The sequence below is a fragment of the Streptomyces sp. SID4985 genome (genome assembly GCF_009863025.1).
In the GTDB taxonomy this organism is placed as follows: Bacteria; Actinomycetota; Actinomycetes; order Streptomycetales; family Streptomycetaceae; genus Streptomyces.
The window spans coordinates 1-50856 of sequence record NZ_WWIR01000348.1 but is presented as its reverse complement, the minus strand read 5'-3'; the positions used below and the strand labels follow the sequence as shown (position 1 = coordinate 50856).

Below are 50856 nucleotides of genomic sequence, written 5' to 3'. Positions count from 1 at the left end.
GCTGCACGGCGGACGGCGTCGCCGGGCCGGTGCTGCTCGATGTCGCGGTCCAGGCCGAGCCGCGGCTCAGGATCGTGGGGGAGCGGCTGACGGCGGGCGGGGTGGTCCTGCTGGAGACCGCGCTGCGCGATCCGGCGCGCCGGGCCGTGCAGGCCGCCTGGCACACGGCGGGCGCCGCCCCGGTGACCCGCGCGCCGCTCCCGGACGACCGGCTCGGCACCCCGTTGCTGCCGTTGCGCGTGGCCGGGGCGACGGACGGGCAGCGCCGGGTGCTGGCGGCGGCCGAGCAGATGGTGGTCGCGCTGCGCTCGGTCTTCCCCTGTGATCCGCGCCCCGAGTTCATGCGCGTGCCCATTCCCACCGGGCCGGGACGGCTGCTGCCCGGCTGCGACAACTTGGCGGATGTCGTCGCCCGCACCCGCGCGGAGTGCGGACGGCGGCACGCGCTGCTGGTCGAGACGGTGCGCGCGGGCGTCGCGGGCCCGGTCGCCGACCTGGTGGCCGAACGGCTCCCTGACGGCACGGTACGGGCACTGCTCGACCGGGGCGACGGCCACCGCACCGATCTGGCCCGCCTTGGCGAGGGCGAGCTGCGCTACATCGCGCTCGCCCTGGTGCTGATGACCGGGCCCGGCGTCCTGGACGTGGACGCGCCGGGGGAGGTGCCCGACGCGCTGCGCACGCTCACCGTGCTGGCCGACGGCTTCGACCGGTGCCTCGACCCCGCCCGGCGCCGCGAACTGCTGGGCCTGGCGGCCAGGATGGGTGAGCGCGGCCATGTTCGCTGCGTGGGCGCGGTGAGCGACGCGTCCTGGGCCTCGGGGACCCCGGGCGTCACGGTGGTACACCTGAGGGTGTGACCGAACGCCCCGATCTCCCCGAACTCCAGCGCAGGCTGGCCGAGTTCGCCGCCGCGCGCGACTGGCAGCCCTACCACACCCCGAAGAACCTCGTCTCCGCGCTCAGCGTCGAGGCGTCCGAACTGCTGGAGATCTTCCAGTGGTTGACGCCCGAGGAGTCGTCCCGGGTGATGGCCGACCCGGACACCGCGCACCGTGTCACCGACGAGGTGGCCGACGTGCTCGCCTATCTCCTCCAGTTGTGCGAGGTGCTCGGCATCGACCCGCTGACGGCGCTCGCGGCCAAGATCGAGCGGAACGAGAAGCGGTTTCCGGTGGGCGGCGACGGAGGGGCCGCGTCACTCCAATAACCGGACTATCAGACTCCATTATCACTCTATGGAGTCAACTTCCCCGCCGATTCCGAATTGTTGTCCACAGATTTCCGTCTTGCTCTGGCTTTTCGCACCAAGCACCCTCACTCTGGGTAGTGAACAGAAAGAGTGCGGACAGATGTACGGCGACTTCGGCGGACCGGGGGCAGCGGATGGATGCGGTGCGGCTCATCGAGACGAGCAGGCGTGCCCTGGCGGCGGAGGCCGAGGCACCCGAGGGCATGGTGGAGGTGTGGCAGGCACAGGCCCTGGCCCAGGCGATCGGCAGCCGCCTCGCGGTCTCCGGTCCGCCGGAGCTGCGCGGCGAGGCGCTGGGGCTGACCGAGCTGGCGGGCCGGGGCTGCGGCGTCCTCGACCCTCCGGAGCTGGAGCTGGGTGACCTGCGCGCCGCCCAGCTCACCGAACTGGCCGACGCCCGCCAGACGCTGCTGTGCCTGTGCGGACTCCTCGGCGAGGTGGGCATCGCCCTGGTCGGCATGGCCAGCGCGGCGGCGGACGAGACGACGTACTGGCAGTGCATGGAGGCCATCGACGCGGCCGACGAGTCGCGCGACCGGGTCCTGGAGATGCTGCGCAAGCTGGCGGCGCGGGAGGAGATGGTGCACGAGAGGGAGGCGGGCTGAGCTGCGTCCTTGCCGCTGGTGGGGCCCAGGGGTGTTGCAGGATGGATGTATGGACCTTCGAATCTTCACCGAGCCCCAGCAGGGCGCCACCTACGACACGTTGCTGACCGTGGCGAAGGCCACCGAGGACCTGGGCTTCGACGCCTTCTTCCGCTCCGACCACTATCTGCGCATGGGCAACGTCAGCGGTCTGCCCGGCCCGACCGACGCCTGGATCACCCTGGCGGGACTCGCCCGCGAGACCCGGCGCATCCGGCTCGGCACGCTCATGACGGCCGGTACGTTCCGGCTGCCCGGCGTGCTCGCCATCCAGGTCGCGCAGGTGGACCAGATGTCCGGCGGCCGGGTCGAACTGGGCCTGGGCGCGGGCTGGTTCGAGGAGGAGCACAAGGCGTACGGCATCCCGTTCCCGAAGGACAAGTTCGCCCGCCTGGAGGAGCAGCTGGAGGTCGTCACCGGACTGTGGGCGACCGAGGCCGGCAAGACGTACGACTTCCACGGGAAGTACTACGACCTCACCGAGTCGCCCGCGCTGCCCAAGCCCGCCCAGTCGAAAATCCCGGTCATCATCGGCGGCCACGGCGCGAAGCGCACCCCGCGTCTGGCAGCGCGCTACGCCAGTGAGTTCAACATCCCCTTCGCCTCCGTCGAGGACTCCGCCCGCCAGTTCGGCCGTGTCCGTGCCGCCGCCGAGGAGGAGGGCCGCGCGCCCGACTCGCTCGTCTACTCCAACGCGCTCGTGGTGTGCGTGGGCCGGGACGACCAGGAGGTCGCCCGCCGTGCCGCCGCCATCGGCCGTGAGCCCGAGGAGCTGAAAGCCAACGGCCTGGCCGGCACCCCGGCCGAGGTCGTCGAGAAGATCGGCCAGTACGCCGCCGTGGGCTCCGAGCGGATCTACCTCCAGCTCCTGGACCTGACCGACCTCGACCAGCTGGAGCTGATCTCCGCCGAGGTCATGCCGCAGCTGTCGTAGCCGGTGCCCTGCCGCGGCTGTCCTGGATCGCGTCCCGAGGACGGTCGGCTGTGACGGTCCTGTGACCGGAACTGTGGCCTCCATCACGGCCCTTGACGGGCCGTGATGGTCGTCTCTGGCGATGGAAGAGTTGCTTTCGCTCGTCTTCGTCCTGCTCCTGTTCCCGGCCGTCGCCGGCGCCTTCGCCTGGCCCGTCGTGCTGCTCGGCAAAATCCTCGCCGTGGTGCTCCCGGGCCGCAGCCCCGGCTGGCGGTACGACCTGCTGCGCTGGGGAGCCTGGATGGCGGCCGCGGCCGCGCTGATCCTCTACCTCCTGGGCGCCGGAGACGTCGCGTTCTCCGTGAACGAGTCCTCCCACGGCGCGGACTCCACCCCCGCCCAGGAATGCCGGGACGCCTACCCCATGGACCGGCTGCGCGGACAGGAGGGCTCCTACCTCCCCCTCGGCTTCGACTGCCTCCTCGACGACGGCAGCACCGGCTCCAGCTCCGGCTACTTCTTCTGGCTCAACACCCTGATCGCCGTCTTCGCGCTGACCTCCGTCGGCCTGGCGATCACCATGGGCGCGATCACCGAACGCAGAGCGCGCGCCGCTCAGGGAAAACCACTGGTCACCTCGGCGGACAATCCACCAGACTCGGACACGTGTTCCTGACGATCTCCACGCGCGGCACCGCCGCCACACCGGCCACCGACCTCGGGTATCTGCTGCACAAGCACCCCGACAACGCCCAGACGTTCGCCACCTCCCACGGCACGGCGCACGTCTTCTACCCCCAGGCGGACGCCGAGCGCTGCACGGCGGCGCTGCTGCTGGAGATCGATCCCGTCGCGCTGGTCCGGCGCGGCAAGGGGAAGGGCCGGGGCGGCGCGCCCGACACCGCGCTCGCGCAGTACGTCAACGACCGCCCCTACGCGGCCTCCTCGCTGCTCGCGGTCGCGCTCAGCTCGGTCTTCTCCAGCGCCCTGCACGGTGTCTGCAAGGCCCGCCCGGAGCGCGCCGCCACCCCGCTGCCGCTGCGCGTCGAGGTGCCCGCGCTGCCCGCACGCGGCGGCCCGGAGCTGGTGCGACGCCTCTTCGAGCCGCTCGGCTGGACCGTGAGCGCCGAGCCCGTCGCCCTGGACACCCGGTTCCCGGAGTGGGGCGACTCGCGCTACGTCCGGCTCGCCCTGGAGTCCGACACCCTCACCCTGGCCGAGGCGCTGCGCCATCTGTACGTCCTGCTCCCGGTCCTGGACGACGCCAAGCACTACTGGGCCTCCGCCGACGAGGTCGACAAGCTGCTGCGCGCCGGTGAGGGCTGGCTGGCGGCCCACCCCGAGCAGAAGCTGATCACCAGCCGCTATCTCTCCCGCCGCTGGTCCCTGACCCGGCAGGCGATGGAGCGCCTGGAGCTGGCCCGTCTCGCCGAGGCGGACGACAGCGAGGTCGAGGACATCGACAACGCGGTGGCGCAGGAGGCCCCGGAGGCGGAGGAGTCCGCAGCTGGTACCGAGGCCGACGGGAGCACGCCCGCCGCCGTCCCGGCCGCCGACGCGGAGGGCACTCCCTCCGACGCGGAGGGCGTTCCCGCCGAGGCCAAGCCCCTCCCGCTCGCCGTCCACCGCCGCGAGGCGATCCTCGCCGCCCTGCGCGAGTCCGGCGCCGCCCGCGTCCTGGACCTCGGCTGCGGCGAGGGCACCCTGCTGCGCACGCTGCTCCAGGAACCGCGCTTCACCGAGATCGTCGGCATGGACGTGTCCGCCCGCGCCCTCGCCATCGCCGCGCGCAGGCTCAAGCTGGACCGCATGGGCGAGCGCCAGGCGTCCCGCATCACCCTGCTCCAGGGCTCGCTGGCCTACACCGACAAGCGGCTCGCGGGCTACGACGCCGCCGTGCTCAGCGAGGTCATCGAGCACCTCGACCTGCCCCGGCTGCCCGCGCTGGAGTACGCGGTGTTCGGCGCCGCCCACCCGCGCACGGTGGTGGTGACCACGCCGAACGTCGAGTACAACGTCCGCTGGGAGTCGCTGCCCGCCGGACACGTCCGGCACGGCGACCACCGCTTCGAGTGGACCCGCGCGGAGTTCCGCGCCTGGGCGGACCAGGTCGCCGGGCGGCACGGCTACACCGTCGAGTTCCGCCCCGTGGGACCCGAGGACCCCGAGATGGGTCCGCCCACCCAGCTGGCCGTGTTCCAGCAGCACACCACCCCGCAGGAAGAGAAGAAGGAGGCGAAGGCGGCATGACCGAGAACAGCGAGGGGCGCGTGCTGCCCGTCACCGACCTCTCCCTGGTGGTGCTCGTCGGCGCCTCCGGCTCCGGCAAGTCCACCTTCGCCCGGCGGCACTTCAAGCCCACCGAGGTCATCTCCTCCGACTTCTGCCGGGGTCTGGTCTCCGACGACGAGAACGACCAGAGCGCCACCCGCGACGCCTTCGAGGTCCTGCACTACATCGCGGGCAAGCGGCTCGCGGCCGGGCGCCGCACCGTCGTCGACGCCACCAGCGTGCAGCAGGACGCCCGCCGTCAACTGATCGACCTGGCCAGGCAGTACGACGTGCTGCCCATCGCCATCGTGCTCGACGTGCCGGAGGAGGTGTGCGCCGAGCGCAACGCGGCCCGGCCCGACCGCGCCGACATGCCCCGCCGGGTCGTCCAGCGGCACACCCGTGAACTCCGCCGTTCCCTACGGCACTTGGAGCGCGAGGGCTTCCGCAAGGTGCATGTGCTGCGCGGAGTGGAGGAGATCGAGAAGGCCACCCTCGTCACCGAGAAGCGCTTCAACGACCTGCGCCACCTCACCGGCCCGTTCGACATCATCGGCGACATCCACGGCTGCTCGGCCGAACTGGAGTCGCTGCTCGCCAAGTTGGGCTACGAGGACGGGGTGCACCCCGAGGGCCGTACCGCCGTGTTCGTCGGCGACCTGGTCGACCGCGGGCCGGACTCCCCGGGCGTGCTGCGCCGGGTGATGGGCATGGTCGCCGGGGGAAGCGCGCTGTGCGTGCCGGGCAACCACGAGAACAAGTACGGCCGTTACCTCCGGGGCCGCAAGGTCCAGCACACCCACGGCCTCGCCGAGACCATCGCCCAGATGGAGGGCGAGAGCGAGGAGTTCAAGGAAGAGGTGCGCCGCTTCCTGGACGGGCTCGTCAGCCACTACGTCCTGGACGGTGGCCGGCTGGTCGTCTGCCACGCGGGCCTGCCGGAGAAGTACCACGGCCGCACCTCGGGCCGCGTCCGCTCGCACGCCCTGTACGGTGACACCACCGGCGAGACCGACGAGTTCGGCCTGCCCGTGCGCTACCCGTGGGCCGAGGACTACCGGGGCAGCGCCGCCGTGGTCTACGGCCACACCCCGGTCCCCGAGGCCACCTGGCTCAACAACACCATCTGCCTGGACACCGGCGCCGTCTTCGGCGGCAAGCTGACCGCCCTGCGCTGGCCCGAGCGCGAGGTGGTGGACGTACCCGCCGAGCAGGTCTGGTACGAACCGGCCAGGCCGCTGCGCACCGAGGCGCCCGGCGGCCGCGACGGCCGTCCGCTGGACCTGGCGGACGTGCGCGGACGCGGTGGCGTGGAGACCCGCTACCTGGGCCGGGTCGCGGTCCGCGAGGAGAACGCGGCCGCCGCCCTGGAGGTGATGAGCCGCTTCGCCGTCGACCCACGCCTGCTGCCGTATCTGCCGCCCACCATGGCGCCCACCCCCACGTCGCGGGAGGAGGGCTACCTGGAGCATCCGGCCGAGGCCTTCGCGCAGTACGCGCGGGACGGCGTCGCGCGGGTCGTGTGCGAGGAGAAGCACATGGGCTCGCGGGCCGTCGCCCTGGTCTGCCGGGACGCGGAGGCCGCGCGTGAGCGGTTCGGCGTCGAGGACGGGCGCACCGGCTCGCTCTACACCCGCACCGGGCGCCCCTTCTTCGACGGCGAGAAGGTGACCGAGGAGATCCTCGGCCGACTGCGCTCGGCGGTCACGGAAGCGGGACTGTGGGACGAACTCGACACCGACTGGCTGCTGTTGGACGCCGAGCTGATGCCGTGGTCGCTGAAGGCGGGCGGTCTGCTGCGCCGCCAGTACGCGGCCGTGGGCGCCGCCTCCGGGGCGGTGTTCCCGGACGCGCTCGCCGCCCTGGAGTCCGCCGCCGCACGCGGTGCCGAGGTGGCGGACCTGCTGGAGCGGCAGCGCGAACGCGCCGTGGACGCGGCCGCGTTCACCGACGCCTACCGCCGCTACTGCTGGACCACCGACGGACTGGAGGGCGTCCGCCTGGCGCCCTTCCAGCTGCTCGCGGTGCGCGGCCGCAGCCTTGCCGGACTCCCGCACGACGAGCAACTGGCCCTGCTCGACCGGCTGGTGGAGCACGACTCCACCGGTCTGCTCCAGACCACCCGGCGCCTCTACGTCGACACCGGCGACCCGGAGTCGGTGCGCGCGGGCGTCGACTGGTGGCTGGAGATGACCGGCCGGGGCGGCGAGGGCATGGTCGTCAAGCCGCTCGGCGCCCTGGTCCGCGACGACAAGGGCCGCCTGGTGCAGCCCGGCGTCAAGTGCCGGGGCCGGGAGTACTTGCGGATCATCTACGGCCCCGAGTACACCCGCCCGGACAACCTCGACCGGCTCCGGCAGCGCTTCCTGAACCACAAGCGCTCCCTCGCGGTCCGCGAGTACGCCCTCGGCCTGGAGGCCCTGGACCGCCTCGCCGACGGCGAGCCGCTGTGGCGGGTGCACGAGGCGGTCTTCGGGGTGCTCGCGCTGGAGTCGGAACCGGTGGACCCGCGCCTGTAGGGAACGGGCCCCGGCGCGGGTCCGCCGAGCGGCGGACTACCTGTGCCAGGGCCCGGTCACCGCGAACGTGGTGCCGGGCGTGTAGCAGTTGACGTACATCGTCTCCCCGTCCGGGGAGAAGGTGACGCCCGCGAACTCGCCCCACTCCGGCTTCTCGGGCGTGCCGATGTTCTGCCTGCCCCGGGCCATCGCGTACACCTCGCCGGCCCGGGTGACGCCGAAGACGTGCTGGGCGCCGTTGCCGTCCTCGCACACCATCAGGCCACCGCTCGGGGCGAGGCAGATGTTGTCCGGGGACTCGCCGGGCAGCTGGACGTCGGTGTCCGGGCCGAAGACGATCACCAGGGTGAGACGGCGCCGGTGCGGGTCGTAGCGCCAGATCTGGCCGAAGTGGTCGGCGGCGGAGCCCTCCGCGCTGTGGGCGAAGGACGACACGAAGTACACGCAGGTGCCGCCCCAGTAGCAGCCCTCCAGCTTCTGGGCGTGGGTGACGCCGCCGGGGCCGTAGTCCTGGAGGCGGGTCGGGGTGGTGGCGGCCAGCGGGTCGGGGACGTCCACCCACTCGACGCCGTCGAAGCTCGCCCCCGTCTCCTGCACGGTCGACAGATCGGGCACCCCGGGCACCCGCATCGCCTGGAGCCGGCCGCCCGCGCGCAGGGAGCCCACTCCGCCGAGCGGTTTGTGCGGCAGGAAGCGGTAGAAGAGGCCGAAGGGCTTGAGGAAGGCGTCCTCGGTCTCGTAGACGACGCCGGTGCGCGGGTCGATCGCGATCGCCTCGTGCTGGAAGCGGCCCATCGCGGTCAGCGGGACGGCGCCGGTGCGGTGCGGGTCGGTGGGGTGGACCTCGAAGATGAAGCCGTGGTCCTTGGTGTGGCCGTTGTCGCCCGCCCGGTCCTCGGTCTCCTCGCAGGTCAGCCAGGTTCCCCAGGGGGAGCGGCCGCCCGCGCAGTTCACGGCCGTACCGGCGATGGCCACCCGTTCCGACAGCACCCGGTTGCGCGAGTCCAGCTCCAGGGCCGTACAGCCGCCGTGGCCCTCCGGGTCGTAGGTGAGGCCCTCGACGGCGGGCACCCGGATCTTCGCGGTCGGGCGGTTCTCGTGGTTGCGCACGAGGTGGGTGCGGCCGCCCCGGCCCGCGAAGGCGGCCATGCCGTCGTGGTTGGACGGCACCGGGCCCTCGCCGGAGCGCAGCGGGGCGCCCTCGCGGGAGAGGACCCGGTAGCGGAAGCCCTTCGGCAGGTCGAGCAGGCCGTCGGGATCGGGGACGAGCGGGCCGTAACCGGTGCGGCCCAGGGAGCGCGCGGCGGCGGTGCCCGCGAAGAGTTCGGAGAGAGCACCGGTGAAGACGATGCCCGCCCCCACCGCGCTCGTGGAGGCGAGGACCTGACGTCGTGATGCGGACATGCGGGAGCAACCTTCCTGCTGGCGGACAGGAACACGTGCGTTCCGCTGTGTGTACCACCCGACACGGATCACGGGAACCACGCGTGCGCCACCTGTCACTCTCCGAGCACCGGCCACGCCGGACCCCGCTGGTTCCCGTCGCCCGGCGGAAGCCAAACGGTCGGGAAGCGCGTGAACCCGGTCGCGGACGGCCAGGATGAAGGCATGGCATTCCACGTCGATTCCGAGGCCGGACGGCTGCGCCGGGTGATCCTCCACCGCCCCGACCTCGAACTGAAACGGCTCACCCCGAGCAACAAGGACGCCCTCCTCTTCGACGACGTGCTGTGGGTGCGCCGGGCGCGCGCCGAGCACGACGGGTTCGCCGACGTGCTGCGCGACCGCGGTGTCGAGGTCCACCTCTTCGGCGACCTGCTCACCGAGACCCTGGCCGTCCCCGAGGCCCGCGCCCTGGTCCTGGACCGGGTCTTCGACGAGAAGGAGTACGGCCCGCTCGCCACCGACCATCTGCGCGCCGCCTTCGACCGGATGGCCCCGGACACGCTGGCCGAGGCGCTGGTCGGCGGCATGACCAAGCGGGAGTTCCTGGACGCGTACGCGGAGCCCACCTCGGTCCGCTTCCACGCCATGGAGCTGGACGACTTCCTGCTCGGCCCGCTGCCCAACCACCTCTTCACCCGCGACACCTCGGCGTGGATCTACGACGGTGTCTCCATCAACGCCATGCGCTGGCCCGCCCGGCAGCGCGAGACCGTGCACTTCGAGGCGATCTACCGGCACCACCCGCTCTTCCGCGACGAGACCTTCGGCATCTGGTCGCGCGGCCAGGCCGACTACCCCTCCACCATCGAGGGCGGCGACGTGCTGGTGATCGGCAACGGCGCGGTCCTCATCGGCATGAGCGAGCGCACCACCCCGCAGGCCGTGGAGATGCTCGCGCACAAGCTGTTCGCGGCGGGCTCCGCGCGCACCATCGTGGCGCTCGACATGCCCAAGCGGCGGGCTTTCATGCACCTCGACACCGTGATGACCATGGTCGACGGCGACACCTTCACCCAGTACGCCGGGCTCGGCATGCTGCGCTCGTACACCATCGAGCCGGGCGTGGGCGACAAGGAGCTGAAGGTCACCGACCATCCGCCGGAGCACATGCACCGGGCCATCGCCGCCGCCCTCGGCCTCGGCGAGATCCGCGTCCTCACCGCCACCCAGGACGTGCACGCGGCCGAGCGCGAGCAGTGGGACGACGGCTGCAACGTCCTCGCCGTCGAGCCCGGCGTCGTCGTCGCCTATGAGCGCAACGCCACCACCAACACCCATCTGCGCAAGCAGGGCATCGAGGTCATCGAGATCCCGGGCAGCGAACTGGGCCGGGGGAGAGGCGGGCCGCGCTGCATGAGCTGCCCGGTGGAGCGGGATGCGGTGTGACCCGGGGCTTCACCGGCAGGCTGTTGTGAGACTCCGCATAATCATGCCGCGAAATGAATAGCCATGCCGAGCCTCGTATAGAATTACCGCAGTCCCCGCACCCGTACCCCTGGAGCGCCCCCATGGCGACAGTCCCGACCGCCCTCGCCGGCCGCCACTTCCTCAAGGAGATCGACTTCTCCGCCGAGGAGTTCCGCGGTCTGGTCGAGCTGGCCGCGGAACTGAAGGCCGCCAAGCGCGCCGGGACCGAGACACGGCACCTGACCGGCAAGAACATCGCGCTGGTCTTCGAGAAGACCTCGACACGCACCCGCTGCGCGTTCGAGGTCGCCGCCGCCGACCAGGGCGCCCACACCACCTACCTCGACCCGGCCGGCTCCCAGATCGGGCACAAGGAGTCCGTGAAGGACACCGCCCGGGTGCTCGGCCGGATGTACGACGCGATCGAGTACCGGGGACACGGCCAGGGCGTCGTCGAGGAGCTGGCCGCCCACGCGGGCGTCCCCGTCTACAACGGCCTCACCGACGAGTGGCACCCCACCCAGATGCTCGCCGACGTGCTCACCATGACCGAGCACAGCGACAAGCCCCTGGACGAGATCACCTTCGCCTACCTCGGCGACGCCCGCTACAACATGGGCAACTCCTACCTGGTCACCGGCGCCCTGCTCGGCATGGACGTACGGATCGTCGCCCCCCGCGTGCTGTGGCCGGACGACACGATCGTCGCCCTCGCCCGGCAGCTCGCCGGAGTCTCCGGCGCCCGCGTCACCCTCACCGAGGACGTGAAGCAGGGCGTGCACGGCGCCGACTTCGTCGCCACCGACGTCTGGGTGTCCATGGGCGAGCCCAAGGAGGTCTGGGACGAGCGGATCGCGCTGCTCGGCCCGTACGCCGTCACCATGGACGTGCTGCGTGCCACCGGCAACCCGGACGTGAAGTTCCTGCACTGCCTGCCCGCCTTCCACGACCTCGGCACCACCGTCGGCCGCGAGATCCACGAACGGCACGGACTGACCGAGCTGGAGGTCAGCGACGAGGTCTTCGAGTCGGCGCACTCGGTGGTCTTCGACGAGGCCGAGAACCGTATGCACACGATCAAGGCGGTGCTGGTGGCGACGCTCGGCGATATCTCACAAACCCTTGCGTGACCCGCCTCACCTGGCCTTATCCTGACCGACGGCCTGGCCCCACCCCCGCCGCGCCGACGCAGCGGCCTCACCCGGGCCGTCCGCACCACCCAGAAACGAGCACCACCCCTATGCCCGCTCCCCGCATCAAGTCCCCGCAGCTGCTCGTCGCCGAATCCGGCGCCGACCGCGAGGGCCACGGTCTGAAGCGCACCATGGGCCTCTTCCAGCTCATCTGCTTCGGCGTCGGCGCCATCGTGGGCACCGGCATCTTCGTCGGCCTCTCCTCCTCCGTCGCACAGGCCGGTCCGGCCGTCGTCATCTCGTACATCCTGGCCGCGATCACCTGTGTGTTCACCGCCTTCTCCTTCGCGGAGCTGGGCGGCGCGATCCCGGTCTCCGGCTCCTCGTACTCCTTCGCCTACGCCGGTCTCGGCGAGACCACCGCCTTCCTGGTCGGCTGGTGCCTGCTCCTGGAGTACGGCATCTCCATCTCGGCCGTCGCGGTCGGCTGGAGCGAGTACGTCAACGAACTCCTGCACAGCCTCACCGGCTGGCAGATCCCGGCCGCGCTCTCCGCCGGACCCGGCGACGGCGGCATCGTGAACCTGCCCGCCGTCATCGTCATCGCCATGGCCTCCGTGCTGCTGGTGCGCGGCGTGCGCGAGAGCGCGCGGGCCACCGCCGCCATGGCCGCGGTCAAGCTGGTCATCCTGCTCGCGTTCTGCGCCATCGGCTACAGCGCGTTCAAGCACGGCAACCTCACGCCGTTCTCCCCGGCCGGCCTCGGCGGCATCGGCGCGGGCACCACCGCCGCGTTCTTCTCCTACATCGGCTTCGACGCGATCACCACCGCCGGTGAAGAGGCCAAGAACCCGCGCCGGGACATTCCGATCGCGATTCTGGTCTGCATGGGCCTGGTCACGCTGCTGTACTGCGCGGTCGCGGTCGCCGCGATCGGCGCCATCGGCGGCAAGGAGGTCGGCAGCCGCTCCGCCGCGCTGTCCTACGTCGTCAACGAGGTCACCGGCTCCGCCATCGGCGGCGGCGTCATCGCCTTCGGCGCGGTCGTCGCCATCGCCTCCGTGGTCCTCGCGGTGATGTACGGCCAGACCCGCATCCTGCTCTCGATGTCCCGCGACGGCCTGGTCCCGCGCGTCTTCGAGAAGGTCTCCCCGAAGACCTCCACTCCGGTCGCGGGCACGCTGATCGTCGCCGTCGTCTTCGCGATCCCGGCGGCCTTCGCCTCGCTGGACGCCACGGTCAACCTGTGCACCATCGGCACGCTGGCCATCATGGCCGTCGTCAACATCGCGGTGATCGCCCTGCGCCGCCGCCAGCCTGACCTGAAGCGCGGCTTCCGGGTGCCGCTGTACCCGGTCGCCCCGCTGCTCGGCGTCGCCTTCTGCCTGTACCTGATGTACGAGACGGGCTGGCAGACCTGGGTGCAGTTCGCGGTGTTCCTCGCGGTGGGCCTCGGCATCTACTTCGCCTACGGGCGTCGGCACTCGCTGATGGCCAAGGGCGCGGGCAACGGGGTCTCTGCTGAGGCCCCCGAGGTCACGCCGAGCGTCGCTGAGCGGGAACCACAGGCAGTCTGAACCAGACCGCCTTGCCCGACGAGGTGGGGCGGTGACCGCAGGACGAACTGAGGGCGCGGATCAGCAACAGGCCGCGCCCTCCCTCCTGCCAGAGGTCGGGCTCCTCGATCACGGGCCGCGTCAGATGGCCCGGCGGCGCCGGGTCCGGGTCGTGCACCTCGACCTGGCAGCCGCTCGGCCGCAGCTCCACGACCAGCTCGATCGGGCCGCTCCCGGCGGTGTGCTCCACGGCATTGGCGACAAGCTCGGCCGTGAGCAGCTCAGCGGTGTCGCTGTCGGCCGTGTGCTCCACCCCGGCCAGCGCCGACCGCACCAGCGCGCGCGCCACCGGCACCGCCGCGGCGGTGTGCGGCAGCGCGATGCGCCAGGAGGCCGATTCGGTGGGGCGTTCGTGCAAGGCGAGTAGTCCGTTCATGGAGCAGGCTGTCCTGCTTTCGACTGTAGGAAATGGTACGGGCCCGCCCTCACGGTCGGTCGGCGGCCGCCGGGCGGTGCCCGAGGGCCCCGCCATGCCGCTGCCTACCCGCCCGGGAACCCCGCCGCACCCGCCCGTGCCAGCCGTTACGGCGTTGTCGAACCCCGGTGACACGTGTGACGCGGCCGGGCTCGGGGGAGTGTCCGGCCGCACCTACGTGACGACATTCACAAACGATCCGGGGGCGGGCGAGGTCACTTCCGTACGCGTCCGTACACGCGCGCGCACGAGGCGTGGGCGCGGTCACTCCACGCGGACGGGGGTTCACACCCCGGCGCGGACGTTCTCCGGCTCGGCCTCCGGCGCGGACGGCCTTCGGCTCGGAGTCCGGCTCAGCCTTCGGCTCGCACTCCGGCGAAGTCGGCCCCCGCGTCGCGCAGCCGCTCGTGCAGGGCGCGGAAGACCTCCGCCGAGGCGATGCCGGGCCAGTCGGCGGGCAGCAGCCGGGCGGGCAGCCCGGGGTCGGCGTAGGGGAGGTGCCGGAAGGAGTCCAGGGCGAGCAGATAGTCGCGGTAGGCGTCCTCGGGCGGGGTGTCCGCGCGCCGCAGCCAGGCCCGCAGCACGGGCGCGTGGGCGTCCAGGAACCGCTCGTGCTCCTTGGCGATCGCCGCGAGGTCCCACCAGCGGCCGACGGCCTCGGCGGTCGCCGCGAAGCCGAGGTGATCACCCCGGAACAGATCGACGTACGGGTCCAGACCCAGCCGGCCCAGCACGCGCCGGGTCTCCTCGTACAGCCGCGCCGGGGCCACCCACACCCCGGGCGCCGCCGTGCCGAAGCCGAGGGCCGCCAGCCGTGAGCGCAGGACGTGCCGCTTCTGGCGCTCCGACTCGGGCACCGAGAACACCGCGAGCACCCAGCCCGCGTCCTCGGCGGGCCCGGCGCCGTGGGTGCGGCGGTCGCTGTCCTGAAGCAACTGGCGTGCCTCGACGGAGAGTTCGTACCCGGCGGCACCCTCGGCCGTACGGGCGGGCAGCAGCAGACCGCGGCGCTTGAGGCGGGACACCGAGGAGCGCACCGAAGGGGCGTCGACGCCGACCGCGGCCAGCAGCCGGATCAGTTCCGCGACGGGCATCGGACCCGGCATGGAGCGGCCGTACGCGCCGTAGAGCGTGACGATGAGAGACCTGGGGGCGTGCTGCTCGGACACGTTGATCATTTTAGATCTTCGACATCAGTGCTGGTCACCACCGGTGTGAGGGGTGGGTGGTACGCCCGGCCCAGTGCGGTGCCACCGCTCGGGTGATGATCGCGCCCGGCCCCGGGGATGCCCGGCGCCGGAGGGGAACCCCACCCCAGGAACCATCCCCATGGACCCTTGGAACCCCGACCGGGAGGCACCCCCATGTCCGTACGCCCCGCCCTCGCCGCCGTCCTCGGCGCCGCCGCGCTGCTGTGCGCCGTCGCCGCACCGGCGGCCACCGCGGCCCCGACCGAGAGCGTCACCGTCGACCCGGTCGCCACGATCGAGGAGGACGGCACCGTGACCCTCTCCGGCACCTACCGCTGCCTGGGCGCCACCGGGCCGGTGTTCGTCAGCTCCTCCGTCGCCCAGGACGACTCCCGCGTCAAGTACGGCATCGGCGGCACCCGTGCCACCTGCGACGGCATCCGGCACCGCTGGGCCAACTCCGGCCAGGTCCCGGACGACGCCCTGCTCCCCGGCGCGGCCCGGGTGGAGGCGACCGTCACCGAACTGCACCCCTCGGGCATCGCCTTCCTGCCGGTGTTCCACGCGACCCGCGCACGGGACGTGACGTTGGTCGAGGACTGACCTCGCCCCGGTGTCGGCCCGGTGGTGCCGGGCCGACACCGTCCCTCCCCGCTACGCGGGCGGCATCTTCCCGGCCAGCGCCCGCCACTTCCGCCGCTCGGCCTCCAACTCCTCGCGGGCGTCCCGGAGATGGGGGTTGTCCTTGTTGCGTGCCTGGATCCTGGCCAGCCGCTCGCGCGCCCGCTCCTGGGCGGCGGTGTCCTCACGGACACGGTCGAGTTCGGCCTCGGTCTCCTTCAGGCGCTGGGGGAGACGGGCGCGGAAGGTGTTCTCCTGTGCGACGGCGTCCCGGACCACGTCCGCGAAGTCCCGCACCTGCTTCTCGGTGTAACGCGTCTCCTGCCGCTGCGTCTGCTCCGCATCGTCCGAACTCACCCCGCTGCGTGGGTAGTCGACCCGCACCCGGCGCCCGTCGGTCCGGACGAGATACACGTAGTAGCTCTCCTCTCCCCAGTCGAACTCCACGCCGAGCCCGGCGAGTTGAAGCGTGTGCCGCACGCCTTTGGCGTCCCTCGCCACCACGACGTGCTCGTTCAGAGTCGCTTCCCCGAGGCTCCCCAGCCGTCTGCCCGTGCCGGGGTTGTTCAGCGTGGCGATGAGCCGTTCCCGGGTCCGCACCTCGTTCCGGTGTCGCTGCTCCTGTTCCGCCAACTCGGCCCGCGCCGCCGACTCGTCCGCGCGGGCGGCCCCTTCCAGCCCGCGTACCCTCGTCCGCGCCCGGGCCAGCTCACGCCGTTCGGCGGCGAACCGGGACGCGAGGGCGAAGGCCCAGCCGCCGGGGAACAGTCGCCGCCGCCACCCGGCGAACGCACCTCCCACGACCACCGCCACCGCGGTCAGCCATATCGCGCCCATACCGCCCCCTGTATCCGGCCGCAGCACTGTCCCAGAGGGGTTCTGCTCGCGGTCGAAGCGGGCCAAACGGGTCGTGTGCGGGGGGAGTTGGGGTGAACGGGCGGGTCCTCGGGATTGCCGCGAACCCCCATAACTAGACAAACCGGCACGGCCGAAGCGGGCTGGATTCCATGGCGAGCCTGCGGCCCGTACGTCGCCGGGTGGCGACCTGATCCGTGGCAGAAGGCTGATCCGTGGGGTTCCGACATCTCCGGAGGGCGGACGACACATGCGCCCGGCGGGTCGGCTCCTGACCTGAAGGCGTCGAAGGGGCCGTGGATGAAGGCTTCTGGTGTGGCACAAGAGTTGCGGATCGCGACCCACTCGCGCCTTACCGAGCTGAGCACGGCGCACGAGGGTGTCAAGGGTGGTGCCGACGGTTTCGCCAGCACCGCCGCGCTGAGTCAGATCTTGCCCACCTGGGAGAAGCGGCTGACCTCGGTACGCGAGGAGTGCGACCGGTTGCACGGCGCGCTCGCGAAGACCGGCCGGGACTTCGGTGAGGTCGATCCCGCCGTCGCCGGCAAGGTCAACCGTGTCGACACCGGTCACAAGCCCGACTGGGCGCGGTGAGGCGGGCATGCCCACATGGCAGCAGTTGCGCGATGCGAAGCTCACCGAGTACGAGCAAGCGGCCGACGGCTGGAGCAAGGTCAGCAACCGCGCCGACGCCGCACGTATCCGGGTCGATCAGGAGATGGCGGCGCCGATCCACACCACGCAGAAGGGCGAGGCGCAGACCTCGGCAGGGCGGGACCTGACCCGGCTCGGCCGCAACTACCAATATCTGCACGGCGAGTGCGGTCTCGTCCGAACGACCCTGAACGCTCTCGCCTCGGAACTGTCCGGCGTCCAGAAGCAACTGGGACGGGCCCTCGATGACGCGGCCGACCTCAAGTTCACGGTCAACGAGGACGGCTCGGTCGAGTACCCGAGGAGCACCGAGCTGCCCATGGCCTCGGGTACCTCCCCAGGCACCGGAGCCGCCAGGCCGGGCGCCCCGGTGCCGTACCTGCCTGGTGCGGGTGAGGCGAACGGCGATCCCAACAAAGGCAAGGCCGAAGACATCGCCGAGCGCATCTCGCAGGCGGTGAGCGGCGCCATCGAGATCGACAACCGGTACGCGAAGATCCTTCGCGAGCTGAAGGCACCGGACGGTCTTGCCGTGACCGACGACATGCTCCTGGACGAGGCCCACGACACACGCGACGTCCAGAAGACGGTCGGCACCTACCTCGGCAAGGACGGCATTCCGCATGGCAAGTCCGCGGCCGACAACAAGGAGTGGTGGGACGGCCTCACGCAAGAGCAGCGCGAGGAGTATCAGACGCTGTATCCGGCGGAGATCGGCGCGCTCGACGGCGTACCGAGCGTGGTCCGCGACTCGTCCAACCGGACCGTGCTGGACGAGTCGCGCGCCCGGGTCCGGAGCGAGCTTGACGCCTTGGGCCCCGAGCCGCCCCAAACGATGGTCGACGCGGCAGGGAGAACCGGCAGCAACCCGGACTGGGTCCTCTGGAACGCCAAGGGCGGCACGCGGTTCCAAAGCCAGCTCAAGGGCATGGACGCCATCGAGTCCCGCTTCGACCGGACCGGCATCGACGGCTTGCCGCCTGCCTACCTTCTGGGCTTCGACCTCAAGGGCAACGGACACGTCATCCTGGCCAACGGCAACCCGGACACGGCGGACAACACGGCGGTGTACGTGCCGGGGACGAAGTCGAAGCTTGAGGGGGCCGCGGGGGACATCGGCCGCATGACGCGGGTGTGGAAGGAGGCCCATGGCCTGGACCCCAGTCAGTCGACCTCGACCATCACGGGCGGCACGGATGCCAGTCACACCACTGTCATTGGTCACAGCTATGGTTCCACCACTGTGGGCGCCGCGTCGAAGGCGCCGGGGCACTTCGCGGCGGACGACATCGTCGTGGCGGGCAGTCCGGGCGTTCAGACCTTCCACGGGCTGCCGTACGACGCCGGTTACATCCAGACGGTCCCGTCCGACGAAGCGTTCGGCGCGCATCGCATGGCCGTCGACACGGATGGTCACAGTGGCTACTGGGACGAGGACTCCCTCAGTCTCCAGAACCAGGGAGCCGTTGTGACTGGACGGTACAACCAAGTGGTCCACCCGTAAGGTGATGTTGATGCGTAGCCCAGTGAGGACGCGGTGCCGAGGGTTCACCATCGGTCTTGCCGCCGTAGCCGCAGTTTCCCTTCTCACGGCAGGATGCTCGAAGACTGTGGACGACAACGGAAGCGCGCCCTCGACGCGGCAGCCCTCCGACGCTGAAACGGCCTCCAGCCTCCCTCTGCTGGACGTGGACAAGGCTCGCGACAAGGCGAAAGCCGCCTCCAGCGCGATCTACGAGATGATCGACATGCGTACGGCGAAGGTCACGGAGCCGGGCCCCAGTATCTCGACTCGGTGAACGCCGTGCTCATGGTGTCCACCCCGTCCAATCCGCACGAGAAGGAGCCGTTGATCATGGTGAACGTGGTCTCCGGCTGCTGGCGAGCACCCAAGGGCACGGATCTCAACACTCAGTACTGATCGCAGAGATAGGCCCACCCCCGAGCACAGAAAGCCCACCCTCCGTACCGTCTGCCATGACCATCACACCGAACCCCCCACCCCAAGCCCTCAGAATCGGCCTGCTCGGCGCAGCCGCCATCGCGCCGAGCGCGCTCATCAAACCCGCGAGCCGGAACCCCCGCGTCACAGTGACCGCAGTCGCCGCTCGCGACCGCCGTCGCGCCGAGGAGTTCGCCCGCAAGCACGGCATCCCCGACGTGCACACCGGCTACGACGCGCTGCTTGAAGACCCTCAAGTGGACGCCGTGTACGTGCCGTTGCCCAACGGGCTGCACGCGGAGTGGACGTTGAAGGCGCTGCGGGCAGGCAAGCACGTGCTGTGCGAGAAGCCGTTCACCGCGAACCGGGCCGAGGCGGAGCGAGTAGCGGAAGCCGCTGCCGAGGCTTTCGAGCGGAGCGGTCTGGTGGTGATGGAGGCGTTTCACTACCGTCACCATCCACTGGCCGCGCGCATGCGGGAGATCGTGGAGAGCGGTGAGCTCGGCGAGTTGCAGCGCGTCGAGGCCGAAGTGTGCTTCCCGCTGCCCCGGTTCAGCGACATCCGGTACGACTACGGACTGGCGGGCGGGGCGACCATGGACGCCGGCTGCTACGCGGTCCACGTCGCCCGGCTCCTCGGCGGAGGCGACCCGACGGTGACGGGTGCCCGGATGCTGACCCTGCGCAAGGACCCGCGCGTCGACCGGGCGATGAGTGCCGAACTCGCCTTTCCGAGCGGGGTGGTTGGACATGTCCGCGCGTCGATGTGGTCGCGTCGTCTGCTGTCGATCCGGGCGCGGGCGATCGGGTCCGCCGGTGAGCTGGACGTGATCAACTTCGTGATGCCGCAGCTTTATCACCGGCTCACCGTCCGAGCACCGCGTGCCGAGGGAGGGGGCGTGGTGAGGCGGGAAGCCCTCAGCCGTACCCCCTCGAGCTACGACTGCCAGCTGTCGGCCTTCGCGGCGGCGGTGCTGGACAAGGGCCCGGTCATCACCTCGCCCGCCGACGCCGTGGCGAACATGGGGGTCCTCGACGAGATCTACCGCGCGTGCGGACTCCCGGTCCGGGGCGAGCCGCAGGAGCGATGACGCGCCGTCACTCCTCGCGCTGCCGTACGGGCGATGACCTGGTCTCAGGAGGGCAGGTCATCGCCGTACGCAGGTGGGACCGGTATCCGGCCCAAGATCGGCAGCCATTATCCTCCGCATATGTCCCCTGCTGCCGCGCAGAGTCCGCTGCGTCATGACCCCCGCACCGCCGAGGTGGCGGCCGTCGAGCCGGTCACGCTCCCGCCCCACAGGGCGGAGGAACTGCTCGCCACCCTCCGTGCGGGAGAGAAGGTGCTGGCGCTCTATCACCAAGGACTGGGGTACGCCGCGCTTACCGACGACGCGCTCATCCTCCTGGGCGGGGAGACGCCGACGAGGGTCGAGAGGCCGCTGACCATCCTTCGGCCCGCGTACGGGGCGCGGCAGCGCGTGGACGTGTCGGTGAAGGGGCGGCGCGTCGCTGTGTGGGGCTCGCGGATCGACGCGTCGGGTGGACTCGTCCAGCGCGCGGGCAACCCGGCGACCGGTTCCCTCGCCGGTGATCCGCGCACAGCCGTCGTCGCGGCCGACGAGACGCTCTCCCTGTCGGACGACCACAGGAACGTGCTGCTGGGGGAGCTCGAACCGGGCGAAGACGTACGTGCCCTCTACCACTGCGGCTGGGGGTACGCGGCGTTCACGAGGAACGGGCTCGTCCTTCTTCGCGGTCTCGTGGCGCCCAAGGCGGTCCGGGCCCCCAAGCCCCTGCGGATCCTCCGCCGCACGTACGGCATCCTGAACTCCGTCGATCTCCTCATCGACGGGAAGCCGCACAAACTGCACGGTTCGAAGATCGACCCGAAGGGCGACCGTCTCCAGCGCATGGGTGACCTCCTGCCCGCGGACTCTCCCCTGCGGCCGCACGGCCGGGCGCGGTTCCTCACCTGGATACGCAGGCACCCCGTCCTCATGTCCCTCGCCGTGGTCGGAGCGCTGTTCGCCGGCTCGGGCGCGGTGTCGGGCGGGGGACACGCGACCGCGCGGGGCGGGACGGACAGCGTCCTGGACGTCCCCGACTTCAAGGGAGCCGAGCTCACCGCCGCTGTCGCGGACGCCCGGCGCCACCCGTGGGTGAGTGTGTCGGCGGTCGATGCCTCCTCCGACCTCCGCCGAGTGGACCTCACCACAAGCGGCTGGCGGGTCTGCTTCCAGACACCCTCCCGCGATGAATCGGTTCGCCCTTCACGCAGATTCCTGACGCTCTACGCGGTCCCCGAACAGGAACTGTGCCCCACGCAGCTGCTCGGCCCGCGCCGGATCGTCATGCCGGACCTCATCGGCCGACGGTTCGACGACGCCCTACGCGTCCTCGGCGACCTCGACGTCGCCCACACGGCCACCTGGCACGCCCACACCAACCGGCGCCTGTACGACGACCGCGATCTGGACGACTGGCGGGTGTGCCGTCAGCAGCCGGAGCCCGAGAGCGAGGTCTCGGCCTGGACGCAGGTCGACCTGTGGCTGATCGACCCCGACACCCCCTGCGCCCAGCCCAGCCCCAGCCCGAAGCCGAAGCCGAAGCCCAAACCGAAGCCCAAGCCGAATCCGAACCCCGAGCCCGAGTCACGGCCGCGCCCTCAGCCGCAGTACGGCTCCACCACGAGCGGCGGCACGACCGGAGGCAGCACCGGCGGAGGCTCGTCCAGGAGCGGAAGCTCGACCAGCGGCGGCTCGTCCACCACCTCGGGCGGAACCAGCGGCGGCTCCTCCAGCACCTCCGGCGGAACCACCAGCGGCACCGGAAGCCGCCCGGGCACCCAGTTCGGCCAGTACTGCTCCCCGGTGGGAGCCACCGCGACCACCACCGACGGACGCCCCGCGAAGTGCTTCATGGGCAGGGACGGCCAGGCGCGCTGGGGCTACAACTCCGGCTGAGCGAAGACACGTTGCGGTAAGCGGGAGGCGCGCCCGACAGGCGCCCCCCGCACCGCGGGACGCCCTCAGATGTCCCGGAAGATCTCGATCTGCGCCCCGATCGAGTTCAGTCGCTCCGCCAGGTCCTCGTACCCCCGGTTGATGACGTACACGTTGCGGAGCACCGACGTGCCCTCCGCCGCCATCATCGCCAGGAGGACGACCACGGCGGGGCGGAGTGCGGGCGGGCACATCATTTCGGCGGCGCGCCAGCGGGTCGGGCCTTCCACCAACACGCGGTGGGGGTCGAGGAGTTGGAGGCGGCCGCCGAGGCGGTTGAGGTCCGTCAGGTAGATCGCGCGGTTGTCGTAGACCCAGTCGTGGATCAGGGTCTTGCCCTGGGCCACGGCGGCGATGGCGGCGAAGAACGGGACGTTGTCGATGTTGAGGCCGGGGAACGGCATCGGGTGGATCTTGTCGATCGGCGCCTCCAGCTTGGAGGGGCGGACCGTGAGGTCGACCAGGCGGGTACGGCCGTTGTCGGCGAAGTACTCGCGGCTGCGGTCGTGGTCGAGGCCCATCTCCTCCAGGACCGCCAGCTCGATCTCGAGGAACTCGATCGGCACCCGGCGGACCGTCAGCTCGGATTCCGTCACCACGGCCGCGGCGACCAGGCTCATCGCCTCGACCGGGTCCTCGGAGGGGGAGTAGTCGACATCGATGTCGATGTTCGGGACGCCGTGCACGGTGAGGGTGGTGGTGCCGATGCCCTCGACCCGTACGCCCAGGGCCTCCAGGAAGAAGCACAGGTCCTGGACCATGTAGTTGGAGGAGGCGTTGCGGATGACGGTCACGCCGTCGTGGCGGGCGGCCGCGAGCAGCGCGTTCTCGGTCACGGTGTCGCCGCGCTCGGTCAGGACGATCGGGCGGTCCGGGCGGACGGTACGGTCCACCACCGCGTGGTACTGCCCCTCGGTCGCCGCGATGTCCAGGCCGAACCGGCGCAGCGCGATCATGTGCGGCTCGATGGTGCGGGTGCCGAGGTCGCAGCCGCCGGCGTACGGCAGCATGAAGCGGTCCATGCGGTGCAGCAACGGGCCGAGGAACATGATGATCGAGCGGGTGCGGACGGCCGCCTCCGCGTCGATGGCGTCCATCTCCAGCTGGGCCGGGGGGACGAGTTCGAGGTCGACACCGTCGTTGATCCAGCGGGTGCGGACGCCGATGGAGTTGAGCACCTCCAGGAGGCGGTACACCTCCTCGATCCGGGCGACCCGGCGCAGTACCGTACGGCCCTTGTTCAGCAGGGACGCGCACAGCAGGGCGACGCAGGCGTTCTTGCTCGTCTTGACGTCGATGGCGCCGGACAGGCGACGGCCGCCGACGACGCGCAGATGCATCGGGCCCGCGTAACCCAGCGACACGATCTCGCTGTCCAGGGCCTCTCCGATGCGGGCGATCATCTCAAGGCTGATGTTCTGGTTCCCGCGCTCGATGCGGTTGACCGCGCTCTGGCTCGTGCCGAGAGCCTCCGCGAGCTGGGCCTGAGTCCAGCCGCGGTGCTGCCGGGCGTCACGGATGAGCTTGCCGATGCGTACGAGGTAGTCGTCTGACATGAGGTTGAGGCTATCTCAGATATGAGATGGCGCCCTCCCGGGGGGTCCATTCGGGTGATGCGGTGTCACGCTGGTGGCGGGCAGGTGGTGACACCTGGCGAGGAATCCGGTAAATCGGGCTATGTCGGGTTGTCTTGTGAAGCATCGGCGGGCGGCGCCGTCCATGGCGCCCCCTTCGATTGTCACCGGGGACGGCCGTCGCTCAAGTCGAGAAACGGGACGGCTCACGGTTTGCGCCGGGCGCGCTCCTCGCGGCGCAGCTCGCGCCGCCGTTTCCCCGGCAGGGACTCGACCAGCCGGCCCACCTCCGCCGCCGCGTGACCGCCGTCGGCATCCCCGCACCACCACACCACGGCCTCGGCGGTACGGACGTGCAGGCCCAGCTTGTGGTACGGGCACACCGGCCACACCTGCCAGGCCATCTCCATCACCGTCTCCTGGGCGGCGTCGGCGACGCGCGCGAGGAGCTGCGCGGGGTCGGTCGGCTCCGGTGCGCCGGAGTCGTCCGTCGTGTCCTCGGGGTGCACGGCGTTGCCCTGCCAGCGGCCGTCCGGCAGCGCCACGTACAGCTGCTCGGGTTCGTCCGCCTCGTAGGCGGGGAGCAGCATCAGCACCAGCGGGGGGTGTTCGGGCAGCGTGGCCGCGAGGTCCCGGTTCACCGCCTCCAGCGCCTTCTCGAACCCCGGCCACGCTCCGGGCTCCGCGCGCCGGGGCTCGGGAGGGCGGAAGGCGCTCGCCGGTGTGTGGCGGGGGAGCGAGTGGTACGAGAAGTGGCTCATCGGCGGATGGTCCCACCGCACGCGGGCGTCGCGCGAGCGGCTTTACGACTCCGCCCGCTGCCCCGTGTCGCCCTGTCGCCCCTTCGCCCTGTCGCCCCCCGAACCGCCGCCCCGGCTGCTGCCGCCACCACCGGGTCTCCGCCGGGCCGAACGTTTCCGGGGGCGGCTCCGTCGTATGAGGAAGAAGAAGGGGAGTCTGATGTCCTACGAGCGTAGACATGCCCCTGGCGTGCCGCTGCTGGAGCCCTCGGACGTTGAACTGGTCCGCGCGATGCTGTCTCTCGGCGGCGTGCCCTGGGGGGAGCTGGAGGATGGCGTCCAACAGGTGCGGGTCAAGCTGCTGGACGCGGGGGAGGAGATCCACAACCGGCAGGCATGGCTGTCGGTCGTGGCCTCCCGTGTCGCGGTCGACTGGCACCGGCGCCGGGCCCGCGACGAGTCGCTGGGCGAACGGCTGGCCGCGCGCTGGACGGACCGGCCGCCGCCGGACCAGACCGAGGACGCGCGGGTTCTGGCCCTGACCGTGGCCGAGGGGATGCAGGGCCTGCCGCCCGTGCAACGGCAGGTGCTCGCCCTGCGGTACTACGCGGACCTGCCCGTCCGGGAGATCGCGCGACGTCTGCGCGTCCCCGAAGGAACGGTCAAGAGCAGACTGCACACCGCCGTGGCCGCGCTCGGCCGACGGCTGCGCGACATGGAGGTGATCTAGCCATGACCGACCCGGACGAGGACCTGGTACGCCGTGCCATCCGCGCGATCGGGGACGAGGCCGCACGCCCCGACCCCACCCCCACCCCCACGCCCGCCGCCGCTCCCGCCCCCGAATTCGTTCCCGCACCGGTCCGCGACATCAGGACCGCCGGGCCGTGGTGGCGTACGCGCCGGACCGCCGTGGCCGTGTCGGTCGTGGCGGCGGCCTGCGTCGTCGCGGTGACGGCGACGCTGCTCACGTCCTCGGGCGGCGGCCGTCCGGCGCCTCAGGACGGGCAGGGCCAGACGCTGACCCAGTGGATCTCGTGCGCGACCGCGATCGCCGTGGGTGATGTCGGGACCGTGCGCCCGACACCGTCCAAGGCGGGGCACATCACTGTCACGTTCCACGTCACGGAATGGATCAAGCCGGGGAAGGGCGAGCGGCAGATCACGCTCGACGTCGTCGACCCGGCGAAGGCGGACGAGGAGAAGAAGGTGGAGCCCGGACAGCACGCCCTGATCGTCGTCCCCCGCCGCTACGACGAGGAGCTCGACATCTTCCGGGGCGTCGAGCTGAACGCGTACCGCACCCGTGTCACAAGCCACCTGGCCGAGGCGGCCCACACCCCCTGCCCGGCCTTCTGGAGCCGGACTCGCCCCTGAGGGCCGTGGCCTCCCGATACCTGCAACTCCCTTGCTACAAAATGTAGTTGGGGGGACGATTGTGCGTCCCCGGTGCCTGTGAACGCTTGTGCGGGCACCGGGATCGCGCGCTCAGCCGACCACCTGAGCGGCAATCGACCTGAGCAGGGGGAATCCTTTTGAGACAGGTGTCGATACGTCACAAGGTCTACGTCCTATGGGCGTTCGCCCTCGCCGCGGTGGGTGTGCTCGTCACCGCCGCCCCGAGTTCGGCGGAATCCGTCGACAACATCGTGCCCACCGCCAACTACTACGTCGGCTGTCTGGACGGCACCAACGGAACCATCTGCCAGACCGACAACGACTACCTCACCTACTACATGGACTCCGGCGGTTCGAACAAGCTGGAAGCGGACGACAAGGCGATCGTCCAGGACATGCTGACCTCGCAGTACGGGCCCACCCATCTGTCGATCCACTACGACTCCTCGCCGAGCTGGTCCGGAAGCGCCGAGACGGACATCTATTACAGCGAGGCCGCAGTGCCCGGCAACGACGAGGGCTTCACGTACTGCAACGACGACAGTCCGGGCAACTACAAGTGCGACCAGCAGTACATCCGCATCCAGCCCGGCTACTACACGCCCGGACTGTCCTGCCACGAGACCGGGCACGCCGTCGGCCTCACGCACGGTGACCTCGCCTATCCACGCGTCGGCATGCAGGACAGCGTCATGGGCTGCATGAAGAAGGTCGTCGACTACGGACAGACCCTCGGCTCGAACAACAAGAACAACATCAACATCGTCTACTGACCGACGGGGGAATCGAGTTGAGACGATCCACACGCATCACCACCCTGGCGGCCGGAACCGCCGCGGCGGCCGCGCTCGTCGTCACCGGCCTCGCCGTCGGGCACACGCCCACCAGGGCCACCGCGCACGAGCCACGGAAGACCGGAGTCGTCGTCGCGCACGGCGCCGACCGGCACCCCTCCCAGACGGCGACCGACTGGGTCACGTACGCCGACCACGTCGTCGAGGTCACGCCGGTGGACGAGCGGGACATCCCGCCGAGCCAGGAGGAGGTCGACCGCGGCGAGGGCGTCATCCTCCGGGGGGTCACCCTCCGCGTCGACAAGGTCCTGTGGACGCGCTCCGGGGCCACTCAGGCCGCACCCGCGTCGTTCGACTGGACCGCCTACGGCTGGCAGTTCACCGACGGCGACGTCCACAACCGTACCGAGATGGCGGGGGAGGGCCAGCCGCGCATCGAGACGGGCCACCATTACGTCATGGCCCTCGAATGGGAGGCCCCCCGGTGCGTCCCGGGCGACGGCGAGCTGCCCGGCCGGTGGCGCGGGCTCGGCTCCGAGTCGATCATCCCGTACGACAACGGGGTGCTCGGCGAGGGCGAGTTCCAGGGACGGCCACTCCAGCTGAAGGCCGCCCGCGCGACCGCACTCGACCCGGGCGATCCGGACTACAGCCTGCGTGACGAGTTCACCGGACACACCGCCGCCGAACTGGCCGACCGGCTGATCGGCACTCCGCCCGGCCAGAAGACACAGCGGAGTTTGCGGCAGGCGGATGCGCCTGCGGAGGAGTGTTCCTGAGGTCCTGAGGACGTTCTTGGGTGGTCGGGCCAAGGGGCTGAACCCGTAGTCCCTTGGCCCGACCGCTGGTCCGCGCACGGGCGACGGCGAGCTGGCCCGGTCGCGCGCCCTGCGTCACGCGTCCCGCCCGGCCTCCCGAGCCGCCCGCTCCAACCGGTCCCGATACGTCTCCCACCACTCCTCGCCGCCCGGCGGGATGCTGGTGTTGCCCTGGTTCATCCCGACGGCGCCGTCGATGAGTTCCCGGAGGATGTCGGCGTGCCCGGCGTGGCGATGCGTGTCGGCCGTCACGCGTATGACGGCGTGATGCAACGTCACCTCGTCCTTCCCGTCCGGCCACCAGGGGACCCTGCCGACCGTGTCCAGCGGCAGCGCGTCGATCGTGGCGTCGGCGTGCGCCCACGCCCTGCGGTAGAGGTCCACGATGGACGCGCGTGACTCGTCGGCGGTGGCCCACATGTCCGCGTTTGGCTCCGCGTCGGCATCGAGCCAGGGCAGCGGTTCGCCGGACGGCCGTCCGAAGGTGTCGCCGAGATAGCCCAGCTCCACACCGGCCGCGTGCTTCACCAGGCCCAGGAGGTTGGTGCCGGTCGGCGTGAACGGGCGGCGGATGTCGTACTCCGTGAGGCCGTCGAGCTTCCAGAGGAGGGCGTCGCGGGCGGCCTGGAGGTAGAAGCGGAGGTCGGCCTTGGGGTCTGAGGCGGTCATGGGGGCAGTCTGCCGCCGTGGGCACACGCGGTACGGATGTTTTCCGGCACCCTTTCTGTGCGTGGCGTGGCCCCGCCTCAGACGAGGGCGATGGCCGCCCCCGTGGCGACGGAGAGCTTCGCGGCCCGGATGAGCTGGAGGCAGACGTACGACTCGACGCCGTACCGCTGCCACCCCTCCGCGACCGATTCCTCGGCGTCCGACGCCTCGAAGACCTCCTCGGAGTCCGGATCGAGGTCTTCGGGCAGCCCGAGGGCAGCGGCGATCCGACGGGCCTCCGCCAGCAGCCGCACCGACGAGCCGAGCGGTCCGCCCGGTGCGCCGGTGATGACCCGGGCGAAGTCGACCGGGACGTAATACCCCTCGTGGTCCGCGTGACGGACCAGGTGCTTGAACGGCTCCGGTCGCTCCCCGGGGAGCCCCTCGTACACCTTCCTCAGCAACGGATAATCACTCGCCCGCTCGGTCCCGTCCGACGGCAATGGCTCGGGCAGCCGGTTGTACGCCGCGAGATGCACGGCGATCCGGCGAACCGTGTGCAGGCCCGAGTACCCCCACGTCTCGAACTCCGCGTCCTCGACGTCCACCCGCCCGGGCTCTACCCACGGCCCCGCCCCCGCGCGCTTGAGCAACTCCCCGATGGCGGCGAAGTCGGCGCGGACCGTCTCGGCGTACTCGTCCTCGGCGCTGTCGAGGACGCCGACGACCATGTGCAGACCCATGGGGGGGGGATCCTGTCACTCAGTGGGGCAACGGGAACCGGTCCCTGATCTCCCCGAGCAGCTGACGGTGGCGCTCGATCCAGTCGGGCTCCACCGCGACGGGGACGGTGACATGGATCTGCGATCCGGTCACGTCGTAGACGCTTACTTCCGGGCACCCGCTTTCGGTCGCCTCCGGAGGAGCGAGCACAAGGCGAGGAGACCGTCCGCTCTCGAGCCAGGTCGCCGACTGTCCGGCCGCGAGAGCCTCCAGAACCTCGCTCCAGCTGTCGAGGTCGTAGGCGTTGATGTACAACTCGACGCGCCCGCTCATGAATTGGCTGCTCACCAGAATCTCGGAGCGAAGGGCGTCGTAATCGCCCGCTTCCGAGAAGCGCATCCCCTCGATGACGCGAAGGGCGACGCCCTGCTCGTCGTCCGACATATGGATCAGCTCGGAAAGCCTGGGCTCGGACATCAGGCGCTACCTCTTTCGATGTGATGGCCGCGCGTACACGAGGACCTCATGGCTTCCTTGACGGAGCCCAAGCGCCGTCGCGGCAAGGGATCGTCCGCCGGAAGGAGAGGCCCCCTCGGTAGGGCCAGGGCCGGCAGCCGACCGTGGGGGATCATTCGATGGTGACGTACGACCAGCTGGCCGAGTGGGCCGGGCCTGGTCATGTCGTGCGAGCCGAACGGGACGTTGTGGGTGGCTGGCGGATCCCGGACTTGATGAAAGCGCGGCTGATCGAAGTCGGCATTCCGGTGACTCCACGTCTCATCGAGCGGGTCGTGACGCAGAGTGAGGCCAATCCGGTCCTGCTCGCGGACCGTGGCCCGCTCTACCTCCTCACCGAGGACCCCGATGGAGCGGCGGAGCAGTCCTCGTTCGGTGTCGAGCCGGAGACGGGGGTGGTCTACTTCGTCGGGCCGGACGGAGAGACATGGTTCGCCAACTCGGGTGTCGGGGTGTGGCTCGACGCCCTTCACTGTTACGGCGCCCGCGTCACCGCCTCAGAGCTTCTCGGTGAGCCGGACGGCCCCGAGGAGTACCTCTCCGAAGAGGAGGAAGAGCAGGCTCTCGCCGAGTTGGAGAGGCAGGCTGAGGAGTTGAAGGAGATCGACCCCGCGTCCTTCGGCGGCTACGAGGGGTTTCTCTGGCCAGGGCTTCTGGACCGCTGGCTCTACTGAGCGCGGCCCGGTAGAGGGCCAGGTCCTGTCGGGATCAGCCGAGTTCCGACGGCTCCGCCCTCCCGAGCACCTCCGCGAGCGGCGTCCCCGTCCGGGCCGCGATGACGCGGCGGGCGCGTAGCTGGGCGCGGGTGCGGGGGCGGAACTTGGGGGCGCGGCCGCAGCCGCAGGGTTCGAAGCCCTCGTAGCGGAGGCCGGCGTTCAGGACGACCGCGACGACCGACCAGGCCTTGCGGTCGCTGCGGCGAGGTGCGGCGAAGTCGTGGCCCGCGCAGAGCAGGGGAGCGGCGCAGCGGGGGCAGGTGTGTCCCGCGTCGTGGGGGTGCCGTTTGAAGCTGATCCGGCACGACACGCACGCGTAGTGGAGCTTGTAGTCGACGAAGGCGTAGGTGCACACGGATCGACCGTACTGGTGGCGCTCCACCGGGGGCCAACAGATTTCGCTTCCTCACCCCGGCCGACCGCCCTCTGGGGTCCCGGGGCCTTGCCGCGTCTCACGCCTGCCGGCGTTGACGGTCCTGCTCGCGCCGCTTCACTTCGCCGAGCCGGTCGAACAGTTCCTTCCATGCCCGGCCGGCGGCGGCCTTCTTGTGCGCCCGGTCCGGTTGCGTGACACGCGGCCGCTTGCCCTTCTTGTCCTTCGGGCCGCCGTGGTCGCCGCTGGTCAGGCGGGCCCGCTTGGAGGAACCGTCGCGTCGCTGCCGGTCGTCGCTGGTCATGGTCCGGACGATATGTCGCCGGAGGGGCTGTGTGGGAGGGGGAGTGAGCGGCTTGTTCTCGCCGACTGCCGCCGCCCTCCGGGCGTCCGGTTCCGGGCGGCGCGCTCGGCTTCACCGCGAGAGCTCGCCCGGCTTCACCGCCAGACCTCACCCGAGCCCGGGCATGACCATCCAGCCCCCATGTACTAGAGTTATCTCGACATCGAGATATCTGCCGAGGCGCACCGCAGCAGCCGCACCGGTAAGGGTTACCTAACTTAGCCTTACCTTAGCGGATTGGCCGGACCGGCGTGGCGGCAGGATGCGGTGGAACGCGCACATCAATGAAGGAGACTGTCGTGTCGGCGAACAGCTTCGACGCCCGTAGCACGCTGCAGGTGGGCGACGAGTCGTACGAGATCTTCCGGCTGGACAAGGTCGAGGGCTCGGCCCGCCTGCCGTACAGCCTGAAGGTCCTGCTGGAGAACCTGCTCCGCACGGAGGACGGCGCGAACATCACCGCCGACCACATCCGCGCCCTCGGCGGCTGGGACTCGCAGGCTCAGCCCAGCCAGGAGATCCAGTTCACGCCGGCCCGCGTGATCATGCAGGACTTCACCGGCGTTCCCTGTGTCGTGGACCTCGCGACCATGCGTGAGGCCGTCGCGGCGCTCGGCGGTGACCCGGCGAAGATCAACCCGCTCTCCCCGGCCGAGATGGTCATCGACCACTCCGTCATCGCCGACAAGTTCGGCACCAACGACGCGTTCAAGCAGAACGTCGACCTGGAGTACGGCCGCAACAAGGAGCGCTACCAGTTCCTGCGCTGGGGCCAGACCGCGTTCGACGACTTCAAGGTCGTCCCGCCGGGCACCGGCATCGTCCACCAGGTGAACATCGAGCACCTGGCCCGCGTCGTCATGGTCCGTGACGGCAAGGCGTACCCCGACACCCTGGTCGGCACCGACTCGCACACCACCATGGTCAACGGCCTCGGCGTGCTCGGCTGGGGCGTCGGCGGCATCGAGGCCGAGGCCGCCATGCTCGGCCAGCCGGTCTCCATGCTGATCCCGCGCGTCGTCGGCTTCAAGCTCACCGGTGAGCTGCAGCCCGGCACCACCGCGACCGACCTGGTGCTGACCATCACCGAGATGCTGCGCAAGCACGGTGTCGTCGGCAAGTTCGTCGAGTTCTACGGCGAGGGTGTGGCCGCCACCTCCCTGGCCAACCGCGCCACCATCGGCAACATGTCGCCCGAGTTCGGCTCCACCGCCGCGATCTTCCCGATCGACGACGAGACCCTGAACTACCTGCGCCTGACCGGCCGCAGCGACCAGCAGGTCGCGCTCGTCGAGGCGTACGCCAAGGAGCAGGGCCTCTGGCTGGACCCGAAGGCCGAGCCCGACTTCTCCGAGAAGCTGGAGCTGGACCTCTCCACGGTCGTTCCCTCCATCGCCGGCCCGAAGCGCCCGCAGGACCGCATCGTCCTGGCGAACGCCGCCGAGCAGTTCAAGTCGGACGTCCTCAACTACGTGGACGTCGTGGACGAGGCGGGCAAGGAGTCCTTCCCGGCCTCCGACTCCCCGGCCGTCGCCCCCAACGGCACCCCGTCGAACCCGGTCACCGTGACCGCCCCCGACGGCACCACCTACGAGCTGGACCACGGTGCGGTGACGGTCGCGGCCATCACCTCCTGCACCAACACCTCCAACCCGTACGTCATGGTCGCCGCGGCGCTCGTCGCCAAGAAGGCCGTGGAGAAGGGCCTGACCCGCAAGCCGTGGGTCAAGACCACCCTCGCCCCGGGCTCGAAGGTCGTCACCGACTACTTCGAGAAGGCGGGCCTGACGCCGTACCTCGACAAGGTCGGCTTCAACCTGGTCGGCTACGGCTGCACCACCTGCATCGGCAACTCCGGCCCGCTGCCGGAGGAGGTCTCCAAGGCCGTCAACGACCACGACCTCGCCGTCGTCTCGGTGCTCTCCGGCAACCGCAACTTCGAGGGCCGGATCAACCCCGACGTCAAGATGAACTACCTGGCCTCCCCGCCGCTGGTGGTCGCGTACGCCCTCGCGGGCTCCATGAAGGTGGACATCACCAAGGACGCCCTGGGCATCGACCAGGACGGCAACCCGGTCTTCCTCAAGGACATCTGGCCCTCCGAGGCCGAGGTCAACGAGGTCGTCGCGAACGCCATCGGCGAGGACATGTTCGCCAAGTCCTACGAGGACGTCTTCGCGGGCGACGCCCAGTGGCAGGCCCTGTCGATCCCGACCGGCAACACCTTCGAGTGGGACGCGGAGTCGACCTACGTCCGCAAGCCCCCGTACTTCGAGGGCATGGAGATGCAGCCGGCCCCGGTCACCGACATCACCGGTGCCCGCGTGCTCGCCAAGCTGGGCGACTCGGTCACCACCGACCACATCTCCCCGGCCGGCGCCATCAAGGCCGACACCCCGGCGGGCAAGTACCTCACCGAGCACGGTGTGGAGCGTCGTGACTTCAACTCCTACGGCTCGCGCCGTGGCAACCACGAGGTCATGATCCGCGGCACCTTCGCCAACATCCGCCTGCGCAACCAGATCGCGCCGGGCACCGAGGGCGGCTACACCCGCGACTTCACCGTCGAGGGCGCGCCGGTCTCCTTCATCTACGACGCCTCGCGCAACTACATCGACCAGGGCATTCCGCTGGTCGTGCTCGCGGGCAAGGAGTACGGCTCCGGCTCGTCCCGCGACTGGGCCGCCAAGGGCACCGCGCTCCTCGGCGTCAAGGCCGTCATCGCCGAGTCCTACGAGCGCATCCACCGCTCGAACCTCATCGGCATGGGCGTGCTCCCGCTCCAGTTCCCGGAGGGCGCCACCGCGGCCTCCCTCGGTCTGACCGGCGAGGAGACCTTCTCCTTCACCGGCGTCGAGGAGCTGAACAACGGCACCACCCCGCGCACGGTCAAGGTCACCACCGACACGGGCGTGGAGTTCGACGCGGTCGTCCGCATCGACACCCCGGGTGAGGCCGACTACTACCGCAACGGCGGCATCATGCAGTACGTGCTGCGCAACCTGATCGGCAAGTAGCCTTTCCGGTAACGCGGTTGCAGGGCCGCACCCTCTCGGGGGTGCGGCCCTTCGTCATGTACGGGGCATGGCCGCATGTACGGAGCATGGCCGCGCGGACTGAGTAGCCGTACTCAGGCGACCCCCGCGATCGGAGCGGCAGGATGGGCGCATGACACAGTCGCATCCCGTCTTCCCGGCGCGGCCGAGGTGGCCCTGGTCCCGCAGGACGCCCACACCCAGGGACCTCGGCGTCGCCCTGCTGCTCCTCGTGGCGGAGGCGGGGGTGGTCGCGGGGGTCGTCCTCGAGTACGGCATGCAGTTCTGGGGCGCGCAGGGGGAGCAATGGGAGATCGACGCCATCGCGCTCGCGGAGATCGCCTGGCTGCGGTACACGGCCGTCGCCGTGACCGTCTGTGCCGGACTCGCGCTGCTCTGCCGGGCGCGCTGGACCGTCGCGTCGCAGGTGCTCGCGGCGGTCGCGGTGGGGGCGCTGCTCACCCACGCCCAGCGCGACTGGGACCGGGCCCATCCGGCTCCGGCGCCGACCCCGACCGTGCGCTACGGGCCCTGCTACAGCGGCAGCGGCACCTGTGAGTGACCCCCGCTCGGGCATCGCTCTGGGCGGACCCGGTGGAGAACGGTCCACCGGGTCCGCGAGCCGGGTGGGCGAGGGGGTGGTGCCCGTCCGGATGGTGCTGGCCTTGCGAGGGTGCGGCGGCTTGTGGGGAGAGGCGGGAGCCTCGCCGGGGGTGGGGCGGCGACAACGTTGTCTAGTGGTTCCGTACCTGACTTTACCGTCCCAACGGACAACGATGTCAACCCAGTTGAGGGAACCCGGCCGACCGGTGCGGGCGCTCTTCCGTGGGGCGGGTGGCGCACGTTACTGTCCCTGCGGCTTGTGCGACCCGTGGGGCGCGACCCGTCCGCAAGGAGGAAGGGCCGCGTCATGCGATTCCGTCCGATGTCCCTGCTGCTCGCCGCCGCGCTCGCGGTCGGCGGCGGTGCCACCCCCGCCCTCGCGGCGACCCACGCACCACCGGCTCTCGTCAACGACCCGACGTCGTACGTCGATCCGCTGATCGGCACCAGCAACGGCGGCGACACCTTCCCCGGTGCCGTCGTGCCCTTCGGCATGTTCTCCTGGAGCCCGGAGAACACCAGAGGCGACGCCACCCGCACCGCCGCGCCCGGCGGTTACCACTACGACGCCACCCGGGTCAGAGGCTTCAGCCTGACCCACATGTCCGGCACCGGCTGCGCGGGCGGCAGCGGCGACATCCCGTTCTTCCCGTACGCGGGCGAGGTCACCTCCTCCCCGGCGAGCGACACCAAGGACGCCGTCTACGCCTCGGACTTCACGCACACCGACGAGACCGCCGAGCCCGGCCACTACCAGCTCGGCCTCGCCTCCGGCGTCACCGCCGACCTCACCGCCACCGCCCGCACGGGTGCGGCCCGGTTCACCTACCCGGCCGACAAACCAGCCTCCCTGCTCGTGCGCACCGCCAACTCCGAGGTGGGGTCGGCGGATTCGACGGTCGGCATCGACCCCGACAGCCGGACCATCTCCGGCTCCGTCACCTCCGGGAACTTCTGCGGCTACCTCGACCCCGAGGGCCAACGCTCCTACTACACCCTCTACTTCACCGCCCACTTCGACCGCGCCTTCAAGGCCACCGGCACCTGGCAGGACGACACACTCACCCCCGGCTCCACCAGCGCCTCCGGCGGCACCGGTGGCTTCTCCCACGGCGGCCGCCCCGTCGCGGGCAAGGGCGCCGGAGGGTACGTCGAGTTCGCGCCCGGCGACGGCCCGGTGAACGTCAAGGTCGGCATCTCCTACGTCAGCGAGGACGCCGCCGAGGCCAACCTCCGTGCGGAGAACGGCAGTCACCGCTCCTTCGACGCCGTACGGAACGCGGCCCGCGCGGCCTGGCGCGAGCGACTCGGCGCCATCCGCGTCGGCGGCGGCACCGACGACGAGCGCACCACCTTCTACACCGCGCTCTACCACGCCCTGCTGCACCCCAACGTCATCAGCGACGCCGACGGCCGCTACCGGGGCAGCGACGGCAAGGTCCACCGCACCGCACGCGGCCACCGCGCCCAGTACGGGACCTTCTCCGGCTGGGACGTCTACCGCGACCAGGTCCAGCTGCTCACCCTGCTCGACCCGCGCACCGGCTCCGACGTCGCCCAGTCGCTCTACGAACTCAGCAAGCAGAACGGCGGGGTCTGGGACCGCTGGCTGCACGGCGCGGGCGGCACCCACGTCATGAACGGCGACCCCGCGCCCAGCGCCCTGGCCGGCATCCACGCCTTCGGCGGCACCGACTTCGACCTCAAGGGTGCGCTGAAGTCGCTCGTGAAGGCGGCCACCGTGCCCACCGAGCAGGACCTGTCCGCCTCCGGCAAGCCCGTCCTCTCGGTCGGCCAGCGCCCCTCGCTCGACAAGTACCTGAAGCTGCACTACATGCCCAGCGTCTCCAACGCCTGGGGCGGCGCCGCCGAGACCCTGGAGATGTCGACCGCCGACTTCTCCCTCTCCCAACTCGCTACGGCGGCAGGGGAGAAGAGCACCGCGAAGACCTTCGCCGACCGCGCCCAGTGGTGGCAGAACAACTTCAACATCGCCGCCGACTCCACCGGCGGCTACATCGCCAACCGCAAGGCCGACGGCAGCTGGGTCACCGGCTTCACCCCGGACACCGGCAACGGCTTCGTGGAAGGCAGCGCGGCCCAGTACACCTGGATGGTCCAGCACAACCCGGCCGGGCTGTTCGCCGCGCTCGGCGGCACCGACAAGGCACTTGCCCGTCTCGACGACTTCTTCCACACCGCCGACGGCAAGTGGGCCCTCACCGGCAACGGCGGCGCCAAGTCCGAGCTGGACAACGAGCCCTCGATCAACGTGCCGTACCTCTACGACTACGCGGGCGCCCCGTACAAGGCGCAGGAGACCGTCCGCGCCGCGATGCGGCAGCTCTGGGCGCCCACGCCCGGCGGAATCCCCGGCAACGACGACCTCGGCGCGATGTCGGCCTGGTACGTCTTCTCCGCGATGGGCATGTACCCCCAGGTCCCCTCGCGGGCCGAACTCGTCCTCGCCTCCCCGCTGTTCGAGCGGATCGAGATCGCCCGCCCGCACGGCAACGACATCTCCGTGCGCGCCACGGGAGCGGCGGCCGACGCGCCGTACGTCCAGTCCCTGAAGGTCAACGGCCGCTCCAGTGACCGTCCTTGGCTGCCCGCCTCCTTCGTCCGGGACGGCGGACGGCTCGACTACACCCTCGGCACCACCGCCAACCGCGCCTGGGGCGCGCACAATCCGCCGCCGTCCTTCCGGCAGGGCGAGCAGCCGTACCAGATCGGCGTCGGCCCCACCACGGCCACGCTGGCGCCCGGCGACAGCGCGAAGATCGGCATCCGCGCGCTGTCTCTGAGTGGCGGCTCCGGGCCCGAGGTGCGCTACCGGGTCGAGACCCCGGCCGGGGTCACGGCCACACCCGCCGAGGGCACGGTCACCGGCGGCTCCCAGGAGATCACCCTGACCGCCGCCACGGACGCCGAGCAGGGCTTCTACACCGCCAAGGTCACCGTGACCTCCGGCGACACCTCCTACGAGCAGCCCGTGGCCCTCACGGTCGCCGCCCCCGGCACCCTGCTCGCCGCCTACGACAACACCGGCGTCTCCGACGACGAGGGCGACCACGACGAGGCCGACTACGACGGCGGCGGCTGGTCCTACTCCCGCCAGGCCCTCACGGCGGCCGGACTCACCGCGGGCGAGCAGTACACCACCAACGGCCTCGCCTTCACCTGGCCCGCCTCGCCCGCCGGGCGCCCGGACAACGCCACCGGCGCCGGACAGACCGTCCAACTGAAGGAGAACACCACCCGGTTCGCCTTCGTCGGCAGCGCCGTCAACGGCAACCAGCAGGCCAAGGCCACCGTCACCTACACCGACGGCAGCACCGGCACGGCCGACCTCTCCTTCACCGACTGGACCGTCGGCGGCGGAGGCGGCACCGTCCAGTACGGCAACGAGGTCGTCGCCAAGACCGCGTACCGCAATGTCGCGGGCGCCGACAAGGACCCTGTCGCCACCTACGTCTTCGCCACCAAGCCGTTCACGGCGCCGGAGGGCAAGACGGTGAAGAGCGTGAAGCTCCCCGGCAACGCCGATCTGCACGTGTTCACCATCGCCACCGACTGATCTGCCCCGCACACCAGAAGGGGCGGGCCCGCGAGGACCCGCCCCTTCGTCATGCCCGGTGCGTCAGCCCAGCAACTCCACCTCCGCCAGCGTGGATTCGCCGTCCAGCACCAGCCGGTACCTCGTGTACGACCCCGGCGCCGCGACACTGAACGCCCGCGTCTGCCGGTCCCAGGCGAACGACTGGCCCGACCGCTTGTCCAGCGTCGTCCAGGTGGTGCCGTCCGTGGAGCCCTGGAGCGTCCAGCCGGTCGGTGCCTTGGTGTGGTCCGCCGGTGAGGTCAGCGTGTACTGAACGCCCTTGGCGGCCGCGCTCACCGGAAGGTCCACCGACGTGACCGTCGCGCTCGTCGCCGAGGTGTTGTCGAACAGGGCGCCGTCACCCTTCAGCAGGTCCGCGCGCGGGGTCGGCACCTTGTCGTCCTGGGTGATGGAGACCGGCGCCGCGTCCTTGCCGGTGCCCCACGACGAGGGCCGGTCGCCCATCGAGAACTCCAGCACCCCGCCCTTGGACAGCAGCGAGTGGGGGAGCGAAGTGGAGTTCCAGGCGCGGCCGTTGAAGCGCACGCCCTGGATGTAGACATTGCGGGCGCTGTTGCGCGGGGCCTTGACCACCAGGTCGTGCCCGTTCTCCAGGTGGACGGTGACCTTCTTGAACAGCGGGGAGCCGATGGAGTACTCACCGCTGCCCATGACCAGTGGATAGAAGCCGAGCGAGGAGAAGAGGAACCAGGCCGACTGCTCGCCGTTGTCCTCGTCGCCGTGGTAGCCCTGCCCGATCTCGCTGCCCGTGTACAGCCGGGACAGCGCCTGGCGCACGTTCGCCTGCGCCTTCCAGGGCTCGCCGGCCGCGTCGTACATGTAGATCACGTGGTGGGCGACCTGGTTGGAGTGGCCGTACATGCCCATCCGGACGTCCCGCGCCTCGGTCATCTCGTGGATGACACCGCCGTAGGAGCCGACGAACTCCGGGGAGGCCGTCTCCGGGGTGGCGAAGTAGGTGTCCAGCTTGTCGCCGAGGGCCTTGCGGCCGCCGTAGAGGTTGGCCAGGCCCCGGCTGTCCTGCGGGGCGGTGAAGGCGTAGCCCCAGCCGTTGGTCTCCGTGTAGTCGTAACCCCACACGCGCGCGTCGTACTTGGCGGAGTCCACGCGCCAGGCGCCCTTGTTGGTGCGGCCCTGGAAGAAACCGGCCTTGTCGTCGAAGAGATTCACGTAGTCGCGGGCCCGGTTGAGGAAGTACTGGGACTCCTCGTGGTACCGCTTCTCGCCGGTCTTCTTGTAGAGGGCCTCGCCCATCTTGGCGATGCCGTAGTCGTTGACGTAGCCCTCCATGGCCCAGGAGAAGCCCTCGCCGGTGTCGGTGCTGGTGTAGCCGAGGAAGGGCGAGGTGGCCATGCCCTTGCGGCCGACGCCCGAACTCGGCGGCACCACGGTCGCGTTCTTCACGGCCGCGTCGTACGCCGCCTTCGCGTCGAAGTTCACGCCCTTGACGTAGGCGTCGGCGAAGGCCACGTCCGAGGAGGTGCCGGTCATCAGGTCGGCGTAGCCGGGGGAGGACCAGCGGGAGGTCCAGCCGCCGTCCTTGTACTGCTGCACGAACCCGTCGACCATCTCACCGGCCTGACTGGGCGTCAGGAGCGAGTAGGCGGGCCAGGTCGTCCGATAGGTGTCCCAGAAGCCGTTGTTGACGTACACCTTGCCGTCCACGATCTTGGCGCCGGTGTGCGTCGGGGTGTCCGGGTTCGGCATCGGGGAGAACGGCGAGGCGTACTGGTACTTCGAACCCACCTTCTCGAAGCCGGAGTTGGGGTACAGGTACAGCCGGTACATGCTGGAGTACAGCGTGGTCAGCTGGTCCGGGGTCGCGCCCTCCACCTCGACCTTGCCGAAGAGCTTGTCCCAGGTGTGCTGGGCGCGTGCCTTCACGGTGTTGAAGGAGGTGCCGTCCGGGATCTCCTGGCGCAGGTTGTCCTTCGCCTGGTCCACGCTGATCAGCGAGGTGGCCAGGCGCAGGGTCACGGTGTGGTCGGAGCCCGCATTGAACCGCAGATAGCCCTTGACCCCGCTGGAGGACCCGTCCGTCACGGGCTTGTCGAAGGTGCCGTACACGAACAGCCGCGTGGCGCCGGTCGACAGCCCCGACTTCACGTCGGAGTAGCCGGTGACGATCCCGTGTTCCTTGTCCAGGGTGAGCCCGGCCTGCTCGGTGACGTTGTCGAAGAGCACGCTCGCGTCGTCGCCCGGGTAGGTGAAGCGGAGCGCGGCCGCGTGGTCGGTCGGCGTCATCTCGGCCTTGAGGCCGTTCTCGAACGTCACGCCGTAGTAGTACGGCCGCGCGGTCTCGTTCTCGTGCCGGAAGGCCAGCTCCCGTGCGTCACGGCCGGTGTCCGGGGTGCCCTTCGCGGCCGACGGCATCAGCTGGAAGGTCTGCCGGTCGCCCATCCACGGGCTCGGCTCGTGGCTCGCGCTGAACGCCTGGATGGTGGGCAGGTTGTCGTCGTTGTTGGCCCGCGCGTACTCGTAGAGCCAGCTGAGCGAGGACGCGTTGGTCACCGGGGTCCAGAAGTTGAACCCGTGCGGGAGCGCGGTCGCGGGGAAGTTGTTGCCGCGCGAGAAGCTGCCGCTGGAGTTGGTGCCGCGCGTGGTCAGCGCGTAGTCCGAGAGGTGTGCCTTGGGCCGCTCGGGGGCCGCCTTGGCGAGCGCCACGTCGTCGAGCCAGCCCCGGAACTTGGCCGGGCCCTTGGGGGAGTCGTAGGCCAGCAGGATCCGGTCGACGGTCTTGCCCGCCGCGACCGAGCCGATCCGCGAGGCCACGTTGTTCCACTGGTTGACGTAGAGCACCTTGGCGTCGCCCTGGCCGCGCGGGGTCAGCGGGAAGCCGTGCTGGTCGCTCGCGCCGAGGCCGCTCAGATAGGTGCCGTCGGTGAAGGCCAGGTCCACGGAGACGTTGGTGGCGTCGTAGTCCCGGTCGCCGTCGGCCATCGACGGGAAGATCCGGTACGACAGCTGAGTGTCGCGTCCGACCTTCACATCGACGTCGAAGACCTTGTTGTACGAGTAGGCGCGGCCCTCGCCGGTGTGCCGGCCGGCGTAGCGCAGCGCGCGCTTGCCGGTGAAGCCCGCGCCCGCCTTGGCCGTGGGGGAGCCGTTGGGGCCGCGGTCGATCAGCGAGAGCATGTCGTGCGGGACCGGCCCTTCACTGCCGCCGGTGGAGAACTGCACGTCGGCGAGCTGGAGGGCGTCGGTGGCGCCGTTGTTCCGCGTCACCTCCAGGCGGAAGTGCTGGTACTCCGCCGGGGCCGCGAGGTCGTAGGTCCTGGTCTGGAAGCGCTCGGGGAAGGACTCGCCGGTGCGCGAGTCGACCTGCGTCCAGTCCTTGCCGTCGGCGGAGCCGAGCAGCTTCCAGTCCTTGGGGTCGCGCTCGGCGTGGTCGTTGGCCGAGGTGAGCGCGTAGGTCACGAGCTTGACCGGCTTGTCGAGGTCGAACTCGACCCAGCCGGTGGGCTGGAAGGTCAGCCACTTGGTGCTCGGGTCGACGTCGGTCAGGTTCTCCTTGACCTCGCCCGCGCCCGTGTTCTCGCCGTTGGCACGCAGGTCGGTGACGTGGTCGGTGACATTGCCCGGGATGCCGTTGCTGAAGCCGCCGTCCACGCCCGAGGAGCGTTTCGCGCCGTCCGGCCCGGTGTCCACGGTACTGAGCCAGTCGGGCGCCGGATCACCTGCCTCGAACGAAGAGGCGAACTCCGATTCCGTGGCCTTCGGTTGGGCGGGCAGGGCGATCGCCGCCCCTTGCGCCCCCACGGCCATGACAAAGGCGGCCGTGAGGACGACCGCCGGAGTCCATCTGTGCCGAGTTCTCCGCTGCATGTACGGATTCCCCTCCTGCGCTCACTTCGGACAACGTTGTCAACTTGCTGCGCAAGAACCAGTAGGTGGTCAAGTGACCCGCGATGTCAAGGGTGTTGAATGTGGCATTCAGGGGGGTGTCGCGCATATTCACCGCAGGGGTCCGGACGCGCCGCACCGATATTTCCGGCAGGTCTCAACTCGGAAAAGTCCCGAGGTCGCGTTGTGCTCGATCTTGCCCAGTTGGCGGGAAGTGGACTATACCTATCGGCGTTTCCTGCACGAACCAGCACTACCCGACGCGGCGGCCGGGAGAGATCCGGTTCACCGCCTGAGTGGCGAGGACTTGAGCATGGGATCACTTCCGCACCACGGTGGAGAGGGCGTCGGCCGGCGCGATCTGATCAAGCGTTCGGCGGCGATCGGCCTGATCGCGGCCCCGGGAATGGGACTGCTGTCGGCCTGCGCGAGCAGTGGCGGCGACGGGCAGGGCAAGGCGAAGGCGGGTGAGAAGACCGCGAAGAACCCGCTCGGTGTCAACAAGACCGCGGGGATGGAATTCGTCCTCTTCGACGGCGGTTTCGGCAAGGAGTACGCCGAGGACGCGGTGAAGATCTACGAGAAGGACTTCCCCGGCGCCAAGGTGAAGTTCTCCGCCACCCAGAAGATCCAGTCCACGCTCCAGCCCCGCTTCAACGGCGGCACCCCGCCGGACCTCATCGACAACTCCGGCGCCGAGCAGATGGACATGGGCGGCCTGGTCGGCAAGAAGCAGCTCGCCGACCTCACCCCGCTCCTTGACGCGCCGTCGTACGACGACCCGTCGAAGAAGGTCCGCGACACCCTGCGGCCCGGCATCGTGGAGATGGGCCAGTTCGACGGCGACCCGGTCTGGATCATGTACTACGCCTACACGGTGTACGGCGTCTGGTACTCGCAGAAGGCGCTGGACTCGCTCGACGAGAAGTACCCCGAGACCTGGGACGAGATGCTCAAGGTCTGCGCCAAGGCCAAGAAGAAGGGCATGGCGGGCTGGACCTACGCGGGCAAGTACCCGTACTACATCCCCTTCTCGCTCTACCCGATGATCGGCAAGGTCGGCGGCGTCGAGGTCCTGAACGCCATCGACAACCTGGAGCCGAACGCCTGGAAGCACCCGGCCGTCAAGGCGTGTTTCGAGGCCTACTACGAGCTGTACAAGAAGGGGTACGTCCTGCGCGGCACCCCCGGTCTCGACCACATCCAGTCGCAGACCGCGTGGGCCAAGGGCGAGGCGCTCTTCATCCCCAACGGCTCCTGGGTGGAGAACGAGTCGGCGAACGTCATCCCCGCCGACTTCGACCTCGCGGTCGCGGCGCCCACCGGCATCGACAGCTCCGACAAGATGCCGTTCGGCACCATCTGGGCCTCCGGCGGCGAGCCGTTCATCGTCCCGGCCAAGGCCGCGAACACCACGGGCGGCATGGAGCAGCTGCGCATCATGCTCAGCGAGGCGTCGTCGAAGAACTTCACCACCAAGGTGAAGTCGCTGACCGCCTACAACGGCGGCACCGACGGCATCTCGCTCACCCCGGGCCTCAAGTCCGGTGTCGCCGCGCTGCAGAAGGCCGGCCAGAACGTGGTGAACCCCCGACTCCAGGACTGGTACGTCCAGTTGGAGAAGGAGAAGATCGGCGTCGGCGGCCTCGGCGAGATGATGGCCGGCCGGATCACCCCCGCCGAGGCGATCAAGCGCATCCAGGGCTATGCCGACGAGGCCGCCAAGGACACGTCGATCAAGCATTACAAGCACCAGTAGCGCGGCTTCTCTCACCAGCGGCGGCATCTGACCGGAGAACGGGGTCGGCAGCAATGCAGCACGGCAAGTACCGCTTCATCGTGGGGTTTCTGGCGCTACCGCTCGGGCTCTACGCGCTCTTCGTCGTCTGGCCGTTCATCCAGTCCATCTACTACACGTTCACGGACTGGACCGGACTGAGCCCGGAATTCACGACGGTCGGTTTCGACAACTATCAGCGGCTGCTGCACGACGACATCTTCTGGAAGTCGTTGTGGCACAGTCTGCTGTTCGCGCTGGTGCTGCCGCTGGTGACGCTCGGCATGGCGCTGTTCTTCGCCTTCATGATCAATGTGGGCGGGCGGCGCCGCAGAGGAGGACCGGCGATCTCCGGGGTCCGGGGATCGGGGTTCTACAAGATCGTCTATTTCTTTCCGCAGGTGCTGTCGATCGCCATCGTGGCCCTGCTGTTCACCTTCGCCTACAACCCCGACACCGGGATGATCAATTCATTCCTGCGGGACATCGGACTGGGCAGTCTCCAGCCGCTGTGGCTGGGCGATCCGTCCCTCGCGCTGTGGTGCGTGATGGCGGTGCTCGTGTGGTCCACGACCGGCTTCTTCGTGGTGCTCTTCTCGGCGGGCATGGCCTCGATCCCCATCGAGCTGTACGAGGCGGCGCTCCTGGACGGCGCCAGCCGCTTCGCCACGTTCTTCCGCGTCACCCTGCCGCTGCTGTGGGACACCGTGCAGTCCGGCTGGGTCTACATGGGCATCCTCGCGCTCGGCGCCGAGTCGTTCGCGGTCGTCCAGATCATGACGACCGGCCCCGGCGGCCCCGACTACTCGACCACGGTGCTGGTCCTGTACGTGTACCAGAAGGCGTTCCGGGACGGTCAGGCCGCCTACGCCACCACCATCGGCGTCGCCCTCCTCGTCGTCACCCTCGCGTTCGCCGCGATCGTGATGCGGCTGGGCCGCCGCGAGCGGCTGGAGTACTGAAACCCATGAAGACGACCGAGCCCCCCGCCCCGCTGCCGGCCGAACGCGGCCCGCGGATCGCCAAGTTGGACGTGTCCGGGGCGCGGCCCGGACGCCGCAAGGAGACCGAGGGCGCGGTCCTCAACGTCTTCTCCCACGGCGTGCTGGTCATCTGGGCGATCCTGGTGGTGCTGCCGCTGGTGTGGGCGGTGATGACCTCGTTCAAGGACGACAACTCGATCCTCACCTCGCCCTGGTCGCTGCCGGACCGGCTGCACTTCGACAACTGGTCGCGGGCCTGGACCGAGGCCAACATGAGCGACTACTTCTTCAACACCCTTCTGGTGGTGGGTGGTTCGCTCATCGGCACGATGATCCTGGGCTCGATGGCGGCCTATGTCCTGGCCCGCTTCGACTTCCCCGGGAACAGGTTCGTCTACTACCTGTTCGTCGGTGGCATGAGCTTCCCCGTGATGCTCGCGCTGGTCCCGCTGTTCTACGTCGTGAACAACATGGGCCTGCTGAACACGATCCACGGGCTGATCCTGGTCTACATCGCCTACTCGCTGCCGTTCACGGTGTTCTTCCTGACGGCGTTCTTCCGCACGCTGCCGACCTCGGTCGCGGAGGCGGCCTTCGTCGACGGCGCCTCGCACAGCCGGACCTTCTTCCAGATCATGCTGCCGATGGCCAAGCCCGGTCTGATCAGCGTCGCGATCTTCAACTTCCTCGGTCAGTGGAACCAGTACATGCTCCCGACGGTCCTGAACACCGACCCGGACAAGAAGGTGCTCACCCAGGGGCTCGTGCAGCTCGCGGTCAGCCAGGGCTACAAGGGCGACTGGTCCGGACTGTTCGCCGGGCTGGTCATGGCGATGCTGCCGGTCCTCGCCGCGTACATCGTCTTCCAGCGGCAGGTCGTCTCCGGGCTGACGGCGGGAGCGCTCAAGTAGGATCACACACGGTGTGGAGTCGATCACTCACCCGAAGTCGTAGCTTCTGACGACGATTTCCGTCAAGGACTTGACTGCGGGAACCCCTACGGCACAGCTTGGAGTTCATAACTTGTAAGTGGCCCGGTTCCGCAGATGTGACCTGGGCCACGGGCGGCGATGGGGCCGCCCGGCCGATGGCGGGAGTGAATGGGTCGATGGAGACTCCGGGGTCGCAGTCGTCGCTGCACCGAGCCAACCTGGAAAGAGTCGTGCGGGCGGTGCGACTCGCCGGGTCGCTCACGCAGGCCGAGATCGCCCGCACGACCGGTCTGTCCGCCGCGACGGTCTCCAACATCGTGCGGGAGCTGAAGGATCACGGGACCGTGGAGGTCACGCCCACGTCGGCCGGTGGCCGGCGGGCCCGCAGCGTGTCGCTGAGCGGGGACGCGGGGATAGTGATCGGCATCGACTTCGGGCACACGCACCTGCGCGTCGCGATCGGCAACCTCGCGCACCAGGTGCTCGCCGAGGAGTCCGAGCCGCTGGACGTGGACGCCTCCTCCGCGCAGGGCTTCGACCGGGCCGAGGAGCTGGTCGACCGGCTGATCGCGGCGACCGGGGTGGACCGGTCCAAGATTGCCGGGGTGGGCCTCGGCGTACCGGGGCCGATCGACGTGGAGTCGGGCACGCTCGGCTCGACCTCGATCCTGCCGGGCTGGGGCGGCACCAAACCCGCCGACGAGCTGCGCGAACGCCTCGGCGTCCCGGTCCACGTGGACAACGACGCCAACCTCGGGGCTCTCGGCGAACTGGTCTGGGGCAGCGGCAAGGGCGTGCGCGACCTGGCCTACATCAAGGTCGCCAGCGGGGTCGGGGCCGGTCTGGTGATCGACGGCAAGATCTACCGGGGACCGGGCGGCACGGCGGGCGAGATCGGGCACATCACGATCGACGAGTCGGGCCCGGTGTGCCGCTGCGGCAACCGCGGCTGCCTGGAGACCTTCACCGCCGCGCGGTACGTCCTGCCGCTGCTCCAGCCGAGCCACGGCAGCGCGCTCACCATGGAGGGCGTCGTACGCCTCGCGCGGGACGGAGACCCCGGCTGCCGTCGTGTGATCGCCGATGTGGGCCGTCATGTGGGCAGCGGTGTGGCCAATCTCTGCAACCTGCTGAACCCCAGCCGGGTCGTCCTGGGCGGCGATCTGGCCGAGGCAGGCGAACTGGTCCTCGGGCCCATCCGGGAGGCCGTGGGACGCTATGCGATTCCCAGTGCGAGCCGTCAACTGTCTATTCTTCCAGGGGCACTTGGGGGTCGGGCCGAGGTGCTCGGCGCCCTCGCCCTCGCGCTCAGCGAAATGGGCGATTCGACCCTTCTGGACGGTTCTGCGACAGCCGCCCTGCCTGTCGTCGCGCCTGCGTTCACTTAAACAACGATTGGCACCGTTGCCATCTCGTTAAGAATTTACTTCTTGACGCCGAACGCGTGGCCGAGTTGACTTCCAGCCACCTCGGCCGCAACGACGCGGCCTCGTCAGGGAGGTTTCTGAAGTGAACACGCGTATGCGTCGTGCGGCCTTCGCCGTTGCTGCTGGTGCCATGGCCGTCTCGCTCGCCGCTTGTGGCAGCGCCAAGGAGTCCACCGGCGGCGCCGCCAAGTCCGCGGACAGCAAGAAGAAGGGCGACGCGATCACGGTCGGTCTGCTCCTCCCGGAGAACCAGACCGCGCGCTACGAGAAGTTCGACCGTCCGCTGATCGAGAAGAAGGTCTCGGAGCTGACGAACGGCAAGGGCAAGGTCGTCTACGCCAACGCCAAGCAGGACGCGACGCTGCAGAGCCAGCAGGTCGACACCATGATCACCAACAAGGTGGACGTCCTGGTCGTCGACGCGGTGGACGCCGCGGCCATCAAGAACTCGGTCCAGAAGGCCCACGACGCGGGCATCCCCGTGGTGGCCTACGACCGCCTGGCGCAGGGCCCGATCGACGCCTACACGTCGTTCGACAACGTGACCGTCGGCAAGACCCAGGGCGAGGCGCTGCTCAAGGCGCTCGGCTCCAAGGCCAAGTCCGGCAAGATCGTCATGATGAACGGCTCCTCCACCGACCCGAACGCCGGCCAGTTCAAGGCGGGTGCCCACCAGGTGCTCGACGGCAAGGTCAACGTCGGCAAGGAGTACGACACCAAGGAGTGGAAGCCGGAGAACGCCAACTCCAACATGGAGGGCGCCATCTCCGCGCTGGGCAAGAAGAACATCATCGGCGTCTACTCCGCCAACGACGGCATGGCCGGCGGTATCATCACCGCCCTCAAGCAGGCCGGTCTCTCCAACATCCCGGTCACCGGCCAGGACGCGGAGCTCGCGGGTGTGCAGCGCATCGTCGCCGGTGAGCAGTACATGAGCGTCTACAAGCCGTACGCCCCGGAGGCCGCCGCCGCCGCCGAGATGGCCGTCTCCCTCGCCCAGGGCAAGTCGCTGGACTCCGTCGCCAAGGACAAGGTCGACAGCCCCACCACGAAGGGTGTCCCCTCGGTCCTCGTCGCCGTCACCTCGCTGACGAAGGACAACATCAAGGACACCGTCGTCAAGGACGGCGTCTACACCCTGGCCGACATCTGCACGGCCCAGTACAAGGCCGCCTGCGACAAGGCCGGCCTGAAGTAAGCGCCGCCGCCCCGCACGGGGGCCGGACTCCACCGCGAGTACCGCCCCCGGCCGGGCCGCAGGCCGCACCAGGCTCCTCCGGTGCCCCGCGCATCACACAGCCCCGCAAGCTCGTCGCGGGGCGCCGGAAGGAATTCCCCCAAACTTCTGCACAACCTCCCGCCGGGTCAGGCGGCGAAGGAGTTGGTTCACGTGTCCGCTACGCCCGTGCTGGCGTTGCGCGGAGTCTCCAAGCGATTCGGTGCCGTCCAGGCGCTCACCGATGTCACGCTGGAGGTCCACGCCGGTGAGGTGGTCGCCCTGGTGGGCGACAACGGTGCCGGAAAGTCCACGCTGGTGAAGACGATCGCCGGTGTGCACCCCATCGATGAGGGTGTCATCGAATGGGACGGCAAAACCGTCCAGGTCAACAAGCCGCACGACGCCCAGAACCTGGGCATCGCCACGGTGTACCAGGACCTCGCGCTGTGCGACAACATCGATGTCGTCGGCAACCTCTACCTGGGCCGGGAGCTCCGCCGCGGCGGCATCCTGGACGAGGTCGAGATGGAGCGGCGCTCGCGTGAGCTGCTGGACCAGCTCTCGATCCGCATCCCCAGCGTCCGTATCCCGATCGCCTCGCTCTCCGGCGGTCAGCGGCAGGTCGTGGCCATCGCCCGCTCCATGCTCGGCGAGCCCAAGCTGGTGATCCTCGACGAGCCCACCGCCGCGCTCGGCGTCGAGCAGACCGCCCAGGTCCTCGACCTCGTCGAGCGGCTGCGGGAGCGCGGCCACGCCGTGATCCTCATCAGCCACAACATGGCCGACGTCAAGGCGGTCGCCGACAAGGTGGCCGTTCTGCGCCTGGGCCGCAACAACGGCGTCTTCGAGGTCAAGTCGACCTCTCAGGAAGAGATCATCTCCGCCATCACCGGCGCCTCGGACAATGCCGTCACCCGTCGTGCGGCGCGCACCAATGGGGAGATCAAGAAGTGAGCATCGACAAGACCTCCACGTCCTCCGGGGACGCGGCCGTGGCGAACCCGGAGGCCGCTCCCGGCGCCGGTGTCGCCGTGGACCCCCGGCTGCTGGTGCGTGAGCAGGGACTCGCGGGCTACGTCGGCGAGTTCAAGCGCAAGATGAAGGCCGGCGACCTGGGCTCGATGCCCGTCGTCATCGGACTCATCGTCATCTGGATCATCTTCCAGAGCCTGAACTCCAACTTCCTCACCGCGGGCAACCTCTCCGACATCTCCGTCGCCATGGTCGGCACGGGCATGATCGCCGTCGGTATCGTGTTCGTCCTGCTGCTCGGCGAGATCGACCTCTCGGTCGGCTCCCTCTCCGGTGTCGCGGGCGCGACCTTCGCGGTGCTGAACATCACGAACGGCATGAACGAGGTGCTGGCCTTCGTGCTGGCGATCCTCACGGGCACCGTCGCCGGTGCCATCCAGGGCTTCTTCTTCGCCAAGATCGGTGTGCCCGCCTTCGCGGTCACCCTGGCGGGTCTGCTGTTCTGGAACGGCCTCATGCTCAAGATCCTGGGCGACAACGGCACGATCAACCTCAACAGCGACGGCCTCGTGGCCAACCTGACGAGCTACTACTTCTCCGACGTGGCCGCCGCCTACGGTCTGGCCGCCGCGGTGACCGTGCTCTTCTTCCTCAACTCCTTCTTCGCCAACAAGCGCCGCGAGGCCGCCGGTGTGCCGTCGAAGCCGCTGAGCGAGACGATCCTGCGCACGGTGCTGCTCGGCGTCCTCGCCTTCGCCGTCGCGATCGTCTTCAACCAGTACAAGGGCCTGCCCCTGGCTGTCGTGATCTTCGTCGCGGTCCTCTTCGTCACCGACTTCGTGCTGCGCCGCACGGCCTACGGCCGCAAGGTGTTCGCGCTCGGCGGCAGCGTCGAGGCCTCCCGCCGCGCCGGTATCAACGTCGACATGGTCCGCATCTCGGTGTTCGCCATCTCCGGCACCTTCGCGGCGCTGGGCGGTCTGTTCATCGCCTCCAAGATCGCGTCCGCCAACCAGGGCGCCGGTGGCGGTGACCTCCTGATGAACGCCATCGCGGCGGCCGTCATCGGTGGTACGTCCCTCTTCGGCGGCCGCGGCCGCACCTGGAACGCGCTCCTGGGCGTGCTGGTCATCATCTCGATCCAGTACGGCCTGGCCCTCCAGGGCATCCCCTCGCCGGTGCAGTACATGATCACCGGTGGAGTCCTGCTGGCGACCGTCGTCATCGACGCCGTCACCCGCAAGACCCAGAAGTCGGCCGGCCGCGCGTAAGCGCGGTCAGGCTCAGAGGCCCGGCGCAATGGAGCGCCGGGCCTCTTCGGCGTCTCCGGCCTGGTGAAACAACCATGGGCACGCCCGGACACCGGCGGCCGGAGCGGAACATTAGACTCATCAAGCCCGGCAACAGCTCGATCAGCTCTTATCTGCAAGGAGGCACGGGTGCCGCTGCTGACCCGCATCACGGGACCGCGCGATCTGGACCGGCTCACTCTGGAGGAGCTGAACCAGCTGGCGGAGGAGATCCGGACCTTCCTCGTCGAGGCCGTCTCCAAGACCGGCGGCCACCTCGGCCCCAACCTCGGTGTGGTCGAGCTGACCATCGCCATGCACCGGGTGTTCCACTCGCCCAAGGACAAGGTCCTGTGGGACACCGGCCACCAGTCCTACGTGCACAAGCTGCTCACGGGCCGCCAGGACTTCTCCCGCCTGAAGATGAAGGGCGGCCTGTCCGGCTACCCCGCGCAGAGCGAGTCCGAGCACGACGTCATCGAGAACAGCCACGCCTCCACGGTGCTCGGCTGGGCCGACGGCATCGCCAAGGCCAACGAGCTGAAGCAGCGCGACAGCCACGTCGTCGCCGTCATCGGTGACGGCGCGCTGACCGGCGGCATGGCCTGGGAGGCGCTGAACAACATCGCCG

At 69.9% G+C, this 50856-nt stretch carries 45 protein-coding genes; 33 read left to right on the top strand and 12 right to left on the bottom strand.

From position 1 onward, the window contains the following. From GTW40_RS14745 to GTW40_RS14715, 7 genes are all read left to right on the top strand, one after another. Positions 1–860, top strand: an 860-nt coding sequence (locus tag GTW40_RS14745; RefSeq protein WP_161180639.1) for an ATP-binding protein, incomplete at its 5' end; no start/stop codon positions are given. Then, the gene (locus GTW40_RS14740; RefSeq protein WP_161180638.1) at positions 857–1210 is read left to right on the top strand and encodes a nucleotide pyrophosphohydrolase; all 354 of its coding nucleotides are present in this window, start codon (positions 857–859) and stop codon (positions 1208–1210) included. The genes GTW40_RS14745 and GTW40_RS14740, both read left to right, overlap by 4 nt. Before the next feature lie 176 nt (positions 1211–1386). After that, positions 1387–1857 carry a DUF6099 family protein gene (locus tag GTW40_RS14735; protein ID WP_161180637.1) on the top strand — a complete coding sequence of 157 codons (471 nt, stop codon included), beginning with the start codon at positions 1387–1389 and terminating at the stop codon, positions 1855–1857. Positions 1858–1906: 49 nt separating this feature from the next. Then, complete coding sequence (locus GTW40_RS14730; protein ID WP_161180635.1) at positions 1907–2830, top strand: LLM class F420-dependent oxidoreductase; 924 nt, start codon at positions 1907–1909, stop codon at positions 2828–2830. Positions 2831–2951: 121 nt separating this feature from the next. Beyond that, positions 2952–3485 (top strand): hypothetical protein, encoded by a 534-nt coding sequence (locus GTW40_RS14725; RefSeq protein ID WP_161180634.1) that lies wholly within the window; start codon positions 2952–2954, stop codon positions 3483–3485. Beyond that, positions 3476–5059: a 3' terminal RNA ribose 2'-O-methyltransferase Hen1 gene (locus GTW40_RS14720; RefSeq protein WP_161180632.1), complete on the top strand. Its 1584-nt coding sequence runs from the start codon at positions 3476–3478 to the stop codon at positions 5057–5059. The genes GTW40_RS14725 and GTW40_RS14720 overlap by 10 nt, the downstream gene beginning before the upstream one ends. Further along, positions 5056–7599: a polynucleotide kinase-phosphatase gene (locus GTW40_RS14715; protein WP_161180631.1), complete on the top strand. Its 2544-nt coding sequence runs from the start codon at positions 5056–5058 to the stop codon at positions 7597–7599. The genes GTW40_RS14720 and GTW40_RS14715 overlap by 4 nt, the downstream gene beginning before the upstream one ends. 36 nt (positions 7600–7635) lie before the next feature. On the opposite strand, the gene GTW40_RS14710 is transcribed toward GTW40_RS14715, so the two are convergent. Beyond that, positions 7636–9003 carry an alkaline phosphatase PhoX gene (locus GTW40_RS14710; protein WP_161180630.1) on the bottom strand — a complete coding sequence of 456 codons (1368 nt, stop codon included), beginning with the start codon at positions 9001–9003 and terminating at the stop codon, positions 7636–7638. A gap of 204 nt (positions 9004–9207) precedes the next feature. Here GTW40_RS14710 and GTW40_RS14705 point away from each other — a divergent pair, with 204 nt between their 5' ends. The 3 genes from GTW40_RS14705 to GTW40_RS14695 all read left to right on the top strand — a co-directional run bounded on the left by GTW40_RS14705 (position 9208) and on the right by GTW40_RS14695 (position 13162). Further along, positions 9208–10431 (top strand): arginine deiminase, encoded by a 1224-nt coding sequence (locus GTW40_RS14705; protein ID WP_161180628.1) that lies wholly within the window; start codon positions 9208–9210, stop codon positions 10429–10431. A gap of 122 nt (positions 10432–10553) precedes the next feature. Then, positions 10554–11582, top strand: a complete 1029-nt coding sequence (gene argF, locus GTW40_RS14700; protein ID WP_161180626.1) for an ornithine carbamoyltransferase — start codon at positions 10554–10556, stop codon at positions 11580–11582. A gap of 110 nt (positions 11583–11692) precedes the next feature. Further along, positions 11693–13162 (top strand): amino acid permease, encoded by a 1470-nt coding sequence (locus GTW40_RS14695; protein WP_161180625.1) that lies wholly within the window; start codon positions 11693–11695, stop codon positions 13160–13162. On the opposite strand, the gene GTW40_RS14690 is transcribed toward GTW40_RS14695, so the two are convergent. Both GTW40_RS14690 and GTW40_RS14685 read right to left on the bottom strand, forming a co-directional pair. Further along, positions 13122–13577: an ATP-binding protein gene (locus GTW40_RS14690; RefSeq protein ID WP_161180624.1), complete on the bottom strand. Its 456-nt coding sequence runs from the start codon at positions 13575–13577 to the stop codon at positions 13122–13124. The genes GTW40_RS14695 and GTW40_RS14690 overlap by 41 nt on opposite strands. A 392-nt stretch (positions 13578–13969) precedes the next feature. Further along, positions 13970–14794 (bottom strand): PaaX family transcriptional regulator C-terminal domain-containing protein, encoded by an 825-nt coding sequence (locus GTW40_RS14685; protein ID WP_161180623.1) that lies wholly within the window; start codon positions 14792–14794, stop codon positions 13970–13972. Positions 14795–14980: 186 nt separating this feature from the next. Between GTW40_RS14685 and GTW40_RS14680 the strand changes: the two genes are divergently transcribed. Further along, positions 14981–15409, top strand: a complete 429-nt coding sequence (locus tag GTW40_RS14680) for a DUF6299 family protein (protein ID WP_161180622.1) — start codon at positions 14981–14983, stop codon at positions 15407–15409. A 51-nt stretch (positions 15410–15460) separates the two neighbouring features. Here the strand turns inward: GTW40_RS14680 and GTW40_RS14675 are convergent, their stop codons facing one another. Continuing rightward, entirely contained in the window at positions 15461–16264 is an 804-nt protein-coding gene (locus tag GTW40_RS14675) for a hypothetical protein (RefSeq protein WP_161180621.1), read from the bottom strand. Between the two features lie 318 nt (positions 16265–16582). On the opposite strand from GTW40_RS14675, the gene GTW40_RS14670 reads away from it, so the two are divergent. From GTW40_RS14670 to GTW40_RS14650, 6 genes are all read left to right on the top strand, one after another. Then, positions 16583–16876 (top strand): hypothetical protein, encoded by a 294-nt coding sequence (locus GTW40_RS14670; RefSeq protein ID WP_161180620.1) that lies wholly within the window; start codon positions 16583–16585, stop codon positions 16874–16876. Positions 16877–16883: 7 nt separating this feature from the next. Continuing rightward, a complete protein-coding gene (locus tag GTW40_RS14665; RefSeq protein ID WP_161180619.1) occupies positions 16884–18440 on the top strand; it encodes an alpha/beta hydrolase in 1557 nt (518 codons plus the stop codon). A 106-nt stretch (positions 18441–18546) separates the two neighbouring features. Continuing rightward, complete coding sequence (locus GTW40_RS14660) at positions 18547–18735, top strand: hypothetical protein (protein ID WP_161180618.1); 189 nt, start codon at positions 18547–18549, stop codon at positions 18733–18735. Beyond that, entirely contained in the window at positions 18732–18857 is a 126-nt protein-coding gene (locus GTW40_RS33545) for a hypothetical protein (protein ID WP_272919007.1), read from the top strand. The genes GTW40_RS14660 and GTW40_RS33545 overlap by 4 nt, the downstream gene beginning before the upstream one ends. A 56-nt stretch (positions 18858–18913) precedes the next feature. After that, positions 18914–19969, top strand: coding sequence for a Gfo/Idh/MocA family oxidoreductase (locus GTW40_RS14655; RefSeq protein WP_161180617.1), 1056 nt, complete (start codon positions 18914–18916; stop codon positions 19967–19969). Between the two features lie 120 nt (positions 19970–20089). Continuing rightward, the gene (locus GTW40_RS14650) at positions 20090–21844 is read left to right on the top strand and encodes a hypothetical protein (protein ID WP_161180616.1); all 1755 of its coding nucleotides are present in this window, start codon (positions 20090–20092) and stop codon (positions 21842–21844) included. A gap of 65 nt (positions 21845–21909) precedes the next feature. Here the strand turns inward: GTW40_RS14650 and GTW40_RS14645 are convergent, their stop codons facing one another. Then, complete coding sequence (locus GTW40_RS14645) at positions 21910–23439, bottom strand: UDP-N-acetylglucosamine 1-carboxyvinyltransferase (protein ID WP_161180614.1); 1530 nt, start codon at positions 23437–23439, stop codon at positions 21910–21912. A gap of 224 nt (positions 23440–23663) precedes the next feature. After that, the gene (locus GTW40_RS14640; RefSeq protein ID WP_161180613.1) at positions 23664–24218 is read right to left on the bottom strand and encodes a hypothetical protein; all 555 of its coding nucleotides are present in this window, start codon (positions 24216–24218) and stop codon (positions 23664–23666) included. A 199-nt stretch (positions 24219–24417) separates the two neighbouring features. Here GTW40_RS14640 and GTW40_RS14635 point away from each other — a divergent pair, with 199 nt between their 5' ends. From GTW40_RS14635 to GTW40_RS14620, 4 genes are all read left to right on the top strand, one after another. Beyond that, positions 24418–24927, top strand: coding sequence for a sigma-70 family RNA polymerase sigma factor (locus GTW40_RS14635; RefSeq protein WP_161180611.1), 510 nt, complete (start codon positions 24418–24420; stop codon positions 24925–24927). Positions 24928–24929: 2 nt separating this feature from the next. Beyond that, entirely contained in the window at positions 24930–25574 is a 645-nt protein-coding gene (locus GTW40_RS14630; RefSeq protein WP_161180610.1) for a hypothetical protein, read from the top strand. Positions 25575–25741: 167 nt separating this feature from the next. Beyond that, complete coding sequence (locus tag GTW40_RS14625; protein WP_161180608.1) at positions 25742–26368, top strand: hypothetical protein; 627 nt, start codon at positions 25742–25744, stop codon at positions 26366–26368. Between the two features lie 17 nt (positions 26369–26385). Continuing rightward, a complete protein-coding gene (locus tag GTW40_RS14620) occupies positions 26386–27168 on the top strand; it encodes a hypothetical protein (protein ID WP_161180607.1) in 783 nt (260 codons plus the stop codon). 114 nt (positions 27169–27282) lie between these two features. On the opposite strand, the gene GTW40_RS14615 is transcribed toward GTW40_RS14620, so the two are convergent. The 3 genes from GTW40_RS14615 to GTW40_RS14605 all read right to left on the bottom strand — a co-directional run bounded on the left by GTW40_RS14615 (position 27283) and on the right by GTW40_RS14605 (position 29055). Then, positions 27283–27876 (bottom strand): DinB family protein, encoded by a 594-nt coding sequence (locus GTW40_RS14615; protein WP_161180606.1) that lies wholly within the window; start codon positions 27874–27876, stop codon positions 27283–27285. Positions 27877–27953: 77 nt separating this feature from the next. Beyond that, positions 27954–28598, bottom strand: a complete 645-nt coding sequence (locus GTW40_RS14610; protein WP_161180605.1) for a hypothetical protein — start codon at positions 28596–28598, stop codon at positions 27954–27956. 19 nt (positions 28599–28617) lie between these two features. Further along, on the bottom strand, positions 28618–29055 hold the full coding sequence (locus GTW40_RS14605) for a DUF5959 family protein (RefSeq protein WP_161180604.1): 438 nt from the start codon (positions 29053–29055) through the stop codon (positions 28618–28620). A 158-nt stretch (positions 29056–29213) separates the two neighbouring features. Here GTW40_RS14605 and GTW40_RS14600 point away from each other — a divergent pair, with 158 nt between their 5' ends. Then, positions 29214–29768 (top strand): SUKH-4 family immunity protein, encoded by a 555-nt coding sequence (locus tag GTW40_RS14600; RefSeq protein WP_161180603.1) that lies wholly within the window; start codon positions 29214–29216, stop codon positions 29766–29768. 34 nt (positions 29769–29802) lie between these two features. On the opposite strand, the gene GTW40_RS14595 is transcribed toward GTW40_RS14600, so the two are convergent. Beyond that, positions 29803–30165, bottom strand: a complete 363-nt coding sequence (locus GTW40_RS14595; RefSeq protein ID WP_343245700.1) for a hypothetical protein — start codon at positions 30163–30165, stop codon at positions 29803–29805. 97 nt (positions 30166–30262) lie between these two features. Then, a complete protein-coding gene (locus GTW40_RS14590; protein ID WP_237525515.1) occupies positions 30263–30487 on the bottom strand; it encodes a hypothetical protein in 225 nt (74 codons plus the stop codon). Between the two features lie 338 nt (positions 30488–30825). Here GTW40_RS14590 and acnA point away from each other — a divergent pair, with 338 nt between their 5' ends. The 3 genes from acnA to GTW40_RS14575 all read left to right on the top strand — a co-directional run bounded on the left by acnA (position 30826) and on the right by GTW40_RS14575 (position 37741). Beyond that, a complete protein-coding gene (gene acnA, locus GTW40_RS14585; RefSeq protein ID WP_161180602.1) occupies positions 30826–33543 on the top strand; it encodes an aconitate hydratase AcnA in 2718 nt (905 codons plus the stop codon). Between the two features lie 151 nt (positions 33544–33694). Next, entirely contained in the window at positions 33695–34123 is a 429-nt protein-coding gene (locus GTW40_RS14580; RefSeq protein ID WP_161180601.1) for a DUF6234 family protein, read from the top strand. A 348-nt stretch (positions 34124–34471) separates the two neighbouring features. After that, positions 34472–37741 carry a GH92 family glycosyl hydrolase gene (locus tag GTW40_RS14575; protein WP_161180600.1) on the top strand — a complete coding sequence of 1090 codons (3270 nt, stop codon included), beginning with the start codon at positions 34472–34474 and terminating at the stop codon, positions 37739–37741. Positions 37742–37804: 63 nt separating this feature from the next. Here the strand turns inward: GTW40_RS14575 and GTW40_RS14570 are convergent, their stop codons facing one another. Continuing rightward, entirely contained in the window at positions 37805–41608 is a 3804-nt protein-coding gene (locus GTW40_RS14570; RefSeq protein WP_202485887.1) for a GH92 family glycosyl hydrolase, read from the bottom strand. Between the two features lie 331 nt (positions 41609–41939). On the opposite strand from GTW40_RS14570, the gene ngcE reads away from it, so the two are divergent. From ngcE to GTW40_RS14530, 8 genes are all read left to right on the top strand, one after another. Beyond that, positions 41940–43385 (top strand): N-acetylglucosamine/diacetylchitobiose ABC transporter substrate-binding protein, encoded by a 1446-nt coding sequence (gene ngcE / locus GTW40_RS14565; protein ID WP_161180598.1) that lies wholly within the window; start codon positions 41940–41942, stop codon positions 43383–43385. Positions 43386–43438: 53 nt separating this feature from the next. Continuing rightward, a complete protein-coding gene (locus GTW40_RS14560) occupies positions 43439–44365 on the top strand; it encodes a sugar ABC transporter permease (protein ID WP_161180597.1) in 927 nt (308 codons plus the stop codon). A 5-nt stretch (positions 44366–44370) separates the two neighbouring features. After that, positions 44371–45297 (top strand): carbohydrate ABC transporter permease, encoded by a 927-nt coding sequence (locus tag GTW40_RS14555; RefSeq protein ID WP_161180596.1) that lies wholly within the window; start codon positions 44371–44373, stop codon positions 45295–45297. A 197-nt stretch (positions 45298–45494) separates the two neighbouring features. Further along, positions 45495–46706: an ROK family transcriptional regulator gene (locus GTW40_RS14550; RefSeq protein WP_161180595.1), complete on the top strand. Its 1212-nt coding sequence runs from the start codon at positions 45495–45497 to the stop codon at positions 46704–46706. Positions 46707–46839: 133 nt separating this feature from the next. Next, the gene (locus GTW40_RS14545; protein ID WP_161180640.1) at positions 46840–47943 is read left to right on the top strand and encodes a substrate-binding domain-containing protein; all 1104 of its coding nucleotides are present in this window, start codon (positions 46840–46842) and stop codon (positions 47941–47943) included. Positions 47944–48126: 183 nt separating this feature from the next. Beyond that, positions 48127–48918 (top strand): ATP-binding cassette domain-containing protein, encoded by a 792-nt coding sequence (locus GTW40_RS14540; protein WP_161180594.1) that lies wholly within the window; start codon positions 48127–48129, stop codon positions 48916–48918. Continuing rightward, a complete protein-coding gene (locus tag GTW40_RS14535) occupies positions 48915–50207 on the top strand; it encodes a sugar ABC transporter permease (RefSeq protein ID WP_161180593.1) in 1293 nt (430 codons plus the stop codon). The genes GTW40_RS14540 and GTW40_RS14535 overlap by 4 nt, the downstream gene beginning before the upstream one ends. Positions 50208–50375: 168 nt before the next feature. Beyond that, a partial coding sequence (locus tag GTW40_RS14530; RefSeq protein ID WP_343245699.1) for a 1-deoxy-D-xylulose-5-phosphate synthase N-terminal domain-containing protein occupies positions 50376–50856 on the top strand: 481 nt, incomplete at its 3' end.

Excerpts from the sequence above, each read along its gene's own strand:
- GTW40_RS14735 (WP_161180637.1), top strand. The coding sequence starts at position 1,387 with ATGGATGCGGTGCGGCTCATCGAGACGAGCAGGCGTGCCCTGGCGGCG.
- GTW40_RS14730 (WP_161180635.1), top strand. The coding sequence starts at position 1,907 with ATGGACCTTCGAATCTTCACCGAGCCCCAGCAGGGCGCCACCTACGAC.
- GTW40_RS14725 (WP_161180634.1), top strand. The coding sequence starts at position 2,952 with ATGGAAGAGTTGCTTTCGCTCGTCTTCGTCCTGCTCCTGTTCCCGGCC.
- GTW40_RS14715 (WP_161180631.1), top strand. The coding sequence starts at position 5,056 with ATGACCGAGAACAGCGAGGGGCGCGTGCTGCCCGTCACCGACCTCTCC.
- GTW40_RS14710 (WP_161180630.1), bottom strand. The coding sequence starts at position 9,003 with ATGTCCGCATCACGACGTCAGGTCCTCGCCTCCACGAGCGCGGTGGGG.
- GTW40_RS14705 (WP_161180628.1), top strand. The coding sequence starts at position 9,208 with ATGGCATTCCACGTCGATTCCGAGGCCGGACGGCTGCGCCGGGTGATC.
- argF (WP_161180626.1), top strand. The coding sequence starts at position 10,554 with ATGGCGACAGTCCCGACCGCCCTCGCCGGCCGCCACTTCCTCAAGGAG.
- GTW40_RS14695 (WP_161180625.1), top strand. The coding sequence starts at position 11,693 with ATGCCCGCTCCCCGCATCAAGTCCCCGCAGCTGCTCGTCGCCGAATCC.
- GTW40_RS14690 (WP_161180624.1), bottom strand. The coding sequence starts at position 13,577 with ATGAACGGACTACTCGCCTTGCACGAACGCCCCACCGAATCGGCCTCC.
- GTW40_RS14685 (WP_161180623.1), bottom strand. The coding sequence starts at position 14,794 with ATGATCAACGTGTCCGAGCAGCACGCCCCCAGGTCTCTCATCGTCACG.
- GTW40_RS14680 (WP_161180622.1), top strand. The coding sequence starts at position 14,981 with ATGTCCGTACGCCCCGCCCTCGCCGCCGTCCTCGGCGCCGCCGCGCTG.
- GTW40_RS14675 (WP_161180621.1), bottom strand. The coding sequence starts at position 16,264 with ATGGGCGCGATATGGCTGACCGCGGTGGCGGTGGTCGTGGGAGGTGCG.
- GTW40_RS14670 (WP_161180620.1), top strand. The coding sequence starts at position 16,583 with ATGAAGGCTTCTGGTGTGGCACAAGAGTTGCGGATCGCGACCCACTCG.
- GTW40_RS14665 (WP_161180619.1), top strand. The coding sequence starts at position 16,884 with ATGCCCACATGGCAGCAGTTGCGCGATGCGAAGCTCACCGAGTACGAG.
- GTW40_RS14655 (WP_161180617.1), top strand. The coding sequence starts at position 18,914 with ATGACCATCACACCGAACCCCCCACCCCAAGCCCTCAGAATCGGCCTG.
- GTW40_RS14650 (WP_161180616.1), top strand. The coding sequence starts at position 20,090 with ATGTCCCCTGCTGCCGCGCAGAGTCCGCTGCGTCATGACCCCCGCACC.
- GTW40_RS14645 (WP_161180614.1), bottom strand. The coding sequence starts at position 23,439 with ATGTCAGACGACTACCTCGTACGCATCGGCAAGCTCATCCGTGACGCC.
- GTW40_RS14640 (WP_161180613.1), bottom strand. The coding sequence starts at position 24,218 with ATGAGCCACTTCTCGTACCACTCGCTCCCCCGCCACACACCGGCGAGC.
- GTW40_RS14635 (WP_161180611.1), top strand. The coding sequence starts at position 24,418 with ATGTCCTACGAGCGTAGACATGCCCCTGGCGTGCCGCTGCTGGAGCCC.
- GTW40_RS14630 (WP_161180610.1), top strand. The coding sequence starts at position 24,930 with ATGACCGACCCGGACGAGGACCTGGTACGCCGTGCCATCCGCGCGATC.
- GTW40_RS14615 (WP_161180606.1), bottom strand. The coding sequence starts at position 27,876 with ATGACCGCCTCAGACCCCAAGGCCGACCTCCGCTTCTACCTCCAGGCC.
- GTW40_RS14610 (WP_161180605.1), bottom strand. The coding sequence starts at position 28,598 with ATGGGTCTGCACATGGTCGTCGGCGTCCTCGACAGCGCCGAGGACGAG.
- GTW40_RS14605 (WP_161180604.1), bottom strand. The coding sequence starts at position 29,055 with ATGTCCGAGCCCAGGCTTTCCGAGCTGATCCATATGTCGGACGACGAG.
- GTW40_RS14600 (WP_161180603.1), top strand. The coding sequence starts at position 29,214 with ATGGTGACGTACGACCAGCTGGCCGAGTGGGCCGGGCCTGGTCATGTC.
- GTW40_RS14590 (WP_237525515.1), bottom strand. The coding sequence starts at position 30,487 with ATGACCAGCGACGACCGGCAGCGACGCGACGGTTCCTCCAAGCGGGCC.
- GTW40_RS14580 (WP_161180601.1), top strand. The coding sequence starts at position 33,695 with ATGACACAGTCGCATCCCGTCTTCCCGGCGCGGCCGAGGTGGCCCTGG.
- GTW40_RS14575 (WP_161180600.1), top strand. The coding sequence starts at position 34,472 with ATGCGATTCCGTCCGATGTCCCTGCTGCTCGCCGCCGCGCTCGCGGTC.
- GTW40_RS14570 (WP_202485887.1), bottom strand. The coding sequence starts at position 41,608 with ATGCAGCGGAGAACTCGGCACAGATGGACTCCGGCGGTCGTCCTCACG.
- ngcE (WP_161180598.1), top strand. The coding sequence starts at position 41,940 with ATGGGATCACTTCCGCACCACGGTGGAGAGGGCGTCGGCCGGCGCGAT.
- GTW40_RS14560 (WP_161180597.1), top strand. The coding sequence starts at position 43,439 with ATGCAGCACGGCAAGTACCGCTTCATCGTGGGGTTTCTGGCGCTACCG.
- GTW40_RS14555 (WP_161180596.1), top strand. The coding sequence starts at position 44,371 with ATGAAGACGACCGAGCCCCCCGCCCCGCTGCCGGCCGAACGCGGCCCG.
- GTW40_RS14550 (WP_161180595.1), top strand. The coding sequence starts at position 45,495 with ATGGAGACTCCGGGGTCGCAGTCGTCGCTGCACCGAGCCAACCTGGAA.
- GTW40_RS14545 (WP_161180640.1), top strand. The coding sequence starts at position 46,840 with ATGCGTCGTGCGGCCTTCGCCGTTGCTGCTGGTGCCATGGCCGTCTCG.